The organism is Desulfofustis glycolicus DSM 9705 (assembly GCF_900130015.1).
GTDB lineage: Bacteria > Desulfobacterota > Desulfobulbia > Desulfobulbales > Desulfocapsaceae > Desulfofustis > Desulfofustis glycolicus.
Map to the genome: position 1 here is coordinate 1 of NZ_FQXS01000002.1, position 56050 is coordinate 56050.

At 58.7% G+C, this 56050-nt stretch carries 57 protein-coding genes (1 of these 57 cut by a window edge); 25 read left to right on the top strand and 32 right to left on the bottom strand.

The features are described 5' to 3' along the window. Positions 1-259 (top strand): ATP-binding protein (locus BUC26_RS02275; protein WP_161949788.1); only part of this gene is annotated, 259 nt, incomplete at its 5' end. Positions 260-327: 68 nt separating this feature from the next. On the opposite strand, the gene BUC26_RS02280 is transcribed toward BUC26_RS02275, so the two are convergent. The 3 genes from BUC26_RS02280 to BUC26_RS02290 form a co-directional block, all read right to left on the bottom strand. Continuing rightward, on the bottom strand, positions 328-1572 hold the full coding sequence (locus tag BUC26_RS02280; protein ID WP_073373220.1) for a tyrosine-type recombinase/integrase: 1245 nt from the start codon (positions 1570-1572) through the stop codon (positions 328-330). A gap of 375 nt (positions 1573-1947) precedes the next feature. Continuing rightward, complete coding sequence (locus BUC26_RS02285; RefSeq protein ID WP_161949789.1) at positions 1948-4758, bottom strand: bifunctional diguanylate cyclase/phosphodiesterase; 2811 nt, start codon at positions 4756-4758, stop codon at positions 1948-1950. A 90-nt stretch (positions 4759-4848) separates the two neighbouring features. After that, the gene (locus BUC26_RS02290; protein WP_073373222.1) at positions 4849-5592 is read right to left on the bottom strand and encodes an alpha/beta fold hydrolase; all 744 of its coding nucleotides are present in this window, start codon (positions 5590-5592) and stop codon (positions 4849-4851) included. A gap of 187 nt (positions 5593-5779) precedes the next feature. Between BUC26_RS02290 and BUC26_RS02295 the strand changes: the two genes are divergently transcribed. Beyond that, positions 5780-6748 carry a hypothetical protein gene (locus tag BUC26_RS02295; RefSeq protein ID WP_073373223.1) on the top strand — a complete coding sequence of 323 codons (969 nt, stop codon included), beginning with the start codon at positions 5780-5782 and terminating at the stop codon, positions 6746-6748. Positions 6749-6782: 34 nt separating this feature from the next. On the opposite strand, the gene BUC26_RS02300 is transcribed toward BUC26_RS02295, so the two are convergent. The 8 genes from BUC26_RS02300 to BUC26_RS02335 form a co-directional block, all read right to left on the bottom strand. Further along, the gene (locus BUC26_RS02300; RefSeq protein ID WP_244155763.1) at positions 6783-7298 is read right to left on the bottom strand and encodes a DUF1499 domain-containing protein; all 516 of its coding nucleotides are present in this window, start codon (positions 7296-7298) and stop codon (positions 6783-6785) included. Continuing rightward, positions 7295-8488 (bottom strand): nucleotidyltransferase domain-containing protein, encoded by a 1194-nt coding sequence (locus BUC26_RS02305; protein WP_073373224.1) that lies wholly within the window; start codon positions 8486-8488, stop codon positions 7295-7297. Before BUC26_RS02305 ends, BUC26_RS02300 begins: the two co-directional genes overlap by 4 nt. Further along, complete coding sequence (locus BUC26_RS02310) at positions 8466-9347, bottom strand: hypothetical protein (protein WP_073373225.1); 882 nt, start codon at positions 9345-9347, stop codon at positions 8466-8468. The genes BUC26_RS02305 and BUC26_RS02310 overlap by 23 nt, the downstream gene beginning before the upstream one ends. Further along, on the bottom strand, positions 9337-9618 hold the full coding sequence (locus BUC26_RS02315; RefSeq protein ID WP_073373226.1) for a PqqD family protein: 282 nt from the start codon (positions 9616-9618) through the stop codon (positions 9337-9339). The genes BUC26_RS02310 and BUC26_RS02315 overlap by 11 nt, the downstream gene beginning before the upstream one ends. Positions 9619-9654: 36 nt before the next feature. Further along, positions 9655-9933: an Lrp/AsnC family transcriptional regulator gene (locus BUC26_RS02320; protein WP_073373227.1), complete on the bottom strand. Its 279-nt coding sequence runs from the start codon at positions 9931-9933 to the stop codon at positions 9655-9657. Between the two features lie 68 nt (positions 9934-10001). After that, a complete protein-coding gene (locus BUC26_RS02325; RefSeq protein WP_073373228.1) occupies positions 10002-10577 on the bottom strand; it encodes a GrpB family protein in 576 nt (191 codons plus the stop codon). A 39-nt stretch (positions 10578-10616) separates the two neighbouring features. Beyond that, the gene (locus BUC26_RS02330; RefSeq protein ID WP_073373229.1) at positions 10617-10955 is read right to left on the bottom strand and encodes a cupin domain-containing protein; all 339 of its coding nucleotides are present in this window, start codon (positions 10953-10955) and stop codon (positions 10617-10619) included. A gap of 18 nt (positions 10956-10973) precedes the next feature. Continuing rightward, on the bottom strand, positions 10974-11522 hold the full coding sequence (locus BUC26_RS02335) for a PH domain-containing protein (protein ID WP_073373230.1): 549 nt from the start codon (positions 11520-11522) through the stop codon (positions 10974-10976). 183 nt (positions 11523-11705) lie between these two features. Here BUC26_RS02335 and BUC26_RS02340 point away from each other — a divergent pair, with 183 nt between their 5' ends. After that, positions 11706-12209 (top strand): YbaK/EbsC family protein, encoded by a 504-nt coding sequence (locus BUC26_RS02340; protein ID WP_073373231.1) that lies wholly within the window; start codon positions 11706-11708, stop codon positions 12207-12209. 41 nt (positions 12210-12250) lie between these two features. On the opposite strand, the gene BUC26_RS02345 is transcribed toward BUC26_RS02340, so the two are convergent. Next, positions 12251-12553 carry a chaperone modulator CbpM gene (locus BUC26_RS02345; protein WP_084540389.1) on the bottom strand — a complete coding sequence of 101 codons (303 nt, stop codon included), beginning with the start codon at positions 12551-12553 and terminating at the stop codon, positions 12251-12253. Continuing rightward, the gene (locus BUC26_RS02350; protein WP_073373233.1) at positions 12537-13547 is read right to left on the bottom strand and encodes a DnaJ C-terminal domain-containing protein; all 1011 of its coding nucleotides are present in this window, start codon (positions 13545-13547) and stop codon (positions 12537-12539) included. The genes BUC26_RS02345 and BUC26_RS02350 overlap by 17 nt, the downstream gene beginning before the upstream one ends. Positions 13548-13933: 386 nt before the next feature. Between BUC26_RS02350 and BUC26_RS02355 the strand changes: the two genes are divergently transcribed. The 9 genes from BUC26_RS02355 to sodC all read left to right on the top strand — a co-directional run bounded on the left by BUC26_RS02355 (position 13934) and on the right by sodC (position 27382). Further along, positions 13934-14503, top strand: coding sequence for an Hsp20/alpha crystallin family protein (locus BUC26_RS02355; RefSeq protein WP_073373234.1), 570 nt, complete (start codon positions 13934-13936; stop codon positions 14501-14503). 239 nt (positions 14504-14742) lie between these two features. Beyond that, positions 14743-15969 (top strand): mechanosensitive ion channel family protein, encoded by a 1227-nt coding sequence (locus BUC26_RS02360; RefSeq protein WP_208609694.1) that lies wholly within the window; start codon positions 14743-14745, stop codon positions 15967-15969. Between the two features lie 3 nt (positions 15970-15972). Beyond that, on the top strand, positions 15973-17772 hold the full coding sequence (locus tag BUC26_RS02365; RefSeq protein ID WP_084540390.1) for an ABC transporter ATP-binding protein: 1800 nt from the start codon (positions 15973-15975) through the stop codon (positions 17770-17772). After that, positions 17765-19657, top strand: a complete 1893-nt coding sequence (locus BUC26_RS02370) for an ABC transporter ATP-binding protein (RefSeq protein ID WP_073373235.1) — start codon at positions 17765-17767, stop codon at positions 19655-19657. Before BUC26_RS02365 ends, BUC26_RS02370 begins: the two co-directional genes overlap by 8 nt. 61 nt (positions 19658-19718) lie before the next feature. Further along, entirely contained in the window at positions 19719-20783 is a 1065-nt protein-coding gene (locus tag BUC26_RS02375; RefSeq protein ID WP_073373236.1) for a glycosyltransferase, read from the top strand. Between the two features lie 221 nt (positions 20784-21004). After that, positions 21005-22372, top strand: coding sequence for a TolC family protein (locus tag BUC26_RS02380; RefSeq protein ID WP_073373237.1), 1368 nt, complete (start codon positions 21005-21007; stop codon positions 22370-22372). Continuing rightward, on the top strand, positions 22369-23409 hold the full coding sequence (locus BUC26_RS02385) for an efflux RND transporter periplasmic adaptor subunit (RefSeq protein WP_073373238.1): 1041 nt from the start codon (positions 22369-22371) through the stop codon (positions 23407-23409). Before BUC26_RS02380 ends, BUC26_RS02385 begins: the two co-directional genes overlap by 4 nt. Before the next feature lie 43 nt (positions 23410-23452). Beyond that, positions 23453-26665 carry an efflux RND transporter permease subunit gene (locus BUC26_RS02390; protein ID WP_073373239.1) on the top strand — a complete coding sequence of 1071 codons (3213 nt, stop codon included), beginning with the start codon at positions 23453-23455 and terminating at the stop codon, positions 26663-26665. Between the two features lie 189 nt (positions 26666-26854). Continuing rightward, positions 26855-27382, top strand: a complete 528-nt coding sequence (sodC, locus tag BUC26_RS02395) for a superoxide dismutase family protein (protein WP_073373240.1) — start codon at positions 26855-26857, stop codon at positions 27380-27382. Positions 27383-27399: 17 nt separating this feature from the next. Here sodC and BUC26_RS02400 read toward each other — a convergent pair whose 3' ends face one another. From BUC26_RS02400 to BUC26_RS02405, 3 genes are read right to left on the bottom strand one after another with little or no spacing between them, the layout of a single operon-like run. Next, a complete protein-coding gene (locus tag BUC26_RS02400; protein WP_073373241.1) occupies positions 27400-28554 on the bottom strand; it encodes a hypothetical protein in 1155 nt (384 codons plus the stop codon). After that, on the bottom strand, positions 28551-28712 hold the full coding sequence (locus tag BUC26_RS23380; RefSeq protein WP_153307074.1) for a hypothetical protein: 162 nt from the start codon (positions 28710-28712) through the stop codon (positions 28551-28553). Before BUC26_RS23380 ends, BUC26_RS02400 begins: the two co-directional genes overlap by 4 nt. A 9-nt stretch (positions 28713-28721) precedes the next feature. Further along, a complete protein-coding gene (locus BUC26_RS02405) occupies positions 28722-29822 on the bottom strand; it encodes a GNAT family N-acetyltransferase (RefSeq protein WP_073373242.1) in 1101 nt (366 codons plus the stop codon). A 442-nt stretch (positions 29823-30264) separates the two neighbouring features. On the opposite strand from BUC26_RS02405, the gene BUC26_RS02410 reads away from it, so the two are divergent. Further along, positions 30265-31098 carry a protein phosphatase 2C domain-containing protein gene (locus BUC26_RS02410; RefSeq protein ID WP_073373243.1) on the top strand — a complete coding sequence of 278 codons (834 nt, stop codon included), beginning with the start codon at positions 30265-30267 and terminating at the stop codon, positions 31096-31098. Here BUC26_RS02410 and BUC26_RS02415 read toward each other — a convergent pair. The 3 genes from BUC26_RS02415 to BUC26_RS02425 form a co-directional block, all read right to left on the bottom strand. Continuing rightward, positions 31052-32287 (bottom strand): glycosyltransferase family 4 protein, encoded by a 1236-nt coding sequence (locus BUC26_RS02415; protein ID WP_073373244.1) that lies wholly within the window; start codon positions 32285-32287, stop codon positions 31052-31054. The two genes, BUC26_RS02410 and BUC26_RS02415, sit on opposite strands and share 47 nt — an antisense overlap. Positions 32288-32399: 112 nt before the next feature. Beyond that, positions 32400-32870: an HAD family hydrolase gene (locus tag BUC26_RS02420; protein ID WP_073373245.1), complete on the bottom strand. Its 471-nt coding sequence runs from the start codon at positions 32868-32870 to the stop codon at positions 32400-32402. 62 nt (positions 32871-32932) lie between these two features. Beyond that, complete coding sequence (locus tag BUC26_RS02425; protein WP_073373246.1) at positions 32933-33457, bottom strand: hypothetical protein; 525 nt, start codon at positions 33455-33457, stop codon at positions 32933-32935. A gap of 482 nt (positions 33458-33939) precedes the next feature. Here BUC26_RS02425 and yedE point away from each other — a divergent pair, with 482 nt between their 5' ends. From yedE to BUC26_RS02445, 4 genes are all read left to right on the top strand, one after another. Further along, positions 33940-35145 (top strand): YedE family putative selenium transporter, encoded by a 1206-nt coding sequence (gene yedE, locus BUC26_RS02430; protein ID WP_084540393.1) that lies wholly within the window; start codon positions 33940-33942, stop codon positions 35143-35145. 13 nt (positions 35146-35158) lie between these two features. Continuing rightward, positions 35159-35377, top strand: a complete 219-nt coding sequence (locus tag BUC26_RS02435) for a sulfurtransferase TusA family protein (RefSeq protein WP_073373248.1) — start codon at positions 35159-35161, stop codon at positions 35375-35377. 71 nt (positions 35378-35448) lie between these two features. Next, positions 35449-35946: a putative Se/S carrier protein gene (locus BUC26_RS02440; protein ID WP_084540394.1), complete on the top strand. Its 498-nt coding sequence runs from the start codon at positions 35449-35451 to the stop codon at positions 35944-35946. After that, the gene (locus BUC26_RS02445; protein ID WP_073373250.1) at positions 35931-36797 is read left to right on the top strand and encodes a carbohydrate kinase family protein; all 867 of its coding nucleotides are present in this window, start codon (positions 35931-35933) and stop codon (positions 36795-36797) included. The genes BUC26_RS02440 and BUC26_RS02445 overlap by 16 nt, the downstream gene beginning before the upstream one ends. 53 nt (positions 36798-36850) lie before the next feature. On the opposite strand, the gene BUC26_RS02450 is transcribed toward BUC26_RS02445, so the two are convergent. From BUC26_RS02450 to BUC26_RS02475, 6 genes are all read right to left on the bottom strand, one after another. Continuing rightward, positions 36851-37555 carry a phosphate ABC transporter ATP-binding protein gene (locus tag BUC26_RS02450; protein WP_073373251.1) on the bottom strand — a complete coding sequence of 235 codons (705 nt, stop codon included), beginning with the start codon at positions 37553-37555 and terminating at the stop codon, positions 36851-36853. A 4-nt stretch (positions 37556-37559) separates the two neighbouring features. After that, positions 37560-38438 carry a PstA family ABC transporter permease gene (locus BUC26_RS02455; protein ID WP_073373252.1) on the bottom strand — a complete coding sequence of 293 codons (879 nt, stop codon included), beginning with the start codon at positions 38436-38438 and terminating at the stop codon, positions 37560-37562. Between the two features lie 3 nt (positions 38439-38441). Further along, positions 38442-39293 carry a PstC family ABC transporter permease gene (locus BUC26_RS02460; RefSeq protein WP_244155764.1) on the bottom strand — a complete coding sequence of 284 codons (852 nt, stop codon included), beginning with the start codon at positions 39291-39293 and terminating at the stop codon, positions 38442-38444. Next, positions 39290-40117, bottom strand: a complete 828-nt coding sequence (locus tag BUC26_RS02465) for a phosphate ABC transporter substrate-binding protein (protein ID WP_073373254.1) — start codon at positions 40115-40117, stop codon at positions 39290-39292. Before BUC26_RS02465 ends, BUC26_RS02460 begins: the two co-directional genes overlap by 4 nt. 511 nt (positions 40118-40628) lie before the next feature. Further along, positions 40629-41384 carry an acyl-CoA dehydratase activase gene (locus tag BUC26_RS02470; RefSeq protein WP_073373255.1) on the bottom strand — a complete coding sequence of 252 codons (756 nt, stop codon included), beginning with the start codon at positions 41382-41384 and terminating at the stop codon, positions 40629-40631. An 11-nt stretch (positions 41385-41395) separates the two neighbouring features. After that, on the bottom strand, positions 41396-42673 hold the full coding sequence (locus BUC26_RS02475) for a double-cubane-cluster-containing anaerobic reductase (protein WP_073373256.1): 1278 nt from the start codon (positions 42671-42673) through the stop codon (positions 41396-41398). Positions 42674-43124: 451 nt separating this feature from the next. Between BUC26_RS02475 and BUC26_RS02480 the strand changes: the two genes are divergently transcribed. Together BUC26_RS02480 and BUC26_RS02485 are read left to right on the top strand one after the other, a co-directional pair. Beyond that, entirely contained in the window at positions 43125-44141 is a 1017-nt protein-coding gene (locus BUC26_RS02480; protein WP_073373257.1) for a transglutaminase-like domain-containing protein, read from the top strand. Positions 44142-44185: 44 nt separating this feature from the next. After that, positions 44186-44527, top strand: coding sequence for an IscA/HesB family protein (locus tag BUC26_RS02485; protein WP_073373258.1), 342 nt, complete (start codon positions 44186-44188; stop codon positions 44525-44527). 175 nt (positions 44528-44702) lie between these two features. On the opposite strand, the gene BUC26_RS02490 is transcribed toward BUC26_RS02485, so the two are convergent. From BUC26_RS02490 to BUC26_RS02520, 7 genes are all read right to left on the bottom strand, one after another. Further along, the gene (locus BUC26_RS02490; protein ID WP_073373259.1) at positions 44703-44933 is read right to left on the bottom strand and encodes a thioredoxin family protein; all 231 of its coding nucleotides are present in this window, start codon (positions 44931-44933) and stop codon (positions 44703-44705) included. Between the two features lie 67 nt (positions 44934-45000). Continuing rightward, a complete protein-coding gene (locus BUC26_RS02495; RefSeq protein WP_073373418.1) occupies positions 45001-46173 on the bottom strand; it encodes a permease in 1173 nt (390 codons plus the stop codon). A 99-nt stretch (positions 46174-46272) separates the two neighbouring features. Beyond that, the gene (locus BUC26_RS02500) at positions 46273-46638 is read right to left on the bottom strand and encodes an ArsR/SmtB family transcription factor (RefSeq protein WP_073373260.1); all 366 of its coding nucleotides are present in this window, start codon (positions 46636-46638) and stop codon (positions 46273-46275) included. A gap of 244 nt (positions 46639-46882) precedes the next feature. Further along, positions 46883-47290, bottom strand: a complete 408-nt coding sequence (locus BUC26_RS02505) for a thioredoxin family protein (RefSeq protein ID WP_244155765.1) — start codon at positions 47288-47290, stop codon at positions 46883-46885. 68 nt (positions 47291-47358) lie between these two features. After that, complete coding sequence (locus tag BUC26_RS22620) at positions 47359-47850, bottom strand: thioredoxin family protein (protein ID WP_084540395.1); 492 nt, start codon at positions 47848-47850, stop codon at positions 47359-47361. Positions 47851-47916: 66 nt separating this feature from the next. Further along, positions 47917-48624 carry a cytochrome c biogenesis CcdA family protein gene (locus BUC26_RS02515; protein ID WP_073373261.1) on the bottom strand — a complete coding sequence of 236 codons (708 nt, stop codon included), beginning with the start codon at positions 48622-48624 and terminating at the stop codon, positions 47917-47919. Between the two features lie 50 nt (positions 48625-48674). After that, positions 48675-48995 carry an ArsR/SmtB family transcription factor gene (locus tag BUC26_RS02520; protein WP_073373262.1) on the bottom strand — a complete coding sequence of 107 codons (321 nt, stop codon included), beginning with the start codon at positions 48993-48995 and terminating at the stop codon, positions 48675-48677. Between the two features lie 386 nt (positions 48996-49381). On the opposite strand from BUC26_RS02520, the gene BUC26_RS02525 reads away from it, so the two are divergent. The 6 genes from BUC26_RS02525 to BUC26_RS02550 form a co-directional block, all read left to right on the top strand. Next, positions 49382-50167, top strand: a complete 786-nt coding sequence (locus BUC26_RS02525) for a C-GCAxxG-C-C family protein (RefSeq protein WP_073373421.1) — start codon at positions 49382-49384, stop codon at positions 50165-50167. A 257-nt stretch (positions 50168-50424) separates the two neighbouring features. Further along, positions 50425-50841: a hypothetical protein gene (locus BUC26_RS02530; protein ID WP_143165886.1), complete on the top strand. Its 417-nt coding sequence runs from the start codon at positions 50425-50427 to the stop codon at positions 50839-50841. Next, entirely contained in the window at positions 50838-51434 is a 597-nt protein-coding gene (locus tag BUC26_RS02535) for a P-loop NTPase family protein (RefSeq protein ID WP_073373264.1), read from the top strand. The genes BUC26_RS02530 and BUC26_RS02535 overlap by 4 nt, the downstream gene beginning before the upstream one ends. Positions 51435-51600: 166 nt before the next feature. Further along, positions 51601-53316 carry a phosphate/phosphite/phosphonate ABC transporter substrate-binding protein gene (phnD, locus tag BUC26_RS02540; protein WP_073373265.1) on the top strand — a complete coding sequence of 572 codons (1716 nt, stop codon included), beginning with the start codon at positions 51601-51603 and terminating at the stop codon, positions 53314-53316. A 112-nt stretch (positions 53317-53428) separates the two neighbouring features. Beyond that, a complete protein-coding gene (locus tag BUC26_RS02545; protein ID WP_073373266.1) occupies positions 53429-54883 on the top strand; it encodes a sensor histidine kinase in 1455 nt (484 codons plus the stop codon). Beyond that, positions 54880-56050, top strand: the 5' portion of a protein-coding gene (locus tag BUC26_RS02550) for a sigma-54-dependent transcriptional regulator (RefSeq protein ID WP_073373267.1). Its footprint extends 176 nt past the window's final position; 1171 of the gene's 1347 nt are visible here — the first part of the coding sequence; the start codon lies at positions 54880-54882; its stop codon lies beyond the right edge, outside the window. The genes BUC26_RS02545 and BUC26_RS02550 overlap by 4 nt, the downstream gene beginning before the upstream one ends.

A 56050-nucleotide genomic window follows, 5' to 3' on the forward strand; every position in this document is an offset into this window, starting at 1 on the left:
GGCCAATATCGACTTCGTCGTGCTTGATGAACTGGGATATCTGCCGTTCTCCCAGGCTGGCGGCAGCTTGTTGTTCCACCTGGTCAGCACATTGTACGAAAGAACCTCGCTGATCGTGACCACCAATCTGAGCTTTGCCGAATGGTCCCAGATCTTCGGCGATGCCAAGATGACCACCGCCTTGCTCGATCGGTTGACCCATCACTGCGATATCATAGAAACAGGAAACGAGTCCTTCCGGCTCAAGAAGAGAACGTGACTTTTTTTATCAAAAGGGGGGGCTTTTTTGGACGCTGAAAGGGGTCAATATTGAATGCTGATTGACAATCAGCCAGCCCTCCGCAAAGAAACAATCTTGGCGCTGGTCGTTTCTCTGCCGAGGATCCGGTCTATCTCATCGGCTAGCTTTTGGAGGGCTTGTTTTTTCTCTGAAAAATAGTCGTGCTGGTCGTATACCGCCTGAATCTTCCCCTGGGAATGGTTCAGCACCAATTCTCTGATATGGGGCTGGATGCTCAGCCGGGACATGATCGTTCTGGCTGTTCTTCTCAGATCGTGACTTGTCCAGCCAGTAACACCAGATTTTTCCTGCACTCGTTTCCGAGTTTCTTTCAGGCTGGTGGTGTGACCGGTCGTCTCTTTGCCACGACTCCGATTGTGCTTTGATGGAAATACCCATGGTGAATCCTGTTCCCGCCCCTGGAGAATATCCATTACCTGCCTGCTTAGTGGAACAAGATGAATGGTGCCGCTTTTGGTCGTCGGGATCGTCCATAGCGCTTTATCAAAGTCGAGATCCGCCCATCTCATGGCTTGAATCTCTCCTGGTCGTTGGGCGGTCAGCAGTCCCAGTCTGAGAATATCCCTCTGGTTTGGTCGAAGATCGTCGAAATGAGGCCATAAGGTTCTGATCTCGTCGTCTGATAGCACCCGCTTACGTGGTGGCTCACAGCCACCGGGCTTACGAATCCACTGCAACGGGTGGATGGTAATCCATCCTTTCGCCAGTGCTGGCTGGAAAAGGATCTGCAACAGACTATGCAGTCGATTGGCGCTGACCGGTGCTTTTTTCGCCACAGAATCTAGAAGATCGGACAAATGAACCGGTTTCACATCCTCGACTTTCATATGGCCGAGTGCTGGCCGGATGATTTTTTCCCATCGGCGCTGCTCTTCCGAGACGGTGGACGGTGCTTTCGGCGCTGCCCGATTGGTCAGTGATTCCTGGTAGGCTTCCCAGAGATCCGCGACGGTCGGCGCTTCTTTGTGTGTCTTGGCTATACCGGCCGGATCTCCGCCATCATGGACTGTCCGCAGATGCTTTGCTGCTTCCAGACGGGCATCCTTCAGAGATAGCTCCGGGTATCGTTTCTTGAACGTGTGCCGCCGCCGCCTGCCGTTTGCCCTGTACAGCACGAACCATGCTTTTGCCCGCCGGGAAACGCGAATACCCAGCGTCCCGCCTTGCCCGGGCAATGGTACTATCTCGTCGAAGAAATCAACCTGCGCTGTTCCATCGGGAATGGTCAGAGCCTTGATCGCTGCATCGGTAAATCTGAATGTCCGGTCCATTGCCTACCCCTCTCCAAAATAGGTGCCAAATAGGTGCCGCTTTGGGTCGATTTTCTGTTAGCCCCCCTGATACGTCCTGACACAAACAATATCATATCTTATCGGTTTTGAATATATTTAATTGTGTCATAAAGAGTCAATAGGTGCCGGGAAAATGCTATCTACCTTGAATGTGGTTCAGGGGGCCGGAGGTTCAAATCCTCTCATCCCGACCAGTCAAGCAAAGGGACATACGACATAGTTCGTATGTCCCTTTTGTTATTGTACCTTTCAGTTTTCCCCACTGTGCCGGGATGATGAAACAACCGTCTCTGAAACAATGTGGTATTTCCCTCGTTTCAGTAAAACCTACCGCAACTGACACGAGTCACGTCGTCAATCACTTCGTCTCACTGCGCCTGAACCGGGAAACCACGTCTCATCCGGCCAATTTCCCGCACGGTTGTGCCGGATGAGAAATTCACGGAACTCGTCGGCCGGAAGCGGTTTGCTGAAGAGATACCCCTGTCCCTGGTTACAGCCGAGGCGCTGCAGGAGCTTGAGCTGCTCGGGGGTCTCGATCCCTTCGGCAACCACGTTCATGCGCATCGCCGCGGCAAGAGACAGGATGATGGTGACCAACTCCAGACTGCCCTTTCCTTCATCACAGATGGAGTTGATAAAGCTACGGTCGATCTTCAACGTCTGGATCGGTAGGGTGCGCAGATAGTTCAGCGACGAATAGCCGGTGCCGAAATCGTCAAGGGCGACGGAAATTCCCGCGTCACGGAAGCGCCGGAGCGAGTCGTTGGCTTGCTCGATTTCCTTCATCAGCGCGCTTTCGGTGATTTCCAGTTCGAGGGCTGCCGGAGGAAGCCCGATTTCCTCGAGAATGTGCTCGACCTCCTCGACGAACCCTTCTTTACGAAAATGCTTGGTGGAGATATTAACCGCCACCGCCAGTTGGCCCAGCCCTTCCTGCTGCCAGTCTGCAATCTGCCGACACGCCGTGCGGAGGACGAACAGGTCGATGGGTACGATCAATCCGTGCGCCTCGGCGTAGGGCAGGAACTCGCCCGGCGAAACCAGGCTGCCGTCGATATCGATACCCCGCACCAGCGCTTCCATACTCCGGAGACGACCGTCATCAAGCGATATCTTGGCCTGATAGAACACCGCGAATTGGTCGGCGGCAATGGCATTGCGAACAAAACGGTCGATTACGGTACGCCGCTGCGCCTGCTCGTTGAGGGCCGGGGTGAACAGGTGGTAGCGGTTCTTACCCTTTGTTTTCGATTCATACATCGCCAGATCGGCGTTTTTCAGCAGGGTGTCGGCATTGCTGCCGGCAATGGGATATACCGCGATGCCGATACTGACACCGAGATAAAATTCCATCTCCTGGACTGAATAGGGCCGGCTGAAATCGGCAATTATTTTTTCGGCAATCCGACAGAAACATTCGGGCTGCCCCGGAGGCTCGATCAAAAGGGTGAATTCATCGCCACCCAACCGGGCGATGGTATCTGATTTCCGGACACACCGGGCAAGCCGGTCGGCAATCTGTTGCAACACCTCGTCGCCGGCGTGATGACCGAGGGTGTCGTTGACGTTTTTGAAGTCGTCGATATCGAGCAGTACGACACCGAACTGCGTCCCCGCCCGGGCCGCCCGCTTGCTCGCCTGCTGCACGCGGTCATGGAATAACCGCTGGTTTGGCAGTTTCGTCAGTGAATCGTAAAACGCTTTGCGAGCCAGTTCTTCTTCAGCTTGTTTCAAGTCGGTGATATCGAGCAGAGAGACGGTGCTGCTGTCGGTTCCGGGAATCATCGCGACCGTTAGAATTCCGCAGCGCTGCCGGCCCACCAGGTCAAAATAGCGCACCTCGTACGTCCGCGGAGCTGAGGCGTCTCCCCGCCGCCGGGCCTGGTGATACCGCTGCATCCGCTCGATTTCCTCCGGCGGGAAGAAATCGTTCCAGGAGCGGCCGATAACCTCTTGTTCCTCCGGGTTATTCATGCTGCGACAAAACTCCTGGTTGGCCAGCTGGATCTTCGCCTCCGCGTCCACCATCACCATGGGGTTGCCGGTATTCATGAACAGCGAGCGAAACCGCTCCTCCGACTCGCTCAGCGACTCTTGAACAATCCGTATTTCATTAAAACTCTGTTCAATTTTATTCAGCATTGAGAAAATGGAGCGCGACAGGTCGGATATCTCATCACGACCGGCAAGGGTGGTAAAGCGGGATGGGTCGCTCTGTTCAATCGAGTTGACCTGAGTGTTGAGCAGATCTATCCGTGACAGAATCTTCCGTTCCAGCAGCCATAAAATCAATCCACCCACCGCAACACCTGCCGCGACGATCACTATCAGGAGCCGCCTCGAGGCCTCCACTCCGGAAAGATAGACCGTGCGGGGCGCATCAACGGTGAGGAGCCCAACCGGGGTGCCCTGCACATCTGCCAGCACACCGGTACAGCGAATGGTCGTTTCGGATTTCTCGATGACGGGGAACAGCCCTCCGCTCCTGTTCTCTTGCAGATCCGTTGGAAAAATGGGCGGAATCGTGTCTGTTGCCAGGTTGATGTACTCGAGTTCAAGTTCGGTTCGTTGTTCCAACTCATCGAGCATGGCCGGGCCGAATTTCTTGCCCATGACGATCCAACCGGTACTCGGCCCCTGGCGATTGGTTGTCAGTACAGCTCGGCAGGAAAGAACGAAAATCTCCTGCTGCAGTACGACGATCCCGTCAAATCCCTGCTGTCTCTTATTGATTGACCGATCATCCAGCAACTGCTGCAAACTAACCAGGGTTTCATCCGGAACGGGCGACAGCTGCTCGGCCCCGGAGACATGATTTGCACCCCAGACCAGTTCACGGCGATTGTTGAACAGTATGATCAGGTTGTTCTGCTGCGCTTCGAAGGTATCCACGACGAGGTTTTCATCGATGAATTCCTGGTTCTTCTCCTGCACGAAGCGGTAAGAGTCGTCCCAATACGACCAATCGGCGACAAGTTGACCGAGACTGGCATTGATGCCCTGGATGGCATTGATGCTTCGACGAACATTGGCGGCGGCGATCTGCTCTTCCAACTCGTCGAATTTTCGATACGTCAAACCGTGGGACGAGATAACAAGGACGGCTACCAGGAGTCCAAAGCAGCCAAAAATGATCAGAACAATCGATTTTCGTAATTTCATCGGCATCCACGCCTGCAATGCTCCCCCTTCCATGGGAAAGACAGAGCCGTCTCACTTTTCGGAGGTTACGGTATTGCTGCTGTTGTCCGTTTATCGGTCGGCATCCAGAATGCCTTGGTCGAGAAAATGGAGCCAGACTTCTTTCATGGTCTTGGCGGTATGGTTACCGGGGATGGCAAACACTCTGTCGGCGGGAAGAATGGTGGCGAGCAGCGTCTGTCCTTTCAGATAGGGATCCTCGGTACCGTAACCAAGATAGAGCAGCGGCAGTTCCTGGTTGCCGGCCGCACCTTGCTGCAGCCAGTGCCAGAGCATGCGCTGCCAATCCTTGTCGGAGTCGTAGCTGCCGGGCTCCCAGCTGCGTATTCCGCCGGCCTCGTTGATCTCATTGAGAATGGACGACCAGCCGAGAAAGGGTGAAATGACGCAGACGCCGGAGACATCGTCAGGATGCTCCCGAGCATAGAGGAGCGCCCCGAGCCCGCCCATGGACACGCCGACCAGCCAGAATTGTTCATAACCGTCCCGCCTGGCCGGCCCAATAACGTCCTCTTTGAGCCGAGGGATGAGCGTTTCGCCCATGTAATAGCCGAAATGGGCATTGGGAGCGACCATATCGACAGGCAAGCGGCGCTCTCTGACCGCATCGACAAACCCTTCATCAGCAAAGTCCTCATGACTGCCGCCTCGCCCCCGGAGAAAGATGACCATAGTTTTGCCCCGGGACGGATTTTCGGCCTGATAGTAGAGTGTGCGCAGGGGAGCATTGGTTGAACAACCGCAGAGCGTTGCCGCCAGAAAAATCAACAGACCGTGTGTCGTCAGCCATTTCATCGAAGCACGCTCCTTGGCCAGGGTTAGTGGTGGTTTTTCTTCACCAAAACGATGTATGCAATTATCATAGCGTAAACTGCACCACTATTCCATTGCGACACGCCGATCCCGGCATTTTACGGGTCCCCAAAAACAACTTTGTTGGTTTTTTCTGCTCCCTAATACCTTCGATGATGCTTACCCTGAGATGATGAATACGCTGCAGATAGTCTATGCCACTCATCGCCCTGAATCGATGGAATTTACCGAGCGGATCATGCGCCGCCACGAGGTGATCGTGCTCGAGGAGCCGCCGCATCCCGATTTTTCGGCCATGCTTACCGGCAGTGTCGATCTTGAGAGCTACCTGCTCGAACATGATCTGGAATATCACGATTTCAGTCTGCAACAATGCACGATATTGCAACACGCACATCGGACCGGCAAAACCATCCACCAGGTCGAGCCCTTTCTTCAAGAGCTGCTGACGATCCACGAGTTCTTCGCGGCCGGCCACGCACCGGCCGAACTTGACCCGGCAACGCTGCGCTACCAGGTCTATCTCCGGGAGAAAGAGGCCACCAAGGCCTTGATCGACTACTATCAGGCGGTGCGCAGCGACCACTTTCCCGCCATCCTGCTGGCCATGAAAACCTTTGCCCGGGCCGATGTCGCACGGCTCCGGCTGCGCGACAAACTGCGTGCCGAACAGATCCTGACAATGCTGCACCCCGGAGAAGACATCTATATCGAGGCCGGCCCGATCCACCTGCTGCTCGAGCGGCACCTGAGAAGAGGCCTGCCGGCCGGCTGGTCGCTGAAGACCTGTTTCGTCGAGCACCAGGCGCTGGCCCGGCTCGGCTTGCGCGGCAGCCTCTACAGTCCGGGCGACGAATTAACCATCGGGTATCTGCTGCGCAGCTCGATCAGCGCACGGCGGGAAGAGTTGCTCTGTGCCCGGGCGCTGATCTTCGCCAAGATCATCACCAAGGAGGAAATGAACGGTAACGGAAACGACTTTCCACACACCCGAAACGAATACGAAACCATCAGACTGGTCAGGCCGCTCTCGCTTACCGATTGTCAGGAATTGTTTTTCAGGACCAGATCGTTATCCACGAGGGAAGCGGCTGCCGTGGTTAAAAAACATGTTGCCGCGGCGACGCTGTTGAATTGAGGCGGGGCGGTTGGCTGGCGGATCAGTTGGCCGGTTATTGCTGCACCCCGGCAAATTCACGACGGATCTGCTCGATTCGGCTGCGGTTCTTGCCCAGATCGGAATAGCCAAGCCGGGAAGCGGACCGGACATGGATTACGTGGTGCTGATTGTCGAGCAGGAACTCGCCGTCATCGACGAACAGCGTCGTGCGAAACTCAACGCGGAGATAACCAGGTCGTCTCGTGACGATGGCCGTATCACCCCGCTCCGCCAGCAGCTTTTCCAGGCGGGCAAAAGCCTGCTCAGGAGAGTCTGAAAAAACGAGCGGTTCGATATGATGGCGGTGGTCGTCAGCCTGACTCGAAACGCAATTCGGCGAGGCGGGACAATCGACAAGCCGGCCGTCGTGCACTCCCAAATCATTCGGCGGCGTCCCGCTGCAGGCCGCCAGCAACCAGGAAACAAGTCCCATCAATATGATCCTTTGCAAAAGCTGAAACAAAGTGCGGCACTGGTCACCGTCTGCCATGACAGTGCAGATGTGCCACTCCTGCACTGTTTTTTTCATGATACCACCTTTTTCACCAGAATTCGCAGCCGCCGCCAGCGCCCCTGCAGGCTGCGACCATTCTGCGCCGCGCCAACAGGCAACGCATAGTAGAGCCGAGCCCACCAGAGAATGTGGCACGGGTGACGGTAACAATAGCACCACAGCGTTTGCCATCGACCGAGCGCCCCATAATAGAGTTTGACCCACCACAGCGATGGCAGGAACGTCTCCTTCAGGATGGCGACAAAGGACAGATTATCGTGCTTGAAGTGCCTGATTTTTCTTTGCGGCCAGCCGCGGTAGGGAAACGGCCGGCGTCGCCGGTTCGCTTCACCTGGCTCGATAATGCCCGCAGGCACCCGCTGGGGATCCCAAGGGGTCAGGTGCTGCATCATCGACAACGCAGCGCGTAATTGCGGTTCCTCACTGAACAGACGATGCCAGTCCAGCGACTCGGCATGCAATTCGACAAATCCGATCTGATCGGCAGCGTTGATCAGTTTGTAGGATTCGTAGCTGAGCGGCATGCGGAAACCGTGGTGATAAAGGTGACGCAGCATCTCCTCACCGCCGAGCGTAGCGTAGCGCATACCGTCACACTCAAACGAAGTGCTGGAAGCGAGTAGCCGCGTAAAATCGATCTGTGGATAGTATGGCGGACAATCCGGGTACAGGGCGCGATGGATTTCAATGCAGACCTTCATACCCTCGACGTTTTTCACCAGCGGCGGCAGATGGTAATGATCGTCCGGCGTCGGCGTACCGTGGCGATCAAAGCCTGCCGCCAGCGCTATTTGCTGGGCCCGCTCTGCCTGGTCCGGAGCAAGAAGCAGATCGATATCGCGCATCGGTCGCAGGGCCGGATCGGGATAGAGGGTATGGCACAGGGCCGCCCCTTTGATCACCAGCGGCGACACCCCCTCCGTCGCCAGAAGGGATAACAGCTCATGTAGGACCGCCTGCCTGACCCGCGCCTGGTGGGCATGAATCCGCGCCAGGATCATCAGCGAGCGGCGGGGCTCTGCCGGTACGGCAATGTCCGCGGTCGTCAGATGGTGGAGCAGCAGCGGCGCCAGCCCGTGGCGTTCGGCCTGGCGAATCGTTTCCTGCCAGTCTGATTCCTCCTTAGCAGCCTGCCCGAGCAGCCGATACTGCTCAGGATGCCCCGTAATCCGGGCGCAGAGATTAAGGACCGGGCGGCTCGCCATGACCGGCTCTGCCGAAGAGCTGCTGCCGTTGCCGCTCGCCGAAAAACTGCTCGAGATCAGCGGTATCACCGTAGGTCAGCGAGAAGGAACGGCAATTCCTGATGACCCGGGCCAGGCTCGGGATGCCTAGTTTCTCCAGGTTGCGGGCGTTGACATGGCACTGCATCAGCTGCAGGCAGCTTTGGGCTGCCGATATCTCCTGTAGCCCCGGCGACTCGCCAGCTTGAAACCGCGGGAAGATGAAATGGGTCACCCGCGGTTCGATCGCGTCCGGCGAGATACGGTTGCCGCCCAACAGACGATGCGGAATCATGATCCCTTCACGCGCTTGGACCAAAAGATCTCGGCAACGACCAGCCAGCGGCGCCAGAAACGGAACCATTTTCTTCAGGTTGATCGGCCGGGTGAAGGCGATGACCCGCTGGTCGTCGAGCATGACCAGCTCATCGGTCAGGTAAGAAAACCCCCGGGATACCAGCCAGGCAGTCAGCGTGCTCTTGCCGGCACCGCTCGTTCCCGGCAGCACGAGACAGGTTGAGCCCAAGGAAACGGCCGCCGCGTGAACGGCATGATGCCGATCATTGTCAATAATGCACTGCTCGAGAATCTCGTTCATCAGGCAATAGGCCTGCCGGTAGACGGTCCCCCCTTCAAGCAGGACCGATCCATCGACCGTCAGCAAAGCGGCCTGCATCGAGGAATCAACACCGATTTCATAGCGCTTGATCGGCTCGCCGCCGTCTTCGACAAACAGGTCGGCAAAGAGGAACACAACGAGCGCCCGCGCTTCGCGATTCAAACAGTGCACCTCGACAGAGCGCCCGCCGATGCCGACGGTAAACTGGGAATCAAGAACCATCGGACAGCTCGATGATACCGTGTTCGGCCATCTTCTCCAGTGCAGCAAGCACGTCGGCCCGGATTTCTTCTGCCTGACCAGGGTAGGTGTCAGACAGAAGATCGATCATCTCCTGCACGGTGAGATCCTCATGACAGAGCCGCCAGACCAGATGAGCCGTCTGATTCAGGGCAACTACCTCGGCACCGTTGAGTGAAAACAATACCACTTCATTATCAAATTGTTCGACCAGGTAGTCGGGGTTGACCACCGGAACCGCCGTGTTTTTCATCTGTTCTCTTTCAGCCGTTGTATCGTTTAGGGGTTATCAGCTCGCGCCCAACGAGAACATTGCTTCCAGGTCGTGTTTAGAGAAGACCTGGAAGGCGAGCATGGTTTCGGTGTGCAGGATATTTTCGATCTTGAGCAGGTTGCGGGTGACCAGGGTGGACAGATCGTCGTTGGTCTTGACCCGGGCGACGGCGATCAGGTCGTAGGCGCCGCTGACGGAATAGACCTCTGAGATCTCCGACATGCCGGCCAGGGTTTCGGCTACTTCGTTGATATAGCCGCGTTCGGTATTGATCAGGATGATGGATGTTACCATGACGCCTCCTTGCTTTCGGTACACAACATATCGTCAGCCACCGGGGTACCGATGGCGCGGTCGACTGTTCAGGTTGGTCGATAGGCCCGTTTGGCCGCCTCGGTGATGCGCCGGACGAAATCGCTCTTGGCCATCGTGTATGCCGCCCGATCGGACGGGTAGCTGTGGGAAAGATCCCGCTTCAGGGTCTCGTACTGGCGGGCGACATCGGGATGCTCGATCAGATAGTCGCGAAACAGCAGCCCTTCCCACTGGGCGAAATGCTTTTCAATCATGTGGATGTGGTGAGTCCGCCGGCCCGCTTCATCCCGCCTGATAAACCAGCAATAATAGGGAGAGCGAAGATCGCCAAAGGAGGGGCGCCAGAAATAGTCATAGCCCTGGGCTTCCAGAATCGGCACGATTGTCCGGCGGGCCAGCGCCAGGTTTTTTACCTCGACAAGCATGTCGATCACCGGTTTGGCGGCCAGCCCGGGTACCGCCGTCGAGCCGAAATGCTCAATCCTGACGATCTGGTCACCGGGCAGACAGGACAGCAAATGGTCCCGCTCGCGGGCGAACAGCTGCGGCCAACGCGGATCATAATCGACGATGTCGATATGTTCGCTGATCGCCCGCTCAATCTGCTCTTTTCTCGTCGTCATCGCCGCCGTATCATAAGCGCCGACCGAGACAGTCGCTCATCAACGCCACTGCTTACCGGGCAGGTAATCCTCGCGAACCGGCGAGAATACCTCGACCACTACCGCATCCTCCAATACATCCACTCCGTGTTCGACACCGCCCGGGACGCACCAGCTGTCACCCGCCGCCACCAGCGTTACCTCGCCGCCGATGGTAAATCGCAGCCTGCCGGCAACGAGATAGCCGATCTGTTCGTGGATATGGGTGTGTAGCGGCAGGACCGCATCTTTTGCCAGCCGGAATTCGGCCAGCAACATCTTCTCCCCATAGACCGGGGTCTTCTGCCGGATTCCCGGCAACAGTTCACGGTACCCCTCAGTTCCAGCTCTACCGATCATCAGCTCTTCCTCCCCATTTCAACTCTTGTCCGGCGAGCCACCGTCGCCGCCGGCTCCGGTGCGCGCCAGTCCGCGAATCGCGGTAATTTTCTCAACAAAATCAATCGGGTCACCCGGCGTAACCACTATGGTCCGGTCCGCAAATTGCAGCACAACTGCACGCCGCAGGTCGGTAGCAAAGGCACGAAACGGTCCGATTTTCTTACTCTTGAAGGAACCGGCGAAACAGAACATGCCGCCGTTGCCGAAGCGCCTGATCATTCGCTTCGTTGCCTCCGGGTCGAAGCTCGCTGCCAGTAGTCCGTCGAGTGGAATCTTGGAATACCAGCCAAGCCGTTGCACAAAAAGGACATCGGGGAACAGCAGATAGCCGCGAATGGTAAAAAAAACCGCCACAACCAGCATGGCCAGCGGCAGGACGATCATCACCAAATCCCAGCCGAAAGCTCCCGACGGCCGGTTGCCGAGACCGATGGCAACCATGCCGCCGAGCAGGCAGATCGAAAGCAAGGTCATCGCCCGCAACAATAGCCCCCACGGGGCATCGTAGAGATACTGCTTGTCCATGTGTGCTTGCCTGCCTGTATCCACGTTCGCTGGTGGTGATCGAACCGGTGCCGATTTTTCGCTTCGGCGATCTACCGATAAGCGGTTGCCGGAGGCACCGGAATCGGGTAGAAAAGGGACCGGTCAGCCGGACCGAAGCTCGGCGCCGGCCCGGCACATTGTAACCCGAGAAGATACCATACCATGCAGCGAACGGAAACCCAAACCACACTGCCCGACAGCGCCCGGCGCGTCCAAGATTACCTGCGCGAACACGGCTTCGACTGCATCGTCATCGAACTGCAGAACTCGACCAGGACCGCTGCTGAGGCGGCCGAAGCCATCGGCTGTTCGGTGGCGCAAATCGCCAAATCACTGGTCTTTAAAAATCGACAGGACGACACACCGGTACTGGTGATCGCCTCCGGCGCCAACCGCGTTGATGTCGGGAAAATCGAGAAGCAGACCGGCCTGCAGTTGGCTGGGACCAACGGGGCCTGGGTCAAGGAGCAGGTTGGCTTTGCCATCGGCGGAGTGCCGCCGGTGGCGCACACGGCACGGTTGCGCACCATCCTGGATCAGGATCTCAAGGTTTGTCGGTGCATCTGGGCTGCGGCCGGTACCCCCCGTGCCTTGTTCAAGCTGACGCCGGAGGATCTGGACACCATGACCGGCGGCATCTGGCTCGACCTGGCTGAAGCACGTTGAGGACGGCTGCAGCGATATCACCTGCAACCCTCCAGGTCGGCTTAAAAGACGGAGCGCAGGTAATGGATCTCCCGCTCCAGATCGTCGATGCGGTCGAGCAGATCGAGAACCACCCCGCAACCCGCCAGATTCAGGCCGAGATCACCGCGCAGCCGCTGAATCTTTCTGATTCGGACAATCGCCCGATCGGCAAAGAGCAGGCAGGGTTTGTCGATCTCCGGATCGATCAGTCCATATACCACGAAACGCTGCAGCAGATCGGGATGCACATCGACCAGGCGACCGAGTTCTTCGATCGTCAGCAGGCGCCGCTCATCGACTATCAATTCATATCTCTTCATCATAGCCCGCCTTTTGTCCGTGTTTTCGTCGCGGATGAAAGGTCGAAACCTTCTGCAGCTGCTCAAAAGCCGCCCGTTCCTCGTCACTGAGGGTGGTCGGGATACGGATTTCGACGCGAACGAAGATATCACCGGCCCCTGACGACCGCTTCGGCATCCCCTTACCCTTCAGGCGAAAGCGTTTGTTGTTCTGGGTACCCGCTGGGATCGTCAGCGATACCTGGCCATCGACGGTGTGGACCGGGATCTTGGCGCCGAGCGCTGCCTCCCAGGGTGAGATGGCGACAATGGTATGCAAATCGTGCCCGGACACTTTGAAGGTCGGGTCGGGGGTGATCTTGATCCTGAGCAGCAAATCACCGGCCGCTCCCCGTCCGGTCCCTTGTTCACCCTGACCGGCGAGGCGAATGACCGAATCATTGGTGACGCCGCGCGGGATCTTCACCTGAAGGGTCTTCGTCTGCGGCTGCATGCCACCGTGGCCGTCTCCGACAAATGTCTGGAAGGAGATCGTCCGGTTACCGCCATGAAAGGCATCTCGCAGGCTCAGCGTGATCTCAGCCTCGTGTGATCGCCCCTCGCTGTCCGCCGCAAAGCCGAAATCGTGATGCCCCCCACCGCGGGAGAAACCGCCGCCGAAAAGGTTCTGGAAAAAGTCGCTGAAGTCTCCGGCCTCGCGAAAATCGCCATCACCTGAAAAATGATAGCTCCTCGAGCTGCGACCACCACCGGTTCGACCGCTCTGCTGCCAGCCTGGCGGCGGCTGGTCACGAAAACTACTCCACTCTTTGCCATACTGGTCATAGAGCTTTTTCTTTTCCGGATCCTTGAGCACCTCATAGGCCTCATTGATCTCTTTGAACCGTGATTCGGCATCGACGCCCTTGTTGACATCGGGGTGATGCTTGCGAGCCAGCTTCCGATAGGCCCGCTTTATTTCATCGGCCGTTGCGTTCTTCGAGACACCGAGGATCTGGTAATAGTCCATATACTCCATGGTCGTTTGTCCTCTGCCGGTTAACGGATTGGGCAGTGCGTCACACAGTGTCGGAGACGCCCGTCCGACGCAGCGATTTCCTGCTCGTGATGCACTACACTATAATCTTGCTTATTACTTGTTCAATACTTTCTTTTTAGTAATTTTAGTCATGTTGATTTTCGGGTAACTATACTTATTGTTCACTCAGCGATACTGAATAACCGTACCGTCTTCGGCTGCCGTGGAAAACTCGGATCTGCATGCACGATCAGGGCAGAGGTGGGTACGATGCCATACCGCAGAGAACTGCTCCGGCGAAGACAGTTTTTTGGCGTCCGCTGCAGCAGTGGTATAGATATGTGGTTTTCCGTGGCAGCCCGTAATCATCAGTAAAGGAGGATGTTATGGATCTGAAAAAACTTGCCCCGTGGAATTGGTTCAAAAATGAGGACGAAGAAGCAGCGGCAACACCGGTACGGATCAATCGGCCGAGAAAACGGAGCGACCTGATTGATCCGTATCACCCATTGTATCACTTTCAACAGCAGATGGAGCAATTTTTCGATTCCTGGGCCCATGATCTCGGCATGCCCGGCCGAAAGGCAGGAGAATCGGGTAGCCTGATGGCCGGCAGTTTCCTGAAACCGTCGGTCAATATCGGCGGCAACGAAAAAGAGTACTCGATCTCCGTCGAAATACCCGGGGTCGAAGAAAAAGACATCAAGGTCGAAATCAAGGACGACACGTTGACGATCAGCGGTGAGAAACAACAGGAAAAAGAGGATCGCCAGAAGGACTTCTACCGGATCGAGCGCTCATACGGTTCTTTCCGGCGGGTCTTGACGCTGCCCGATGACGCCGACCGGGACGGTATCAAGGCCGGTTTTCGCAAAGGTGTCCTGCAGTTGACCATCCCGAAGAAAGCGGTTTCCAAGGCCGATGTCAAACAAATCGAGGTCCGCTCCGCTGACTGATGACGACAACGCTCCACGTTCGCCCGGTCGCACCTACCTGCGGTGCGGCCGGGCGCCCTCGGGAGCGGCAAACCGTTTCCTCGCCGCTCTCCCACCGCAAACAATCCGTCATTGAAACGCTTGTGCTTCAAACACGTTTCGTTTAGCATTGCTCATCCCTTGTTAATCGCTCATCCCCGCAGTTTGAAGCAGGGTTTGGCACACAACGTAATCATCACCATTGATCGGGAGAGAATCGGATGCGGCCAATCGTTGCGTGGTTGTCGGTGTTTATGCTGCTGTCGGCCCCGCCGCTGCTAGCGGCCGCCGACGGTCAATCCCCGGCCGACGCAGCGCCGGCAAACATGGTTTTTGACCCCCTCAAACCGCTGATCGAAGCCGTTTCCAGCAATCCCTGGGTCCAGGGCAGCCTGTTAATCCTGATCACCTTTGCCTTTGCCTCACTACTTTCCTGGTTGTTGTTTCGCCTGCTCCGGGCACTTACGTCGAAAACCAGTCACCAACTCGATGATCACTTCGTGCTGCTGCTGCAACCGCCGGTCACCTATACGCTGATCGCCCTCGGCATCACCGCCGGCATCGAGGTGATGCCGTTGCCCGACGTCTGGAATGTGATGCTGAGCCGGATCATCCGCTCCATCAATGTGATCATCTGGATCATCTTTCTCGGCCGCTTCGCGACCCTGCTGCTCAACCGGATCGCCGACTATTCCGGTAGAATCAGCTTCATTCAGCGCCGTACCGTAACCCTGTTCGACAATATCGCCAAAGTGGTCATTTTCGGCGCCGGTATCTACCTGATCTTCGTCATCTGGCATATCGACATGACGGCCTGGTTGGCCTCGGCCGGCATCGTCGGCATCGCCGTCGGCTTCGCCGCCAAGGATACCCTGTCCAACCTGTTTTCCGGCGTGTTCATCGTTGCCGATGCACCCTACAAAGTCGGCGACTACATCGTGCTCGACAACGCCAGCCGCGGCATGGTCACCAATATCGGTTTGCGCAGTACCCGGATCCTGACTCGCGACGATATCGAGGTAACCATTCCCAACTCGATCATCGGCAATTCGATGATCATCAACCAGTCCGGCGGCTTGAGTGAAAAGATGAGAATCCGGCTCAAAATCGGCGTGGCCTACGGATCTGATATCGACCAGGTCAAGCAGATCCTGCTCGACGTTGCCGACAGCGAACCGCTCGTTTGTCGACAACCAACGCCGCGGGTACGTTTTCGCGCTTTCGGCGGCTCGAGTCTTGACCTGGAGCTGCTCTTCTGGGCAAACCACCCGGAAGAGCGCGGCCGGATACTCGATGCGATGAACACCGCCGTCTACAAACGGTTCAACGAAACCGGCATAGAGATCCCCTATGCCAAACAGGATCTCTATATCAAGGCCGTGCCGGACAGGTTTTCCCTGCCGGAAACGGCGCCGCCGGACACTGCCACCGGCAACCGTCCCGATTGACCAATGTCTCTGTCCCATCGCAGATCGGAGAACAAAACGTCGCTCCCCCTGTCCGCCCTTTTCAAAGACCTGCTCGCGCCTATCTTCCGCCGCCACCGTCTGCGTCTGCTGGTCGGCTTGACGGCCCTGATCGCCGTCGATTTCCTGCAATTGATGATCCCCCGCATCCTCAAGCACGGCGTCGACGCGCTCACCGCCGGCAGCGCATCGCCGGGGCTGCTGCTGCGGCTGGGAGCGGCCATCGTCGCCATCGCGGTATTCGTCGTGGTGCTGCGCTTTTTCTGGCGAACGTTGATCATCGGCTTTTCCCGGTACCTGGAACGGACCCTGCGCAACCGTATTTTCAACCGCATCCTGGTCATGGACCAGCCGTTTTTTGAAAAACACTCCACCGGCGACATCATGGCCCACGGCTCCAACGATCTTGCCGCCGTCCAGATGGCCTGCGGCATGGGCTTGGTGGCGGCGGTCGACGCATTGGTCATGTCCTGTGCCGCCACCGGTTTCATGCTCCACATCGATATGCGGCTGACGCTGCTGGCGCTGGCGCCGATGCCGATCCTGGCCGTCTCCACCCGGCTGCTGTCCGGCCGCCTGCACCACCGTTTCAACACGGTCCAGGAATATTTTTCCGGCCTCACCGAGTTCGCCCGGTCCACCCTCGTTTCCCTGAAGCTGAGCAAGGCCTATACCCTGGAGGAGATTCAGACCCGGGAATTCGATCGACTCGGACGACGCTACGCATCGGCCAATATCAGGGTGGCCGCCATCCAAGGGGTGCTGTGGCCGGCGGCTACGCTGATCGGCAATATCGGTCTGCTGGTCATCCTGCTCTTCGGTGGTACCGCGGTTATTCGCCAGGAACTGACCATGGGCGACTTCGTCGCCTTCGTCACCTACCTGCAAATGCTCATCTGGCCGATGATGGCCGTCGGCTGGGTGGCCAATCTGCTCCAGCGCGGCGCCACCGCACTGCGCCGTATCCACCGGCTCGTCTCCGCCGAGCCGCTGCTGCTCGACCAGCCATCTGGTGGCTCCGCGCCACCGGACGGACCGGTCTTTGCCATTCGCAACCTGAGCTTTTCCTATCCCGCCGCGCAGAGCAGCCAGCTGGCAGGAGTCAGCTTCGCGGCCGATCGGGAAATGATCGGCATTGCCGGCCGCACCGGCAGCGGCAAGAGCACCCTGTGCCGACTGCTGGTCCGTCTCTATCCCGTTGCTGACGGCGCCATCTTGCTGCACGGGCGCGATGTCAACCGCCTTTCACTGGCCGAGGTTCGCGACCGGATCGCTTACGTCAGCCAGGAACCGGTTCTCTTTTCCGACACGATCGCCAACAATATAGCCTTTGGCGTGGATCGGGCCGACCCGGCCGAGATCGAGCAGGCCGCCCGCGACGCCGCCATCGACGAAGAAATCCGCCAGTTCAGCAAAGGTTACAAGACGATGATCGGCGAACGGGGGGTGCTCCTGTCGGGCGGTCAGAAACAGCGGCTGGCGCTGGCCCGGGCGCTGATCTGCCGACGGCCGATCCTGGTCATCGACGACGGCCTATCCGCCGTCGACACCGCCACCGAGAGCCATATCATCGAGGCGCTGCGGCGACGGCTCGCCGGCAAGACGGTGTTTATCGTCTCCAACCGGATCAAGCTGCTGGCCATGACCGATCGCATCCTGCTCTTCGACCAGGGCCGCCTGCTCCATGACGCTCCGCACGATGCATTGTTACAGCGCAGCGATTTTTACCAGGCCATGTATCGCAAACAGCTGCAGGAAGGGACGGAGGATCGGCGCGATGCATGATTTCGGCTACATCGAGAAGGGCAAGCAGGCCTCGCTCAGCGACGTTCGGCTGTGGCATCGCATCCTGCGCCACAGCCGGGGCTTTCGGCGGGCCATCGCTATCGCCGTGGTGCTGTCGCTCGGCGTCACCGGCGCCACTCTGGCCCTGCCCTACCTGCTCAAAAGCGGCATCGATTCCTATATTACCGCTCCCGACCTGGCCGAAGCGGCGCGCATCTCCGGGCTTGTCACCACGGCGCTGCATTTCGGACTGCTCGTCGTGCTCGGATTTGCGCTGACCTTTATCCAGGTGGTCTTGCTCGAATGGGTCGGCCAGTCGGTGATGCACCGCATTCGGCAGGATCTGTTCGCCCATATCCTCGATCTCGACCTGGCCTTTCTCAACAGCCAGCCGACCGGACGGCTGGTGACCCGGCTGACCAACGACGTGCAGAACATGCACGAGATGTTCACCTCGGTGCTGGTCACCTTGTTCAACGATATCCTCCGCCTGGCCGGCATCCTTGTCGTGCTGCTGCTGATCAATTTCCGGCTGGGACTGGTGATGTCGCTGTTCATCCCGGTCGCCCTGCTGCTGACCGTGGTCTTCGCCCGGCTGGCACGCGAAAAATTCCGCGCTATCCGCAGCCAGCTGTCGCGGCTCAACAGCTATACCCAGGAAGCGGTGTCCGGCATCGCCATCATCCAACTCTTCGGCCGGCAGCTCCGGGCCGCCGAGCGCTTCGCCGGCCTCAGTGCAGAGTATCTGGCCCGAACGCTCAGTCAGATCCGGCTGTTCGGCGCCTTCATGCCACTCACCGAGCTGCTCAGTTCCATGGCCATCGCTCTGATCCTCTGGTACGGCGGCGCCCAGGTTATCGACAGAACCCTGACCATCGGCGAAATGGTCGCCTTCCTCGCCTATATGCGCCTCTTTTTTCAACCGCTGCGGGAGTTGTCGCAGAAATATTCGATCGTCCAGTCGGCCCTGGCCTCGGCCGAAAGGATCTTCGCCACCCTCGACACGAAAGCCGCCCTCATCGATCCGCCCAACCCGCGGCAGCTGACGGCGCCTGCCGGCCGTCTCTCGTTCAACGACCTCAGTTTCAGCTATGAACCGAACCAGCCGGTTCTCGTCGATTTCACCCTGTGCATCGAGCCCGGCGAAATCATCGCCGTGGTCGGCGCCACCGGCTCCGGCAAGAGTACCCTGATCAACCTGCTGCTGCGCTTCTACGAGCCGCAGCGTGGCACCATTAAAATCGACGACGTCGACATCGCCGAGCTGCGGGTCCGGCAGTTGCGCCGCATCGTCGGCGTCATCCTGCAGGATGTCTTCATCCTCAAGGATACTCTGCTGGCCAATATCGTCATGGACACCGGCTGCTCCCGCGAGGACGTCGAAGCGGTGCTGGAACAAACTGGCATGACCCGTTTTGTCGCCAAGCTGCCGGCCGGACTTGACACCATGCTCGGCGAGGGCGGTCGGGACCTGTCCACCGGTGAAAAGCAACTGCTCTCCTTTGCCCGTGTACTGTGCCGGGACCCGGCCATCCTGGTGCTCGACGAGGCCACCGCCTCGATCGACTCGGAAACCGAGAGCATCCTCGAAGAGGCAATCGCCCGCAGTTTCGAGGGCCGCACTTCGATCATCATCGCCCATCGGTTGTCCACTGTGCGGAGGGCCGATCGGATCGTCGTGATGGAAAACGGCCGCATCATCGAGCAGGGATCACCAGAAATCCTGTTCGCCGCAGACGGCCACTACTCCCGGTTGCTTCGCCTCGATCTGCTCGATGGCCGGACACCTTTGATCACCACCTCGACTCCGGATGACCAACGACAGACCGAGTTTTCCAGCCGGCCGTCCAGCTCCCGGCGGCTGCCGCCGGCAACGCAGGATTGACACCAGCCCGTTGAACCGGCTAAGGATGTATTATTCGACACGAAGATAGATGCGGCACTCCATGAAACAGCCACAAGCACAAAAAACCATCCTCTGGTGGGGACGGTTTGACGCCGACTACTCCCGCAACCGAATCCTGCGCGGTCTGCTGAGAAATTGCGGGCATCAAATCGTCGATTTTCAGCCGCACTCCTCACTGACCGGCACCATCGAATCGATCCTCGCCGGTCTGCCGCCGGTCGATGCGCTCTGGGTGCCGACCTTCCGGCAGAGCGATCTGCGCTCGGCCCGCCGCTTTGCCGACCGCCGCTCCATCCCGCTCATATTCGATCCGCTGATCAGCGCCTGGGACAAGGCGGTCTTCGAGCGGCAAAAATTCTCCGCCGACAGCCGGCGCGGCAGACGACTGCTGGTCTGGGAACGCTCGCTGTTTGCCGCCGCCGACCTCGTTCTCGCCGATACCGCGCCGCACCGCTGCTTCTTCGTCGAGACGCTCGGAGCTCAGCCGGAAAAAACCTTCGTCGTGCCGGTCGGCGCCGAGGAGGCTCTCTTCCCCGCGCAGCCGCTGCACGAACCTCACCAGCCGCCGGAGTTGCTGTTTTTCGGCAGTTTTATCGGGCTGCAGGGGCCGGAGGTTATCGTCGATGCGGCGGCCCGCCTGCCCGAAGCTCGCTGGACACTGCTCGGCGACGGGCCGCTCGGCCCGTCCTGCCGGCACCAGGCGGGCACTCTGTCGCAGGTACGCTTTGAGCCTTGGTTGCCCTATGACCGACTCGCCCGACGGATCGGTGAAGCGGACATTCTGCTCGGCATTTTCGGGGCCTCGCCGAAGGCCGGGCGGGTCATTCCGAACAAGGTTTACCAGGCGCTGGCCTGCGGGCGACCGCTGATCACCCGATGCTCTAACGCCTACCCGGAAGAGCTTGCCGGAGATCCCGAAAGCGGCATATGCTTCGTGCCGCCTGCCGATGGTTCGGCGCTGGCGGCCGCCGCCGCTGCCCTGTTGGCCGAGCGACATAAACTGGCTAAGCGGGGACTGCTGGCACGGCGCAGCTATGAACGTTTTTTTGCCGGCGGGTCCGTCAAACAGGCCCTGCTGACCGCCTTGGCCGCAATCGATCTGTAGGGAACCTTGAAAATGAACGAAATTCCAATTTTTTCAAGGTCCCCTGTCGGCTCACCGCTCTCCCCACCCTCCTACCTCGTGGCATAAGTCCCTTTTTTTCGACTATTTGCGTCTTTTGTGATACATTTTTCTTTGACAGCAAGGAAAAAGGCGCTTATTTCTATTTAAGTTTTTTATTAAACATAGTCCATTCCACCCGGACCGAGCCACGGGGTATTTCCATGACCGCTGCAGCACCGCCTCTTCGACACCTCTTTACCGCCGCTTGCCTGGCCCTCGCTCTCTGTTGGGCCGGCCCGGTCACCGCCGCCGACCAGCCCGACGCCTGGACCGCACGGCAAGCGGTTATCTATGCCCTGCAAAACAACCCGGACAGTAAGATCGCCCGGCAACGGATCAGTGCCGCCGAGGCAGCTCGCCACCAGGCCGCCGCCGCGATGCGGCCGGGGATCAGCCTGAGCGGCGGCTACAGCCAGACCGACAACCCGATGCAGGCCTTCGGTGCCATCCTCAACCAGGGTGGTTTCGACAACACCATCGATTTCAACGACCCCGGCCGCACCGACAACCTCGGTTTCAAGGCGGAAATAAACTACCGTTTCTATAACGGCGGCCGCGACCAAGCCGCCTCTGAGGCCGCCGAGGCACTGCAGCTGGCCAGCGAAACGGATCGTACCGCAACCCAGCACCGTCTCGGCTACGAAGTCGTTCGTGCCTACCAGACTATCATCCAAGCCGGCGACCAGGTCGCTGCCCGGGAAGCGGAACTCAGCGCCATCGATTCATCCCTGCAGGTGGCCGTGGCCCGCTACGAAGCCGGTGATCTGCTCCGCGCCGACCTGCTCCAGTTCGAAGTGCAACAGGCCCGCGCCAGCGAGCAGCTGATCATCGCCAGACACCAGCTGGATCTGGCACAACGCGGCTTTCTCAACCTGCTCGGCCTGAGCGGCACCGACACGGTGCTGCTGCCCGGCGCCGGTGACGAACAGTCGGTGCCGACCGTCGATGCGTACCGTGAGCGGCCGGAAATCGCGGCCCTGCACGCCCGTCTGATGGCCGCCGAGGCAGCCCTTGCCGGCGCCCGCGGAGCCCTGCGCCCGACCCTTGACGGCTTTGCCGGCTACCAGTATGACCGCGGCTGGGAAGTCGACGGCGATGGCAGCTCCTGGCTGGCCGGTCTGCAGCTGACCTATCAGCTCTATGACGGCGGCCGCCGGGATGGCGAGATCGCCCAGAAAGCCGCGGAACTCGCCGAGCTCAAGGAGCACCTCGGCAAACTCAGACTGGCCGTCGACCTGGAGATCCAGGAGGCCGAACTGAACCGGCGCCAGGCCGCCGAACGAAGGCAGGTAACCCAAAAGATGGTACAGGTCGCCCGGGAAAGCGCGCAACTCAATCGCGAGCGCTTCCAGCAAGGCGTCATCCTCGCCTCCGACCTGATCGACAGCGAGGTACGGCTCACCGACGCCCTGGTTCGCCAGTCGGCGGCCCGGGCCAATTGCCGGACCGCCGCCGCTCGACTGCGACAGGCGGCCGGCATGCAGCAATTCGCACCAACCACGAAAGAACTTCTGGAGACACAGCCATGAGGAGATTGCCCGCAGTCCTTCCCTTCATTCTGCTCGCCGTTTTTTCCGTCCTGCTGGCCGCCGGCTGCTCGTCGGAAACGACGGAGCACGTTGAGAAGGCAGAGCAGCTGGAGCCGGCGCCGGTTTCCGTCGTCACCGTTAAGCAACAGACGCCGGCCCGTCAGGTCGAGATCATGGGCACCGTGCAGGCGGCGGAAAGCGCCTCGATTGCCGCCCGAATCAGCGGTAATATCGTTGAGCTGCCGGTATCGCTCGGTTCACGGGTCAGCGAAGGCGACCTATTGGTAACTCTCGGTGCAGACGAGATCAACGCTCAACTCCTGCAGGCCCAGGCCCAGTTCGAGCAGGCCGAGCGAAACCTGGCCCGAGAGCGGAGCCTGCTGGCTAAAAACGCTGCCACCGCGGAAACGGTCCGTACACTGGAGGAAACCCGCCAGATCGCCGCAGCAGCACTCAGGGAGGCCCGCACGATGCTCGGCTACACCACCATCACCGCTCCGTTCAGCGGCATCATCACCCGGAAAATGGCCAGCATCGGCGATCTGGCGACACCGGGCAAGCTCCTGCTGCAGTTGGAGAACGAAGGTCACCTGCAGGTCCTGGCCGACGTTCCCGAGTCGCTCGTCCTGGCGCTGTCCATCGGCGATGAGCTACCGATCCACCTGCCGGCGGCGGGGCTGCGGACCACCGGCAGGATCATCGAGATCGCCCCGACCGCCGATCCCCGTTCGCGCACCGCCCCGGTCAAACTGACCATCGACTCGGCCGAACAGATCCGCTCCGGTCAATTCGCCCGGATCAGCCTGCCAAGTGAGCGAGGCATTGCCTTCATGATTCCGCAGGACGCAGTCCTGCCGTTTGGCCAAATGGAGCGAATCTTCCTGACCGACGGACAACGGGCTCGTCTGCAATTGGTGAAAACCGGGCTGAAGCATGACGGCACGGTGGAAATTCTCGCCGGGGTCGCCGCCGGTGACCGGGTCATCGTCTCCGGGCACCGCCACCTGCAGGACGGCCAACCGGTTACCATCAACTAAGCAGCCGACACCGACGCATCCCAGCATCAACCAACGGATCGACATGAGCACTTCGGAGAGTAAACCAAGCGGTTTTGCCGGCAAACTGGCCGCCGCCTTCATCAACTCGAAACTGACGCCGCTTGGCATCATCGCTTCCTTATTGCTCGGCATCCTCGCCGTGGCCATGTTGCCGCGCGAGGAAGAGCCGCAGATCAAGGTGCCGATGATTGACGTGATGGTAGCCATGGAGGGCGCCACCCCGAAAGAGATCGAAGAGCAGGTCACCATCCCGATGGAAAAGCTGCTCTACGAGCTGCCCAATGTCGAGTACATCTACTCCACGTCGATGGCCGGCAAGAGCCTGCTCATCGTCCGTTTTTACGTCGGGGCCGATCTGGAGACGGCCATTGTCCGGCTCAACCAGAAACTGGCCACCAATTTCGACCGCATTCCCCACAACGTCTCGCAGCCGCTGGTCAAACCGCACACCATTGACGATGTGCCGGTCCTCGCCCTGACGCTGCACAGCCCGAACTACGATCACTTTATGCTGCGGCGCCTGGCCGCCCAGGTCGACGATGCGATCAAGAGCATCCCGTCGGTTGCGGAAACGAGTCTGATCGGCGGTACCAGGCGGCAGGTAACCGTCCGTCTCGACCCGCTGTTGCTCTCCTCCCGCGATATTTCGATCAACCAGCTGGTGCCGATGCTGCAGCAGGCCAACCAGCAGCGCTATTCCGGGGTATTGACCAGCGGCAACCAGGACATAGAGCTGCAGACCGGCTCGTTTTTGACCAGCGTCGAAGAAGTGGGCCGGATCGTGGTCGGCGTCTACGGAGGCAAACCGGTCTATCTCGAAGAGGTCGCCGAGATCATCGACGGCCCCGAGGAACCGTCGACCTACGTGCTGTTCGGCGCACCCGACCTCCACGATCCGGAGGCGGCGGTAACCATCTCGGTCGCCAAGCGGCCGGGTGCCAACGCGGTCAGCGTTGTGGCGTCGGTGCTCGACAAGGTGGACAGTCTCAAGGGAACGCTGATACCGGCAGATATCGAGGTCAGCGTCACCAGGGACTACGGGGCGACCGCCTCGGAGAAATCAAACGAGCTGCTGCTGCACATGGGCATCGCGGTATTCGGCGTGGCCGTGCTCATCCTGCTCTTTCTCGGCTGGCGTGAATCCATCGTCGTGATGCTGGCCATCCCATCGACGCTGGCTTTGACCCTGCTCGTCTTTTATCTCTACGGTTACACACTCAACCGGATCACGCTGTTCGCGCTGATCTTCTCCATCGGGATCCTGGTTGACGACGCCATCGTCGTCGTCGAGAACATTGTCCGCCACCTGCGGTTGCCCGGAAATCGCGGCCGCTCGATGACAACCGTCGCGGTGGAGGCGGTCAGCGAGGTCGGCAACCCGACCATCCTGGCCACCTGGGCGGTGATCGCCGCCATTTTACCGATGGCCTTTGTCGGTGGCCTGATGGGACCCTATATGCGGCCGATCCCGGTCGGCGCCTCGGCGGCGATGATCTTCTCGCTGGTGATCGCCTTCACCGTCACTCCCTGGGCGGCCACCCATATCCTGAAAACACGGAAACACGGGGGCGGAGTAGACCATGACCAAGCTCCGGACGACCTCTTCACCCGCCTCTACCACCGAATCATGGACCCGCTGCTGGCCCATGGCGGCTGGCGAGCCATCTTTTTTATCGGCATCACCGTGCTGCTGCTCGGTGCGATGGCCATGGTCGGCGTCGGCCTGGTCAAGGTGAAGATGCTGCCGTTTGACAACAAAAGCGAGTTCCAGGTGATCCTCGATCTGCCCGAGGGCAGCTCCCTCGAGCAGACCTCACGGGTGGCACTGGAGATGGCCCAGGTGATAAACAGTGATCCGGCAGTGGTCGACTACCAGGTCTATGTTGGTACCGCTTCGCCGTATAACTTCAACGGCCTGGTGCGCCACTATTTCCTGCGCTCCGGACCGCATCTGGCTGATATCCAGGTGAACCTGCTGCCCAAGCATGCGCGCAGCATCAACAGCCACGACATCGCCAAGCGGGTGCGCCCGCAGCTGGCGGCGATCGCCGAGCACTACGGCGCCGCACTGGTCGTTGCCGAGGTGCCGCCGGGACCGCCGGTCCTGCAGACCCTGGTAGCCGAAATCTACGGGCCGACCGCCGAGGACCGGGTCAAGCTGGCCGAGCAGATCAAGCAGATTTTCGCCGAGACCGACGGCGTTGTCGATATCGACTGGTACCGTGAGGCCGAGCGGTCCCGCACGGTAATCACCGTCGACAAAGAGAAAGCGGCGCTCAGCGGCATCACTGAGGGGCAGATCACCCGGGCCATCCGCATGGCCGTGACGGGACTATCGGTCGATCTCTATCACCAGCCGCGCGACAAGGAACCGATCAACCTGGTGCTGGAACTGCCGCGCTCGCAGCGCGCTCGAGTCGACGAATTGCTCAATATCTCGCTGCGCTCGGAGCAGAGCAGCCAGGCACCACTCGTGCCGTTGCGCGAGCTGGTCCATATCTCCGAGGCACCGGTCGAGCAGCCGATCTACCGGAAGAATCTCAAACCGGTGCTCTATGTGACCGGCGACGTGGCCGGAGCAGTGGAAAGCCCGGTCTATGCCATTTTCGACATGAACGAGCGGATCAAGGCGCTGAACGCCACGTCATTTGGCGGAGCTGCGGCGGACCTGACCATCTACAACCTGTTCCAGCCGTTTGACGAGCGGCGACCGGCGATGAAATGGGACGGCGAGTGGCATATCACGCTGGAGGTCTTTCGCGATCTCGGTCTGGCGTTCTGCGTCGTGCTGATCCTCATTTACATGCTGATGGTCGGCTGGTTCAAGAACTACGTGACGCCGCTCGTCGTGATGGCCGCCATCCCCTTCTCGCTGATCGGCATTCTGCCGGCACACTGGGCATTCGGCGCCTTTTTCACCGCCACCTCGATGATCGGTTTCATGGCCGGGGCCGGCATCGTCGTGCGTAACTCGATCATCCTCGTCGATTTCATCGAGCTGCGCATCAAAGACGGCCTGCCGCTCGCCGAGGCGGTGGTCGAGGCCGGTGCCGTGCGCTTCCGGCCGATGCTGCTGACCGCCCTGGCCGTCGTCGTCGGCGCCTCGGTGATCCTGGCCGACCCGATCTTCCAGGGGCTGGCCATCTCGCTGATGTTCGGCGAGATCGCCTCGCTGCTGGTCAGCCGGATGGCGGTGCCGGTGATGTATTACGTGGTCAAAAAACATCAACATTGAGCCAATTGCCCGCTGTCGGCCACCTGACCGGGCGGCCGACAGTGGGCTCTAGACCGGCTGCCGTCCGATCTGCTCTTCCCGCACCAGCAGACCTGTACAAGATCTCCTTCCGTACGCATAGTCCTACATGGTGGCACCGATTCGTGTTGTCACCGAATTCTTGTCTCATCTCGTACAGGAGGAATGATTATGAATAAAAATAAACCCTTTTACAGCATCGCCCTTCTGCTTGTACTCATTGCCGTTCCGGTCCGGGCCGAGTTCACGGTGCCGATGCATACCGTGGACGAAAACGGTGTCGGCGCAGGCGTTGGTCAGGTGGTACTCAGCGAGTCCGCCTACGGCCTCGTGCTGACCCCGGAACTGAGCGGACTGGCACCCGGCCTGCATGGCTTCCACGTGCATGAAACACCGGACTGCAGCCCCGCGGAAAAAGACGGGAAAATGGTGCCGGCCCTGTCGGCCGGCGGTCACTACGATCCCGAGAACAGCGGCAGACACGGATTGCCCTGGGGAGACGGCCACCTCGGTGACCTGCCCGGCCTCTTTGTCGATGCCGACGGCACCGCCGATAACCCGGTGCTGGCCCCTCGCCTGCGCCTGAGCGACGTGACCGGACGCTCACTGATGATCCACGCCGGCGGCGACAATCACGCCGACCACCCGGCACCTCTCGGAGGCGGTGGCGCACGGATTGCCTGCGGGGTGATCGATTAGCACTGTCTGACGATCGTTCAGAGAAACCCCAGAGAGATCGCTCGCTGTCCGGCTTCGGGAAGGAGCCGGACGATCTGCGTCCCGTCGGGCTCGATGCTGCCGTCAACGACACGGGCACCGCTGCACTGCCATGATGCCGCCGCGGTCTGGCGGATTTTCAAGGAAAACGAGCCGTTCAGGGACGCAAACCGAGGAAGACGGTCCAGGTCAATGGTGACGCCGCCGGTATCGGAGCGGCAGGTCGCCAGGTAATAATAGGCCGCCTGAGTCCAGCAATCGGCAACATCTTTGGCCTGGATGCGCAGGATATCGTCTGCCGTCGCACGAACCAGGGCCGCCCACCGATCGACGATCTCGTTGGTGCGGGTTACGTCAGGATGCAGCAGGTTCGCCCAATGCAGGGCGACGATCGGTTGGTCCGGCAGCGAAGCCGGCACCGTGGCCGGCTGGTCCCAGGCCACCGGTGAGCGTCCGCGCTCGAGCAGGACCACTCCGCATTCCCAGGTAATGGCGTCATGCTCCGGGGGACGGTACTGGTGTGCTCTTGAAAAACGGGTAGTGACATAATCAATGCCAAATGCCTGCAGGATCGCCTGCATCGATGTGGCGTCGTCGCCAAAGCTGTGGTTGAGGGCCGGCGGGACATAGAGCCTCGGAAAGCTGGGGAAATCATGCTGCTCCATGATCTGCCGGCAGGCCGTCAAGTGCTCGACAACGAGATCGCGGGGGCGCATCCTCCCGTTGCTGTCATGGAACTCCGAGCGATGCATGCTGCCGTCCTGCCAGAACTCATGGCAGAGCCCGTGCAGAGCAATCTCCAGGTCTTCCCGATGATCGCGGAGATAAGCGGCGGCCTCTGCCAGCCAGGGCCCCTGATTGCGCCGATTTTCCCAATCCCGCCCCATCCAGGTGGCACCGGTCACGTTGCTGAGAAGATTGGTAGTATCCCACTCCCCGAGCACCATCGCGATGGCGATGCGCATCCCCAAACGCCTGGACAGGCATACCAGGGCCTGATAGTCGGCCAGGCAGTGGCGCCGCGGAAAACGATTGCGAAACGGCTCACCCCGGGCGGAACCGTCCTCGCCCTGCCACCAGCCGACGTCTTCGACCACCAGAAAGACCGGCAGCGGCAAAGAGATGCTCCCTTCCAAACCATGGTAGATTATCATCTCCGCACCTCAGAGGCTAATCCAGCGGCGGCGGTCGGATCATAGCGCCGAGACGCTGCCAGGTCCGTCAGCCGCCACTGATCCTCGACCAGATGGGCGTAGGCGGGCCGCCCGTAGGGCGGTGGCCCGGGACAACACCTGCCAGCGGAAATTATCATCTCCGCACCTCAGAGGCTAATCCAGCGGCGGCGGGCCGGCCCGCATCGCCGGGAGGATTCCAGGTCCATCAGTCGCCACTGCTCATCGACAAGCGATTCGTTATCGGGCCGCCAGAGCGGCATTGATCGGGAGAACACCTGCCAGCAGAGTCGTCGGGGCACGGCTCCCCACTGTTTTTTGAAACGGTGGGTGGAGGTGTCCCGGCTGGAACGGCCGAAATCAAAGCGGCGGCAATCCTGTTCCACGGCCAGTCTCAGCATTGACCAGTACAGGAGCATATTCGGACAGCGGGGACGAAACCGGCGCAGCGAGGATGCCCACGGGTTTGCAAGAGTTTCGCCGTAGCGCAGCACAATGGCCCCGGCAGCCGGAACACCGTCACAGGAGACAACGAGACAGCGGGTACTCGGCTGATCGCGGTCAAGGAGGCGGCGAAACAACTCGATGCTATGCGTCGGCGAGCCGAGATCGCGCATATTTTCCGAAAAGACCGCATAAAAATCATCGAGCAGTTCCGGCCCGCCAATGGCGCAACGGCAGCCGCAACGCTCCGCCTTGCGCACCTGGTTGCGTACCTTGGGTCCAAGGCTCGCCCAGAGCTCGTCTGCTGTCTCGGGCAGGCGCCGTTGCAGGCCGATCTTGAAATCAAATTCCCGGTGAACCCAGCGACTGTCCAGATCCGGTGGCGGACCGCCAACTGGTTCGGGTCGATATTCACGCACCTCCAGGTGATCGGCCGCCAGCTCTTCGGTCAGCTGCAGCGCGGCCAGCAGCAGACGGTGACGAACGGCCTCGCTTTCGGCCAAGACGCCGGCCGCGTCGGTATAGGGCAGGGAGATCAGCCGCCTGGTGTTACCGGGAGGGGCAAAGAGCAGCAGCGGCAGCAGACCGACCGTTGTCTCGCCGGAATTGCTTTCCCGTGCCCGCAGTACAAACAGCGGCAGCCGGTAAGTATCGGCAAGCGCCCGACACCAACCGGGCAGCTGGGAAAAGAGCGCGCCGGGATGGCCGGCGCAATAATCCGACCAGATCGGAGCCGACTCGATCCCCGCACAATCGATGCTCACTCCGGCGGAGCCCGAAGCTTCGTGCACCTGAATGTTTTGCATTCAATTCATTGCTGTTTTTATATGAATCATTGCCCCGGGCTGGCCGGTTCTCCCGGAGGCTGCATCGCGGAGGCCCGGCGGGCCGGAGAATCAGGCCCGAAGGGCGGCGGACAAGGACGTCCGCCGCCGGCGGTCAGGCCATGGATGGCCTTCTGCCGGCCTCGGAGGCCAGCCGATCAGGCCGCAGCGCAGCAGCCGGAGGGAGGACCGGCCAGCCCTTCCTCTGGCGTTGGTTTTCATCGTCCAATTTTCTTCAGTCATGACCTATACTATCAGATATTACTATGACCAAGCCATAACCCATCGAAACAAGCGATTTGCCCTGATTGACAAAGCTCACTATTATGATGCGACATGATTACTCAACCAAACGTGCCCCATGCTCCTCTCTCCTGAACCCCAAACCGCCGTATCTCCTGCTCCTGCGCGTTCACGCTGCGCCTTGGAAACCCTGCACGAACAGGGCAGCGGGCTGCAGAACGAGGATGTATTGCTGCGCGCCGGCGATCTGCTGGGCGTCTTTGACGGCGCCACCAGCCTGGACGGCTTTCTCGACAGAGATGGTGCAACCGGTGGCTATCGGGCGGCGCAGTTGGCGGCTCAGGTTTTCGCGGACGAGCCGGGTGACCTGGCGTCCCGGGCGCAACGGGCGAACCGGGCGATTCGTTCGGCCCAACACGACCATGGTATCCCACTCGAACAGCGGCAACGACTCTGGTCGACAAGCATGGCGGTGACTCGGCTGCATGACGGTTGGTTCGAGTATTGCCAGATCGGCGACAGCATGATCCTGCTGCTCTACCGGGACGGCCGCCATGAACTGCTCACCCCGGAGATCGATATAGATGCCGAGACGCTGCTGCAGTGGAAGCGCTTGCCCGCTTCGGCGCCGCCGATCCAGATCAGCCTGGCCTCGCAAATTCTCGCCGTTCGTTTGCAGATGAACGTGCGCTACGGCGTGCTCAACGGCGAGCCGAAGTCCCTTTCTTTTCTGAGCCATGGCCGCCGCAGCCTGAGCGATCTCGCCGGTATCCTGCTCTTTACCGACGGTCTGCTGTTGCCGAAAAGCGAGCCTGGCGAGGCAACGGACTGGCAGTGGTTCGCCGATCTCTACCGACTTGGCGGACTGGCAGGAATACGCAATCATGTCCGCATGCTGCAGAGACAGGATCCGGACTGTCGTCAGTTTCCCCGTTTCAAACGACACGACGACATTGCCGCGGTCGCGATCACGCTGCCGGCCGGGACCGTCTCGCCGCATCATAAGCCGCACTGACCCTGGCAAAGACCCCTTCCCAGCTGGAGCCGGCCGTACAAGCCTCGACGTCATCCTTCCACGGGGTGGCCCTCCTCTTTGCTCTTTCGATCATATTCATCAAAGCCGTTGTCAGCCGCTCGTCGAGAAGGCACCAGACCGAGTCGTCGGGTCTGTCAACGGCGCTCATTGGTTCCAATCGGACATAGTCGACAAGATCGTCCGTGGCCTGGTTAAGCAGGTGGCAACACCCCGGCAGGTCGGTCGTGACCAACCGACACCCCGATGCCAGTGCTTCCAGCAGGACGAGCGGCAGGCCTTCGTAGAATGAGGGCAGCACGAAGATATGACAGCGCCGCATCAACTCGGCAAGCGCATGCTGGCTCAGAGAACCATGCAGCGTTACCCGATCGCCACATGTTGCCGCCAGCTGCCGGCACAAGCGTTCCTCCTCGCCGTGTCCGGATCCGGCAAGGTGCAGATGGACGGCCGGTTCGCCCAGAGCGGCAAAAACGCGCAGCAGCCAGTCGACCCCCTTGGCCAGGCTAAGCTTGCCGGCATAAAGCAGGTGAACCGGCGGAACCGGCGGCTTGACACCAAACGAAAAGATATCTCGATCGATCCCCGCCCCGGCAACACCAATTTTATCCCGGGCAATCCCATAGAGAGAGCTGATTCGCTCGACCTGGCCCGGATCGAGCGCGAGAACCCGGTCGACCGCGCGGCAATCCGGCACGACACGGCCCCTCAGGTGGGGGCAGGTGACGAGTTGGCGCAGATCGGTAGAGTGGCAGGAGGTGAGCAGCGGGAAGGCAGGCAGGGTTCGCCTGGTTACCGCTGTTGCCAGCCAGAGATGGTGGCTGTGTATCACTTCGATCGGGAAATTACGTGCGGCCGCACTGACCGCTTCGGCAAAAGCCGTTTCATAACGATCCAGTTGCTCCGGGGAGAGATCGCAAAACCGGGAACTGCGGTACGGCATCACGTCACTCATGCCGGGAATGGCAAAATCGAGCTCCCCGTCATCGAAACGGACAAAACGGCACGATGCAGTGTCAGCCCCTGCCAGTTTTGGACGATCACCGCCTGACCAGCCGGCCACCAGATAGTTCCTATGGCCGGCACGGGCGGCCTGACGCAGCACATGCTGCAGGTAAATGCCGCTGCCGGTGCTTTCCGGGTGCTGGCTGATGACATGCAGAATATTCATCACCGGTATACCGTACACCCAAGGCACCACAGACAATAAAACGGCATGTTCCCGGGCCGTTGGCTCGACATGAAACGTCCGGCCGGCAGGAGCACGTGCAAGGCGGCAGCGATCATCGGCGCAGGGTGGCCTTCAAACGGTTGGGCGATAACAGCAGGTCGAACGCATCCAACGGTGAGAAGACCAGGAGGTCAGCCGCCTGCAGCGCCTTGATGGCGCAACCTTCGGCCAGACAGACGGCGACACCGATGCGCGCCGTCTCAAGCATCAGCCGATCATTGTTGCCGTTACCCAAGGCAATGACCCCGTCGGCGCCGAGGATGCGGATATACTCCTGTTTCTGAGCGGCATGGTTGTCGCCGCTGAGGATATGCAGGGTGCAATCGATCCCGGCGACTTGCTGCCGCACCGTGCCGAACGTATCAGACGTCAGCACGTGTACCTCAACTAGGTCGGCAAGTGTCCGTAATCCCTCTCTGACGCCCGGCAGCAAGGAGCCATCGACCGACAGGGTGCCGGTAAAATCGGTGACACAATGGCGCAGCGTGATGCTTCCGTATTCTGGAACAACGCAGGTGAACATCGCTTCTTCTCCGGAACAGTGGACAGTGTTTCTGTTGTGCTTATCGCTCCGGGCCCCGGATGTCAACCCTGGTGCACGGTCTTGCCGCAATTCCGGCACAGGCCGCGGAAGACCTCTCGCAGCGTCGTTTCATCGAGTCGATCGCGCAAGTGCTCTTCGTAGAGGTCCGATTCCTCGATGCCCGGCGACATTTGTCGGGCCAGATCGTCATCGGATGTGGTATCGACGTTGATCGGCTCGAAGCGATAGTTCGCCTCGTTCGGCTCGAAGTCTTCTCTGCGACGCCGCTCCAACCAGCTGTCGGCATCATCGTGCGTTCCGAGATATGGGACATAGAGACGGTCGCAATACCGCACCGTTATCAGACGATAGCCGCCGCCAAGATCATACTTGACGCAATTTTTCATGCGGTACTCACCGTTTTTCGTTCGTTTCAGGAAAATCCCCGCCGTTTCTTCCCCGTTTTCCCTCAATTCGGTAAGGATACGCTGACACTGGTCGGCCGCCAGTTCCCCTTTCTTGCCGGACCGGCGCAAAACAATGAGCTGGCGCTCGATTGCCCGGGCCAGATGGATGGATCGAAACATAGTTTGCCTCCGTTGACAGCTCTGCCGGGATGAACCGATAAACGCCTCGACCATCCCGAACGGTCATTCCCCCCGACGTTTTTCCGAAACACGATCAACAACAATGCAGGGACCGTAGCCGGTCGTAGGATTCTAAGATTACTAGAGGATGTCAAATAGGTATTATCGATAAATACGGGACGGCACCCCCACTTTTTCAATACTTGGGAGCTTGAAAAATTCGGAATTTCGTTCAAGATCAAGACGCGCGAGAAGATTTTTCCGCAGGCATAGACGATATTCCGAAGATAAAATTTGATTGCGCAACAATGAGGCTGGGCAGAATGACAATTTTTCAAGGTTCCCTCCTGTTGTTTTGAGAGAAGATGGCGTACCCATGCAGCGCTAATGCTGGACCCATGTGGCGCTCTCTAATTATTGGAATTTTCTATAATTCAGCTAACTGATATCGATATATAGTATTGGACCCCTCTTCGCTTTCGATGTACCTACAAAGCATTTTCTGGCCGTTTCAATCCTTGTTATCGGGCCGCTTTGACCGTGAACGAACACGGAATATTTTCAAGGCGACCTGCCAATTACCTGAGAGGGAGACCATGGAAGCCGTTAAACGTTTTTTCGCAAGTCGCTGGGGAATCATCTGCGTCGGCGCCGTTATCGGCGTGCTCGCGGCGATCCTGCAAAAATTGGGCAATCCTGCCAACATGGGCATCTGCGTCGCCTGCTTCGAACGCGACATTGCCGGCTCGATCGGCCTACATCGAGCCGCGGTGGTGCAGTACCTACGTCCTGAGATCATCGGGTTTGTGCTCGGTGCCCTACTTGCCGCCTACCTGTTCAAGGAGTTTCGGCCCCGTGCCGGCTCGGCGCCGATCGTGCGGTTCATGCTCGGCGTTTTTGCCATGATCGGCGCACTGGTATTTCTCGGCTGCCCCTGGCGCGCAGTTCTGCGCCTGGCCGGCGGTGACGGCAACGCCATTCTCGGGCTGGCGGGACTAGCCACCGGTATCGGTATCGGCGCCTGGTTCCTGAAAAACGGCTACAATCTGGGCCGCGCGCAAAAGACCTACACCTCGGTCGGCTGGTTGATGCCGCTGACCATGCTGGGTTTTCTCGTTTTACTACTGGCTAACCCGCAGATCGCCGGTGAGGCGCAAAGCGGCGTACTTTTTTACAGCCTCAAGGGACCGGGTGCCGCCCATGCGCCGCTCTTCGTCTCCTTACTCGTCGGACTGCTCATCGGCGTGCTCGCCCAACGGAGCCGCTTCTGCACCATGGGTGCCCTTCGCGACCTGATCCTCTTCCGGCAGACCCACCTGCTCAGCGGTTTTCTTGCCCTGCTGGTCTTCGCCTTTGCCGCCAACCTGGTGCTTGGTCAATTCAATCCGGGCTTTACCGGTCAACCGGTGGCCCATACCCAGCACTTCTGGAATTTCGCCGGCATGGTGCTGGCCGGCCTGGCCTTTGCCCTGGCCGGCGGGTGTCCCGGTCGACAGCTGTTTATGGCCGGAGAGGGAGACGGTGACGCCGCCGTTTTTGTTGTCGGCATGATCGTCGGTGCCGCCTTCGCGCACAATTTCGGCCTGGCCAGCTCTCCGGCCGGAGTCGGGCCGAACGGCATCGCTGCCGTTGTAGTCGGCCTGGCGGTGTGCCTGTTCATCGGTTTCACCATGCGCAAAACAGCTTAAAAAGGAGCAGATCATGGCAACTACGATAGATGCGCGGGGCTTGTCGTGCCCGCAACCGGTACTGATGACCCTGGACACCATCAAGGCCGGGGCCGACAAAGAACTGATCGTGCTGGTCGATACCGACACCTCTCGGGAAAACGTCTCGCGGGCGGCAGCCAGCCAGGGATACACGGTTGCGGCCGTTGATCCGGACGGTGACGGCTACCGCTTGACCCTGAAGAAGGGGTGAGCGTGCCCCTATTGTCCCGACTGAGGAAGGCGTTCACTCCAGCCAAACCGACCTCATCGCCGCGATCCTCGATGGATCGCGGCTTTCTCGTCTTCGAAAATACCAGCGAGGTGATCCAGGCGGAAAAGCTGCTCGCTAAGGCCGGCTGGATGGTCCGGGTCATGGGGCCGCCGCCCGAGATACAGCGCGGCTGCGATCTGGTAATCGAGTTCCCGTTGATCGAGCGGCTGGAGATTGTCAGGCTCCTTGGTGCTTCCGGGCTGGACCCGCTGGAGATGGTACCGGTCAGCGGGCCGCTGCTGCAACCGGTCGATATCTTCCAGCGAGTAGATTATGGTGCCTATCTGATGGTGCGCGCCGCCAACATGAAGATCTGTGTGGAAAAAGCCACCGGGATCATCGTCAACATCTCCGGCGGCGGCTGCCCCGACGTGCCGTATCTAGCGGCCATGCTGGTCGGCAAGAAACTGCGTGAAGTACCGAGTCCCCGCGACATCGGCCATACCTTGTGCGGGTATGCCCTGCAACTCGCCTTCGAGGAGATCACCGAACAATGCTCGCCATCGTAGGTACCGTCCCCGACGCGGCATTGCCGGTCCTGACAGGCACCGTTACGCTTGACGGAACGACCATTACCGTAGCCGGTCGCCGTTTTCCGGTGAACCGCGGCACCCCCGCGCTGCTCGCGGCGGCGGCGGTTACCAGCCGGGCACTCGGTCGGCCGGCGCCGCTGGCCTATCTGGTCGGCGATATCGGCCGCGGTGACGGCAGTCGCCGACTCTACGCCCACCTGGCCGAACACCTCGCCACGGCCGACCACCGGATCATGGTCTTTCATTATCTGCAGCCCGACGTGGACTGGCACGGCCGAGTACTGCTGGCCCTCCAGGAGATGGCTCGCACGCCGCTGCTCATCGCCGACGCCGGTTTCATGTACGTGGCCAAGATGAGCGGTCAGGCCGAAGCCTACGACCTGTTTACCCCGGACATCGGCGAACTCGCCTTCCTGGCAGACGAGAAGGCCCCGCATCCCTTCTACACCCGCGGATTTATCCTGCACATGGAAGAGAGGGCCGAGGAGATGATCGACATGGCCTACCGCCATGGCAATGCCGCCCAACACCTGCTGGTCAAGGGTCGGCGGGATTACGTGGTCGAACGGGGAAGCATCCGGGCAGTTGTCGACACGCCGAGCGTCCCGGAACTCGAACCGATCGGCGGCACTGGCGACACCGTGACCGGCATCGCCGCGGCCCTGATCCAGGCCGGTTTGCCGATCCCGGCCGCCGCCGAAGCAGCGGCCCGCATCAATCGAATCGCCGGAAGGCTCGCCCAGCCGAACCCGGCAACCCAGGTAACCGACATCATCGCCTGCATCGAACGCGCTATCGACGAGATCGACCTATCGGCAGCATGTTGAGCGGAAAAGCTAATTCTCACCGTCACCCTGCCGATTCACCAGATTTCACAAAATCACGCCGACCTGATCAGGGTCTGATCGGTCATTTCGAACACCAGATCGGCGACCCGCCGTACCTGGTCCTGATAATGCGACACCATCAACACGGTGCAGGATTGTTTCAAATCGTCAAGCAACTCTTCTATCTTGCCACAGGAACGGGCATCAAGTGATGACGTCGGCTCGTCCAGCAGCAGAATTTCCGGTTCGAGCATCAGAGCCCTGGCGATACACAGGCGCTGCTGCTGTCCGCCCGACAAGGCACGTGCATCGGCCCGCAGCCGATCCTTGACTTCCTCGAACAAATGAGCTTTTCGCAAGGCTTTCTCGACCAGATGATCCATTTCTCCTCTCTTTCTGTGACCAGCAAGCCGCAAGGGGAATGCAACGTTCTTATGAATGCTCATCGGCAGAGGGTTTGGCTTTTGAAACACCATGCCGACCCGCCGTCGCAGCTCGGAGGCGGGCAAATGCTCGCGATAGATATCGACTAGGCCGTCGGCAAACCGAAGTAAAACCGTCCCGCTGACGTTGCCGCCACCGAATTCCTGCCAAAGACGATTAAAAACCGTGAGAAAGGTCGATTTACCGGCGCCCGATGGTCCGGTAACAGCGGCAATACAGTGTTCCGGCAGTTCCAGATCGATCGACTCAAACAGCGTCTTCTTGTCGTAGCTGAATGCCAGGGAGCGGGTGATGATTTTACTTGCAGATGCCATATCGTTATCGAAACACAAAGCGACGCGCCAACAGCCGTTCCAAACCATAAGCGAGAAGAAAAAGGGAGCCGCACAGAACCAGCAGAAGAAACGCGGCGGCGAACCCCATCTCCAGTTCCTGAGTTGTCGTGTATTGCGAAGAAATATAATAGATAAAAAACGGCAAGGCTTCATACTGTTCCAGCAGTGACCGAGGCAATCCGGCCGAGGCGACAACCCCAGTCAACAGGATAACCGCCGTATCTTCGGCAGCTCGGCCGATAGCCAGGATAATACCGCCGAGAATACCGGAGGTGGAGGCAGGCAGCAGCACCCGGTAGATATTCTGCCAGTGTCTGGCACCGAGTGCCGGAGCGGTCAACCGAAGTGTCGCCGGTAACGATTCCAACGCCAGCTGGGTGGAACGAATAACATAGGGGAGCACCAAAAACCCCAGGGACAATGCGGATATCAGCAGGCACGGGCCGATTCTTCCGGGAAACAACCGGTGCAGATAGATCGTTATCGTAAAGCCGGCCAGACCAATGACGATTGACGGCAAACCAGCAAGAACATCAAAGAGGGCCGACAGGGTTACCCGCCACCGCGGCGAGGCATAATCGGCGAGATAGATACCGGTAGCAATGCCGACCGGAGCCGCAACGACGATTGCGCTGACGACGAGCAGCAGGGTACCGACAATCGCAGGAAACAACCCGTCGAAGACGGGCCGTCTACCGAGCAGTGCGTCGAGCGGATCGACACCGCCGAATATCAAGGATATGCTGAAGGCATCCAACCCGCGCCACAGTACATAGACTGTTACAACGGCAATACAGAAAAAGAGCAGTGCCGTGCACGCCAGAGAGAAGAAAACAACGAACCGTTCGGCGAATCTGATCATCGGCTAGTCGTTTCGAGTTTTGGACGTGAGGCGGATGACACTGACGAAAAGCACGGTAAAAAGATAGAGAACGATGCCGCAGGAAAAGATCGACATGAATTCCATCCCGGCGAAATCGGCGGCAATGACCAGGGCGATATGGGCGGTCAAGGTACGTGCCGAATCGGTTACTGCACCGGGTACAGCGATACTGTTGCCGGCGACCATCAAACTGATCAGGGTATCTCCCATGGCCCTTCCCAGCCCCATGACGGTGCCGGCGGTCAAAGCCGGCCAGGCCTGGGGAAGCAGCAGATAAAGCAGTTTCTGCACCGGTGTGCCACCGAGGGCGTCAACGGCAAGGCTATAGGTTTTCGCAACGCCGGAAAGGCCGTTGACAAAGAAAATGACCATGGTCGGTGCAATCAGAATAGCCAGCACAAGTGCTGCCGACAGAATATTGAGCCCTGAGCCGCCGGTGATCTGCTCCCGCATGAATGGCACCAGGAAAAAGACGGCAACGAATCCGTAGACCACCGTCGGGATCCCGGCCATGTAGCGAATCAGTGCCAAAGAGGCAGAGCGTAACCACGGAGGAGCCACTACGGTGGTGGCAAAGGCGGTGCCGAGGCTGATCGGCAAACCGATCAGCAGGGCCAACAGGGATATCACCGTGCTGCCGAGCAGCATGGGATAAATACCGTAGAGATTATCCGCCGGCCGCCACTCCTGGAGGAGCAGGGAAAAAAACTGGCCGCTGATCAGAAGCGGCCAGCCGAGATGCAGCATCAACAGGAATATGCCAACGACAAGAGTCCCGCTGCCGACGGTGGCGCAGAGCAGGATGGTTTTCTGCAGGAGATCTTCTCGACTCACTTGACGGGAATGAATCCTTTGGCAGCAACGATTGCCTGGCCTGAAGGGCTGAGCAGATAGTCAATGAACAATTTGGCAAGCCCCTGCGGTTCGCCTTTGGTCAGGCTGAACAGGCCGCGGGCGACTTTGTAATCGCCGCTTTTCACGGTGGCGATGCTTGGCGTGACACCGTCGAGGGTCACAGCAGCGACCGTTTCATCGATGTGACCGACAGAGACATAGCCGATAGCGTATGGATCGTTGGCAACCGCGGTCTTCATGGCACCATTAGACACGACAACGTTGGCCTTGGTATCAATAGCTTCTTTACCGATGGCTTTGGTCCAGAAAACGTTGCGAGTTCCGCTGGCTTCATCGCGCGTGTAAAGATTAATCGGACGATCTTCGCCACCCACTTCTTGCCAGTTAGTCAATCGGCCGGCGAAAATGTCACGAAGCTGAACCGAACTGAGCGCCTGCACCGAATTTTTCGGATTGACCACCACGGAAACGCCATCGATCGCCCAGCGAATCATGGTCAAGCCATAGGTCTCGAGTTCCTGGGACGTTGCTTCCCGCCCGGAATTACCGATATCGATCAAACCCTCACCCGCCTGCTTAATCCCTACTCCCGATCCACCTCCGGCAATGGTAATCCTGATTTCCGAATTCATCTCCATAATCGCCTGCGCGGCGTCCTTCATCACTGGAATATGGGCGGTTCCACCGGCGATCTTCAAAGTTCCGCTCTGACCGGTGAAAGCATCCAGATCAGCGGCGTGCACAGCAGCGCCAGAAATCATAATGGCACATAAAACTGTCAGGGTGGCGAAGAAATTTCGCATTGCCTTTCCTCCTATAAAAAAAAACAAACGGATAATCAGCGGTTCTTTGCTACCGCTGCTTAAGGGTGTATGGCGCCCCCGGTCCTGCCAGTGGCTCGGCACACGCTCATCAGCAGCTCAATTAGCACGAAGAACAGACAAAAAACCAATGGGAAATAACGATACTCGACCAGCTGAGCATAGGATTTTCTTATAACGCCCATGACGGGACGCCACAACGAACGATGGAAATCGGCATCGTGGCCGGGTGGGCTGGTTGGTCCTCCCTCCGGCTGCTGCGCTACGGCCTGATCGGCTGGCCTCCGAGGCCGGCAGACAGGCCATCCATGGCCTGGCCACCGGTGGCGGACGTCCTGTCCGCCACCCTTCGGGCCTGATTCTCCGCCCCGCCGGGCCTCCGCGATGCAGACTCCGAGAGAACCAACCAGCCCGTGGAGTTCAGCCTGTGAAACTGATTTCCCACATAACCCCCATGACGGGACGTCACAACGAGCAATGATTTCGGCTTATATCAGTGCTCCTCCATGAGGAGCAGAGCAGCTCCCAAGGCACCGATCCGCTGCGGTTCGTCAGGGACGAGTACCCGCCGTCCGAGTTGTTTCGCCAGCAGTTCGGTCATGCAGGGGTTCCGGGCAACGCCGCCGGTAAAAACAACGTCGCCAGCCGATGAGACCCGGTTGATCATTGCCGCGGCCCTGCGGATGACGCTGTGGTGAAGACCCAGCGCGATATTCCGGGGATCTTCGCCTTTGGCAATCAGCGAGGTGACCTCCGATTCGGCGAAAACGGTACACATACTGGAAATGGTCAAAGCGTTTTGAGCCTGTAGCGCCTCCCGCCCGAAATCATCGATGGTAAATCCCAGGGTTCTGGCCATGATTTCGAGGAATTTGCCGGTGCCGGCAGCGCACCGGTCGTTCATCTCGAATTTTTTCACCCTGCCGTTCTCCAGCAAGGCGATTGCCTTGCTATCCTGGCCACCGATATCGATAATGGTCGCGGCATCACCAAACAAGGCCCGCGCTCCTCTGGCGTGGGCCTTGATTTCGGTAACCGTGCGCGATTCAAACGAGATCTCAAAGAGAGTGCGGCCATAGCCGGTGGCCATGATCCGGTCAAATGGGGCGGCATCGATCAGGCTCCTGGTCGCCGCCAGCGGATCATAGCCGGTATCGCATTGAAGGCTCGCGCACACCTGCCCCGCTTCATCGACCACCACCAGCTCGATAGTCCGTGAGCCGATATCTATGCCACCATAGTGGGTCATGGTCGATCGTCTCAACGGAGTTGTTCGACAAAAGCCTCAACCCGGGTGGTGAGCTGGCCGGCGTCTTCCATGCTGTAATCGGTTTCCAGGCGAAGACAGGGAATACCCTTTTCTTCCAGCGCCTTTTCCACGGGAATGGCTTCCATCAGATAGGGTTGACAGAACTGCAGACCATAATGAATGACGCCGTCGGCGCGGTAGGCCTTCACCATCTCCTCGATGTGTGCCAACCTATCGGTATTCGGAGTGAAGATTGCGCAGTCAACCTGGAAATAACGTTCTACGATAGCATCGATCAACTGGTCAACAGTACTGCCGGATTCATCAACGCAATTGCGGGTGCCACGCTCACCGACACAAGACTCCTCGCCGACGATGATCGCTCCGGAATTTTCCACGATCATCGGCAATTTCCAGTTCGGCACCGCCTGCGGGCAACCGGAAACGAGGATGCGCGGGGTACCGACCGGGCAGACCCCGCTCTTGGAGGCGACCCGTTGCTCGAGTTCGTCGCAGATTTTATTGACCGCATCGGTAAAACGCGCCGGGTTGTCGTAAAAAAAGACCTGGTTGGCGAGCAGCGCGTCGAGGCCGGATATCGGTGCCGGGTCTGCAGCCCGCAAAGCGGACAGGCGGTGAATGGCGTTCCGCTTGGCATTGACCGTTTTTATGCCGCTGCGCAACGACTCGGTGGTAACGGCGACACCGGTAAGTTCCTGAAGGGCCTCCATGAAGCGGAGATACTCGCTTTTCAACAACGCCTTGCCGTTTGCTGACTTGACCTGAGGCAGATCCATCACATAAAGATTATCCACCAGTGGGCGCAGGGATTCATAGGCTTTCTTCTTGCCATCACAGGTGTTTTCACCGACGATCATATCGGCGCTTTCCAGATACGGGCACACTTTGCCAAGCTTGAAACCGAACGATGACTTGATCAGCGCGCAGGTGTTGCGCGGCAACAGCTTCTCAACCTCTTCCATCGCGAAATCGGCCCCCGAACAGAGACCGACCAGCGTGGCGTTGGCAGCCAAGACCATCTCTTCCGGCACGAAGACGCAATAGGACCCGATGATCTTGCGACCGGCTGCCTTTTCATCGAGCAACTCTTTGATCCGCAGGCCGTGCACTTCACTCATGACAAAATCGAAATAGGCCATCGTTTCCGGCCGATTTTCCTGGGCCAGATAGATGTCCCGGTAAGCGGTACCGAGAACGTTCAGCAGCGCATCGTGAGAGGTCAGATCAAGCCCGAGGTCTGTCCACATCGTTTGGTAATCAATGCTCATTTTTCTTGTGCTCCTTGTTTTAAGAGGTGGCAAGCGCCATCGCTACAAGACGCTGCGGAGACGATCAGTATGCAGTCACATTGACGATGTGACGGATTCCATTTCCCCAAGGGAGTGCTCTTTCAAACCGTCGCGGACGAACTGGCTGAACACTTCCTGCGCGACAATTTTTCAAGGTTCCCTTCAGCATGCCCAAAGGAGGCTTACTATTGTTTATGTAAATTTGTCAAATATACATTTCCGATTCGTAACCTTTTTGGTATCAGGCCATCCGATTCCTCCCCAGAAGGCTCAAGGGGACAGATGGTACCGGTTTATTAAGTGTAATTCCTATTCTCTGCTATATTAGGATCGATATTTCCGATTTGACATATCATACAAACTGATTCAAAGTGGTACTTCAGTTGTCGGATCAATCTTCAACCACCTTTTGCAATAATGGAGTGCTTCCATGAAAACGATTCTTCCGATTATCATGGCCATCTTTGTTCTCCACATAGCTCCGCTGGCATACGGGGCGCAAAACCGGTCGGGCACCGTTACGCTGACTGTCGATCTGTCCAATCAACCGATTGGCAAAGAGACCAAGTTGTGGGTTCCGTACCCGGTTACCGATTCCCGCCAGGTCATCGGAGATATCAGTGTCAAAGGGGATTTCGCGACGTCTGGAATCTATACGGATCGCGAGAATGGCACGCCGATCCTCTATGCCCACTGGCCAAAAGATGCCGCCAGCCGGACGCTGGTCTTCTCGTTCACGGTGGATCGCCAGGAGATTCGCCAGACGGACTTGCCGACCATCGAACCCGCCTGGAACCCATCGGATTATGAGCACTATCTCACGTCAACCAGCCTTGGTCCGGTTGATGGTGAGGTGAAGAAACTGGCCGATTCAATCGTCGTCGGCAAAACGACAGTCCTGGAAAAGGCTCGGGCTCTCTATGACTGGACCGTAGAGAATATGTATCGTGACCCGGATACGATCGGTTGCGGCACAGGCGATGTCTGCCTCCTGCTGAAACGTCCCGGTGGAAAGTGCACCGATATCTCTTCTGTATATATCGCCTTATGCCGTGCCGCCGGCATACCGGCCCGCGAATTGTTCAGTGTCCGGTTAGGCAAGAAAACTGAACAGGACATCACGACCTGGCAGCATTGCTGGGCGGAGTTCTTTCTGCCCGGCTATGGCTGGGTTACCGTTGATCCGGCAGATGTCCGTAAAGCGATGCTCGTCGAAAAACTTGAGCTGGACAGCGAGAAGACCGCAGCATATCGAGAATTTTTCTGGGGTGGGGCCGACCCGTACCGAGTGGTGATTGCACAGGGGCGGGATGTGGTGCTCAATCCCCGGCAAGCTGGCCCACCCCTCAACACCTTCGGCTACCCCTACGCCGAAGTGGGCGGTGAACCCATTGACTTCTATGATCCGAAGGGATTTGTCTATACGTATAGCTTCAAAGAACTATAGCGCTGGTTTTTCAGAGAAAGAAACCATTTTTCAAGGAAGATATCATGTTCGATGTAACAGCCATGGCAAACGACAAACTTGTCAATTATCTAAAAGAGAACAAAATCTCATCGGCCATCAGGGTCTCTGTGATGCAGGGAGGCTGTTCCGGGTCGGCGCTGGGGCTCTCCCTGGACGAAGCAAAGCCGCAGGATGAATCATTTCAAATAGATGATGTAACCTTTGTGATCGATAAACATCTGCTCGAACAATGCGGCAGTATCAGTATCGAGTATATCGAAGCAGGCAGTCGCTCCGGCTTCACGATCTCATCCGCGAACCCTCTCCCAATGGCTGGTGGGGGGTGCAGTTCCGGATCATGCGGGTCAGGGGGGTGCCGTCACTGAACGGCAATTGGCTGAATACGGGGCAAGGAGCGACCATTCCCGGGACAACGGAAGCCCCCGATACTCACGTCCGAATCTGCCGCGAATCTCCACAAATCATCAACAGAGGGTCTCAGCAGGAAGGCGGCAAAATCCATGAAACATTGGTTCGTGCCGCCGCTGTTGGGCCACAAAACTACGCAAGCCAGGACAAGACCTGCTCTTTCGTCGGTACCTTGCCGACCACCTTGACCTCACCGTCGATCACCACCGCCGGCGTGCCGAGTACCCCATAGAGGGCGATTTTCATCAAATCAGACACTTTTTCGATATCGGCGGTAACCCCGGCCTCCGCCACCGCTTCCCTGACAACATCTTCCGCCTGTTGGCATTTTGCACAACCGGGTCCCAACACTTTGATTTCCATGTTCTTCCTCCACTGGTTCAGATTAACGATACGACAAACGGTTCAAACGACTCCGCAGCAAAACGCGCTAGCCGAACAAAGATCCATAGATGATTCCGGCAATGGTCGACATGGCGACGATAATCACGCAAAACGTCGCCGTCTTCTTAACACCCATAACGCTACCGATAACCAGCATGTTCGGCAGCGACAAGGCCGGGCCGGCCAGCAGCAGCGCCAGGGCCGGACCCTTACCCATGCCGGCGCCGAGCAGCCCCTGCAGGATCGGCACCTCGGTGAGCGTGGCGAAATACATCAACGCGCCGGCCAGTGCAGCGATCAGATTGGCCGAAACGGAGTTTCCGCCGACCAGCCCGCCGATCCACTGTTCCGGGATCAGGGCCGGGTGACCGGGACGTCCCAGCAAAAAGCCGGCCACCAAGACACCGCCGGCAAGCAGCGGCGAGATCTGCTTGACAAATCCCCAGGTCGACTCCACCCAGCTCTTGCGCTCGTCCCCGGAAAACCATGCCTTGAGCATCAACCCAAGGGCTATCAGCAAGGCGATGGTGATATACCATTTGGCGGTGAAGATGGCCGGCCACAGGCCGGTGGCATCCGGTGCCGGTTTGGCAAACGCGGCAAATACCAGGATCAGCACCATGGTCATGATGTAGAGTGTATCCTGCAACAGGGTGCGCTGCTTGCCCTCCGCCTCCGGTACGTAGATCTTGCCAGTTGTGCGGGCCGCATCATCCTTGCGGAAAATAACGGCCATCAGCAAACCGGTGATCACCGCAAAAAAGACCGCACCGATCGCCCGGGCCAGTCCCAACTGCCAGCCGAGGATCTTCGCTGTCAGCGAAATGGCCAGCACATTTATGGCCGGGCCGGAATAGAGAAAAGCGGTGGCCGGCCCGATACCTGCGCCCCGGGTATAAATGCCGGCAAACAGCGGTAGTACCGTGCACGAACAGACCGCCAGGATGGTCCCGGAAACCGAGGCCACCGAATACGACAGTATCTTGTTGGCCTGGGCCCCGAAATATTTGAGGACCGCCGCCTGGGAGACGAAGACGGCGATAGCGCCGGCAATGAAAAAGGCCGGAATTAAACAGGTCAGGACATGCTCCCGGGCGTATTCCTGGAGCATCATGAACGCTTCGAGCCCGGACTGCCGGATCAACGGATGGCTCCAAGGCACATAGTAGGCGGCAAGAAATACCGCCCCGATCAAAAACAGCTTGGTACGTTCTTTCATCATGCGTCATTCTCCCCGGCCGGCCCGGAGCCCGACCAGTTGTCCTTCGTTCCGGTCACTGCATCGCTATACAGCGATGGTTAGTCCCGTGATCATGGATTAGAATCCCTTCCGGATATCTTTGTCTCCTCTGATCTGCTCCCGATTGATGGTCGGCAGGCGTACCGTCAACTCAGACATCTCCTCATCATCTTCCAGCCAGTGTCGCAGGTTGCCGAGCAGACTGGAGGCATAGGGACTGGCGGTGCCATCGGCCGGACGATAATTCACCCATTGGCCGTCTTTGGTATAGGTGATCAAGCCGGCCTCCTCCAGCACCTTGAGATGCTTACTCACCGTGGACTGGGCCAGCCCCAAAGCTGTCTGTATTTCACAGACGCAAAGAAACCGTCGTTGCAGCATCTTGACAATCTTGACCCGATTCGGATCCGACAGCGCCTTCATGACTTTAGTGAATTCTCTCATATCGCCTCCATATCGTCATATCGGAATATATCTATTAGTGGGGTATCTGTCAAAGAGAAAAACAGCAGATAGACAATTAGGGAAGATGGCGCGGTCGCGCACCAGACTGCCGAGTGCCCGTTATCAACGGAAATAGCGGGCGATCGGGCGGGGAAAGGAAAACAAATAACGAAGCGAACCGCTGTCAGGCCGTCATCTCCAGCTCTGACGGAGCTGCTGATTCAGATCAAGACGACGATCCGGGTCAGTGCGGGACACCAAGCTTTTTGAACACAGAGACAATGGACTCTTTATCCATGAAGCCGACATGGCGCCCGACCTCGTTGCCGTCCCGATCATAGAAGATCTGCGTGGGAATGCCTTTGATGCCGAACAGTCGGGCCTGCTCTCGATGCTGCCAGACGTCGATGAAGATGATCGACGCCCGTCCCTGATACTCGACTTTCAACTCCTCGATAATCGGGGCCATCATTTTGCACGGGACGCACTGCGTCGCGCCGAGATCGAGCATGGTCACCAGCCCTGGGGTCGGAACGGGCGGAATGACAGCCGCCTTGGCATCTGCGGCATGGCCCGATGTGCTCAAGACCAGCACCAGGATGACCGTGGAAAGAACGAACATTGCCAGCTGCCGGTGATAGGTGAAATTCATGCTTGCTCCATTGGATGTTTTGGGAACCGGATTTCAAGGCCATACTTCTCCGCGCCCCCCCTGATTGATCAGTCGGTACGCGGGATGATCCAGGACTCGAGCTGCGCCGGATTGGGCACGGTGCCCGAAGTCTTGATCTCGTCATTTATGACCACGGCCGGAGTCAGCACAACCCCGTGCTCGGCGATTGCCAGCGGATCGGTAATATATTCGAAATCGGCAGCCACCTGATGGTGGCCAAGGATCTGCATAACGGTATCTTTAAGCTGCCGGCAACGCGGGCACCCTGGCCCAAGCACCTTGATCGACAGGACTTCATTGCCCTCAGCTGCAACCGGCAGGCCGAGGTGCTTACGGTATTCACGGAGGAAGGCCTTCTCGTAGACTTCCGCGGCCGCAGGGGCAAAATAGTTTGTGCCGGCAAGTCGCTCCCGTATCACAGCGCCGATCTGCTCTTCCGGAATGTCTCCAGGGCATTGCGCCAGTTCGGAGAGCACCGCCTTGAGACCGATGATGCCGGCCTGCAGATTGCCGATCCTGATCTTGACATAATCTTCCATGGTGTATCCCTGATCGCATCATATCTTCTGCCGGATTCGCCTGGATTGGCCGCCACCCGTGTCCGCTCATGAAACCGGCAGAAAAGGCTGGGCGAGAAAATAAATCCCGAGAACTCCAATCATCGCCGCGGCCGTTTTGCGAAACATCTGCCCGCCCTGTTGCCAGGCGCTGCTTTCCAGCAGCCGCTTGACAAGAGCCGTCGAGCTTCCGGCAACAACGATCGGCAGGCTGTGGCCGACGCCGAACAGCGTGATGAACAGCAACCCGGCCAGAAAGGTGTCCTGAATGGTGATCAGCGCCAGGATCGGTGCGATAAAGCCGAAGGTGCAGGAGCCGGACAACACTCCGTAGGCCAGACCAAGCACCAACGCGCCGGACCACCCTCTCAGCCGCAGCTTCGCCATCATGCTGCCGTCCATGGAACAGCCGGGCACCCCCAGCATGCCCAAGGCAACCCAGATCAGCAGCAGGCCAACGACAATCGTCCAATAGGGCCCGACATCGCCGAGCATCCGGCCCAGCAGTGAGCAGATGATGCCGATCGCGGTGATGGTGATAAACAGGCCGATCGTGAACAGCAGTGCATAGCCGCCGGCCCGCCGCCCTTCCACGAGGCCCTGTTGGCCGCCGACATAGCCGATAATAAGCGGAATAGAGGCGAGGTGGCAGGGGCTGAGCAGGACACTGACCACACCCCAGAGAAAACAGCCGAACGCGCCGAGCAACAGTCCCTGGCTCATCCACTGATAAATCGTCAGAAAAATCTCTTGCATGCGTCACCGATCAGCAATGATTTCAGTCAGAACGGCAACACTCTACCGCATTAATTAAGGCAAGCGATCTGCTCCTGCGCCTGCGCCCGGATGACCGCCTCGATACAGGGCATATACTGCAGAATACACGGAACTTTGATCCGGTAGTAAACCTGCTTACCGCGTTTCTCGACACTGACGACACCGGCAATGCGCAAAATGGCGAGATGTTTCGACACTGTTGAAATGTCTGCATCTATGGACTCGGCCAATTGACAAACGCACTTTTCACCGTCGGCGAGTTGCTCGGCCAGCCAGAGCCGGGTCGGATGCCCGAGCGCCTTGAGGACGCTCGCTTTGGCCTCCAGCAGCGTTCTATCTCTTTGTTCCATACATACCTCGGTCCCTCAATTGCACACATGGTAGAATAACCATATATGCGCGTCAATTCTTTTCTGCCGTGCCCAAAAGACTGCGACGATGAATAGTCGGTACATTTAAAATCAACCCGTTACCCGCACCATAGCGCACCGGTTCCCAGCCTGTTCACTGAAGAAGTATTGCTTCGTCGAATTTATGATCATTTTTATTGATCAACTAGGAAAATATTACTTTATAAAGATACTACGTCGTGGTACTTTCTGGTTGCCATGAGCAAATTGAGCTCAATTTCACTTTATCTGGAAAGGACCAGGCCCGGTGAATGGGCAGCGCAGGTATCGGCTGTTTATTCGGCAAACTGGGCATTCAATCATTCGTCGCAGAGGAGGAACGGAGCATGCATGATCACGACAACCCAAAAAACAGTGGAATCAGTCGCCGCCAGATGCTCATTGCCGGAGGAGCCATGGCCGCGGGTGCTGCACTCAGCCACTTTGGCGGACTGGTCAAGCACTCTCTGGCCAAAGACGGCTCGACCGAGAAATGGCCCTGGCCCTACGAAAAGCTCGACCCCGCCGCCACAGCTGCCATCGCCTATGAGGAGTGGTATCGGGTGTACTGTGGCGCCGCGGTGATCAATAGCGTTTTCAGCCAGCTGCGGGAAAAAGTCGGCGAACCCTATCTCTCATTTCCGGTCGATTCCTTCGTCTTTCTCGAAGGCGGCATGACCGGCTGGGGCATGACCTGCGGGTCGAATGCCGGCGCCGCTATCGTCGCCAACTGCATCATCGGCCCCCGGACCGCCGGAGCCCATGAAGGGCACCTGATTACCACCGAACTGTTCGAGTGGTATTCCGATGCGATGCTGCCTATCTACAAACCGGAGACTCCGAAAGTGACCGTCGACATCGTGCAGACCAACAGCGCCTCACCGCTCTGCCACCTCTCCGTCGGCAGATGGATGGAAAAATCCGGTTATCCGATCACCAGCGCCGAACGAAAAGATCGGTGTGCCCGGGTAGCCGCAAGCGTCGCCTATCATCTCGTGGAACTGCTCAATCAATGGCATGACGGCACCTATCAGAGTGCCGGCACCCACAGTCCGGTCAAGGAATTCGGCATCACCGCCCAGATGAACTGCATGGATTGCCACGGCGGAGATGTCCCGGAACCGCCGCTTTGATCAACACGTGCAGCAACTTTGCATAGTCGGGAAGCCGGCGACGATATCTCTTCTATCGTCGTCGGCCCGATCCCGAGTTAATCGAGTCACTGTCACGATTGCCTCCCTCAGGATTGCCTCCCAGCAAGCCCCACACACCGAAACACCTTGACCTTTGCTCTTTCATCGGGCTAAATCTTCCTCCAATCAAGAACCCTCGTTGCTATCCGCGCCAGCACACAGATTGGCGCGACTATCGTCTCAGTTGAAAACGCTCCGTGAAAGAGACTCCTGTAAAAATCTCCGTCGAGCTGACTACCCGGTGCCACCTTCGCTACCGGATGTTCGTCAAGTTCGCGCCGGGCAGCAGAATCGACGAGCAGGATCTGGGCCCAGCCCTCTTTGCCGGGCTGCTTCCGGCACCGCCGTTTGCCGACCGCTTGATTATCAACGGTATCGGGGAACCGCTCCTGCACCCACGGCTTGAGGAACTCATCAGTTTAACCGGGAGGCACCTTCCTCCGCACGGCAGCGTCGGCCTGCAGAGCAATGGCGTACTGATCGACCGGGGACGGGCCGAAGCGCTGCTGGACGCAGGCCTGGACACCGCAGAATTCGCCAACGACTGCTGTGGCAGTACCGTACCCTGCGGCCACTGCCAATGGAGCTTGGGCGGTATCCGCTGTCTGTCATGAACGAGCCGACAACGCCCATCGTCACCGTTCGGCCCGCCGCCGAACGGGATCCGCACCTGCTCGTGGTCGGCGGTACCGCTCGCAACGTCGGCAAGACCGAAATGATCTGCCGGCTCATCGACCGGTGCGCCCATCTCCGGCAAGGGGTCATCGTGGCCCTGAAAGTGTCTGCCGTCTACCCGGACGAACTCCTGTTTCACGGCTCTCACGATCCCGACGAGCCACCGTTTCAGCTGTTTGAAGAGACCGACCGATCCGGCACCAAAGACACCTGCCGAATGCTGCGCGCCGGCGCCCGGCGGGTTTTTTATCTGCGCTGCCAGGACAGCGATATCCTGCCCGCTTATCGCCGCTTCAGGAAGATCCTTCCGGAGGCGACGACGATCATTTGTGAATCAAACAGCCTGGCCGATTTCATCCGGCCCGGTCTGCTGGTCATGGTCACGTCCCCGTCAGGAACCGACAAGGCGCGCGCCATCAGACACCTGGCCCGGGCCGACCTGGTGGTCGTCTCCGACGGATCATCCGGATTTCCCGATGTTGCCCGAGTTACCTTAGACGAATCAGGGGCCTGGCAACTGGTCGGCGATTGATGTCACCGATTCGTAACACTTCCCTTGTGTCATACCACGCTCGTCAGGTATATTAAGCAAAATAAGGCCTTGGACCGTTTATTGCAGGACTTTTGCCCAACACGCTGCCTCTCGGGCATCATCGATCGCCCGACAACAAACTCCGGCCAACGAAAAGGTATCAATCATGTTTCGCTTCCCGCTCTTCTGTTTTCTCATTCTGCTGCCGGTGCTGCCGGCAGCCGTTGGGGACACGGCTGCCCAGGCGAACCTGCAGGCCGGGGTGGCAAGTATGATCACGCCGGTTTCCACGGTCCGCTATTATCAGCAGATCATCGATTATCTCGGCGCCAAGCTCGGCATGGACGCAGAGATGATCCATCGAACCACCTACGACGAAATCGACATGATGCTTGAACAGGGGGAGGTCGACATGGCTTTCATCTGCTCGATGTCCTATGTCCTGAACAACGAGAAATTCGGCGGAGAACTGCTTGTCGTCCCGCAGGTAGACGGCAAAACCGTGTATCACTCAACACTCATCGTCCACCGGGACAGCACGTTTGCAACATTCGACGACCTCGCCGGCACGACCTTCGCCTTCGTTGACCCGAAATCAAATTCCGGCCGGCTCTATCCCGTTTACCTGCTGGCCAAGCGAGACGAGACACCGGAGAGCTTCTTCAGCTCCTTTCTCTATAGCTACAGTCACAACAAGTCGGTGGAGATGGTAGCCAAGAAACGGGTCGACGGCGCCTCGGTCGACTCTATCGTCTATGATTTTATGACGACCAGCGGCTCGCCCTACATCGAACAGACCAAGGTCATCCACCGTTCACCGCCGTTCGGTATTCCGCCGATCGTGGTGCCGCCGACCACACCGGCACCACTGAAGGAAGCGATGCGCTCGGTTTTTCTGGAGATGCACCGCGATGAAGAGGGACGCCGAATCCTCGAGCAAATGCGGATCGAGCGCTTCGTCGCCACCCCTGACAGCAACTATGATTCGATCCGGGCCATGCTGGCCTTTATCAGAAATAGCCGGGATCGCCCGCCGGAACAGGATGCCGCCTCCACAGCCACTACGGCCCGGGGCGGCGACGCCGTCCTGTTCGGTGTCCTGCCCCGCGACAACCCGATCATTGCCTACGAACGCTATCAACCGCTCGTCGATTATCTGAGCAGGACCACCGGCCAGAACATCGAACTTCATCTGGAAAAGGGCTACGAAGACGTCGTCGACCGGCTTGGCGACGGCACCATTTCCTTTGCCTTGCTCGGCCCGCTCACCTATCTCGATGCCAACAAGCGTTTTGCCTCCGCACCCATCGCCCGCAGCAGGACCGGGCGCGGCGAAACGTTTTTCCGCAGCGTCATCGTTACCGGACCGGACGGCTCCATCGAAGAGATTTCAGACCTGGTGGACAAGCGGTTCGCCTTTTCCGCCCTCTGGTCCACCTCCGGCAACCTGATTCCCCGCTACATGCTGGCCTGGGCCGGCATCCACCTGGAGCAACTCGGCGACTACCACCATTACAATTACCACGACACGGTGGCCAAAAAGGTGATCAGCAACGAGTTCGACGGCGGCGCCATCAGGCTGTCCACCGCCCAGCGCTACCTGCCCCACGGGCTCAAGGTGATCGCCACCTCCGACCCCATTCCGACCGGGCCCGTTGTCGCCTCGTCACACGCACCTTACCATGTGGTCAAGTCCGTTCAGCAGGCGCTGTTGTCGATGAAGGACAGTCAGGCAGGCAGAGAAGTTCTGGAAAAACTCGATCCTGACCTGCAGGGCGGTTTCGTTGCCGCATCTGATGCCGATTATGCCGATATCCGCTCCCTGTTCAACGCGATTCCCAGCACCTGCGGCATACGCTGCCACCCCGATATTTCTTTTTAATTACCATGTCTGGAGCCCATAACGAACGATGAAAACTTTTGTCACAAACGACTGGCCGGACTTTAAAGTTAGCGGAGGACAGGTTAAAACCTGTCCCGCCGCTGGTTGAGATATGATGCGCCTATCTTTGCAGAAAAAATTCATCTTGGTCGCCTTCGTCTCGCTGCTCGCGCTGACTTCGGTGATCAGTTTCATCGCCGCCTCAAACACCAGGGCCGCGCTGTACCAAGCCACCGAAAAGCAGGGGCGCATGCTGGCCCAGACCGTCAGCGCCCTGATCATCAACGAACTGATCTACGAAAAGCTCGGCCTCGTCGAAGAAGGCGGCTTGATCGACAATTATGTCCGCGATCTGCATGGCCGAAGGGAACTCGATCTCAACTTCGTGGCCGTGCTCGATACCGGCCAGCGGGTCACCTCACACAGCGACTTCAGGGAATTCGGCAAACACTACGAGAATCCGTTGTTAACGCAGGCGGCTGAGGGCAACACCATTTTGGTCGGAAAGGTGGAGACCGACTCGGTCGGTGCCGAAGCATTCGAGTTCGCGGCCCCGCTCGCCATCGAAGGAAAACAGTGGGGGCTGCTCTATTTTTCGCTCAGTCTCGCCTCTGTCGAAAGCGAAATCAGGACACTGATCGTGCGCATCGTATCATTTTTTTTCATCGTCATGGCCGTGCTCTTTCTTCTCATCTTCCTGCTCAGTTGGCGCTTCATCAAACCGATCACCAACCTGTCGCACGCAATGGAAGAAGTCGAGATGGAGATGGGCGAAAAAATCATTCCCGTTGCCGGTGATGATGAGCTGAGCCGCCTGGCCAAGAGCTTCAACGACATGGTCCGGCGCATCCGCCGGGCCAACGAGGAAATGAAGACAGCCCACGACAAACTGCGACAATCGGAAAAACTGGCTACCCTCGGAGTACTCTCTTCATCAATCGCCCACCGCATCAACAACCCCCTGGGCGGCCTGTTCAATTGCGTGCGGTTGCTGCGCCGGCAAGGCGACGATCCGTCCTTCCGCAAAAACTATCTCGACCTGATCGAGGAGGGCCTTCAAAGCATCAAACTGACCACCGGCCAACTGCTCACCACGGCCAGCCGGCGCACCGGTGCCGGCAAACACCTGGAGGTGGCCGAGGTGCTGGCTACGGTCCTGAAGTTTCTCGAGCACCGGCTGAAGCGCCAGGGTATCGTGTTTTCCTCCGACGTCGCGCCGGGCCTTTTTCTTGCGGTCGCCCCCTACGACCTGGAAGAACTGCTGCTCAACACCATGCTCAATGCCATTCAGGCCATGGAGTCGGGTGGCCTGCTATCGGTAATCGCCCGGAAAGACGGGAGCGGTAACGTCACGATCATTATCGAAGATACCGGTGTCGGCATCAAAGAGGCCGATCTCGACCGGGTCTTCGACCTGTTTTATTCAACCAAAAGCGACGGTGAAGGCACCGGACTGGGGTTATGGATGTGCTATGAACTGGTCAAGAAATACAAGGGCGACATCACGGTGAGCAGCACGGAAGGCGTGGGCACCACGGTTACCCTGATCATCGCGGAGGAAAGATGAGCGATAGCATCCTGCTGGTCGAAGACGAAAAAATCCTGCGCATTTCCCTGAGCGACGCACTCCGGGCCGAAGGGTTTTCGGTCCTGGCCGTCGAGGATGGCGAGGCAGCCCTGACAGCACTCGAAAAAGGCGCATTTTCCCTGGTGATCACCGACATCAGGCTGCCGGGGATCGGCGGCACGGAGATCCTCAAAAAAAGCCTTGCCGAAGCAGCGTCGACACCCGTGATCATGATGACCGGTTTCGGCAGTATCGAAGATGCGGTCCAGGCCATGCGCCTGGGCGCCTTCGATTATATCACCAAGCCGTTCGACCTCGACGAGTTGATCCTTGTCGCCCGTAAAGCGATAGAGGTTCACTCGCTGACCGAGGAGAACATTCGGCTGAAAAAGGAACTGAGCACCTATTACGGCGGCCCCAACATCATCGGCGAAAGCAAGGCGATGCAGACGATTTTTGCGCTGCTCGACAAAATCAGCCGCACCGACTCGACGGTATTGATCCTCGGCGAGTCCGGCACCGGCAAGGAACTGATCGCCTCCACCATCCACTTTCAAAGCGGTCGCAAGCATAAACCGATCATCAGGGTCAATTGCGCCGCCCTGCCGAGCGACTTGATCGAGAGCGAGCTGTTCGGTTATGAAAAGGGAGCCTTTACCGGTGCCGACGCCCGGAAACCGGGCCGTTTCGACCTGGCCGACGGAGGAACCCTGTTTCTTGACGAGATCGGCGACCTGCCGCCGCTGACCCAGACGAAAATTTTGCGGTTCCTGGAAGAACGCAGCTTCGAACGACTCGGCGGCACGACCTCGGTCTCCGTCGATGTGCGAATCATCGCTGCCACCAATAAAAATCTGGAAGAGGAAGTCAAGAACGGATCCTTCCGCGAGGACCTCTATTACCGGCTCAACGTCATTCCACTGGTCCTGCCGCCGCTGCGCAAACGAACAGAGGATATCCCGCTGTTGATCGATTTGTTCACCCGGCGGTTCAACGATCAATTGGGCACCGCTGTCCGCTTCGACGCCGAGGCGCTCGTCAGCCTGGCTAATTATTCATTTCCGGGCAACGTCCGCGAACTGCTCAACGTGGTCGAACGCTGCGTTTCCCTGGCCGGCGGCAAGATTATCGGCAAAGATGAATTGCCCGACCATATCGGCGGAGCAC

What these genes read in the sequence shown, in the direction of transcription:
- BUC26_RS02310 (WP_073373225.1), bottom strand. Translation starts at nt 9,347, where the DNA reads ATGGTTCTTGATTCCCAGTTTACCGTCGGCATCGGCGGGCGCTCTGTC.
- BUC26_RS02285 (WP_161949789.1), bottom strand. Translation starts at nt 4,758, where the DNA reads ATGAAATTACGAAAATCGATTGTTCTGATCATTTTTGGCTGCTTTGGA.
- BUC26_RS02475 (WP_073373256.1), bottom strand. Translation starts at nt 42,673, where the DNA reads ATGAGCATTGATTACCAAACGATGTGGACAGACCTCGGGCTTGATCTG.
- BUC26_RS02360 (WP_208609694.1), top strand. Translation starts at nt 14,743, where the DNA reads ATGCGGCCAATCGTTGCGTGGTTGTCGGTGTTTATGCTGCTGTCGGCC.
- BUC26_RS23380 (WP_153307074.1), bottom strand. Translation starts at nt 28,712, where the DNA reads ATGATAATTTCCGCTGGCAGGTGTTGTCCCGGGCCACCGCCCTACGGG.
- BUC26_RS02520 (WP_073373262.1), bottom strand. Translation starts at nt 48,995, where the DNA reads ATGGAACAAAGAGATAGAACGCTGCTGGAGGCCAAAGCGAGCGTCCTC.
- BUC26_RS02345 (WP_084540389.1), bottom strand. Translation starts at nt 12,553, where the DNA reads ATGATGAAGAGATATGAATTGATAGTCGATGAGCGGCGCCTGCTGACG.
- BUC26_RS02485 (WP_073373258.1), top strand. Translation starts at nt 44,186, where the DNA reads ATGTTCGATGTAACAGCCATGGCAAACGACAAACTTGTCAATTATCTA.
- BUC26_RS02490 (WP_073373259.1), bottom strand. Translation starts at nt 44,933, where the DNA reads ATGGAAATCAAAGTGTTGGGACCCGGTTGTGCAAAATGCCAACAGGCG.
- BUC26_RS02380 (WP_073373237.1), top strand. Translation starts at nt 21,005, where the DNA reads ATGACCGCTGCAGCACCGCCTCTTCGACACCTCTTTACCGCCGCTTGC.
- BUC26_RS02320 (WP_073373227.1), bottom strand. Translation starts at nt 9,933, where the DNA reads ATGGTAACATCCATCATCCTGATCAATACCGAACGCGGCTATATCAAC.
- BUC26_RS02445 (WP_073373250.1), top strand. Translation starts at nt 35,931, where the DNA reads ATGCTCGCCATCGTAGGTACCGTCCCCGACGCGGCATTGCCGGTCCTG.
- BUC26_RS02450 (WP_073373251.1), bottom strand. Translation starts at nt 37,555, where the DNA reads ATGGCATCTGCAAGTAAAATCATCACCCGCTCCCTGGCATTCAGCTAC.
- BUC26_RS02415 (WP_073373244.1), bottom strand. Translation starts at nt 32,287, where the DNA reads ATGAATATTCTGCATGTCATCAGCCAGCACCCGGAAAGCACCGGCAGC.
- BUC26_RS02500 (WP_073373260.1), bottom strand. Translation starts at nt 46,638, where the DNA reads ATGAGAGAATTCACTAAAGTCATGAAGGCGCTGTCGGATCCGAATCGG.
- BUC26_RS02300 (WP_244155763.1), bottom strand. Translation starts at nt 7,298, where the DNA reads ATGAAAAAAACAGTGCAGGAGTGGCACATCTGCACTGTCATGGCAGAC.
- BUC26_RS02440 (WP_084540394.1), top strand. Translation starts at nt 35,449, where the DNA reads ATGGATCGCGGCTTTCTCGTCTTCGAAAATACCAGCGAGGTGATCCAG.
- yedE (WP_084540393.1), top strand. Translation starts at nt 33,940, where the DNA reads ATGTACCTACAAAGCATTTTCTGGCCGTTTCAATCCTTGTTATCGGGC.
- BUC26_RS02370 (WP_073373235.1), top strand. Translation starts at nt 17,765, where the DNA reads ATGCATGATTTCGGCTACATCGAGAAGGGCAAGCAGGCCTCGCTCAGC.
- BUC26_RS02280 (WP_073373220.1), bottom strand. Translation starts at nt 1,572, where the DNA reads ATGGACCGGACATTCAGATTTACCGATGCAGCGATCAAGGCTCTGACC.
- BUC26_RS02455 (WP_073373252.1), bottom strand. Translation starts at nt 38,438, where the DNA reads ATGATCAGATTCGCCGAACGGTTCGTTGTTTTCTTCTCTCTGGCGTGC.
- sodC (WP_073373240.1), top strand. Translation starts at nt 26,855, where the DNA reads ATGAATAAAAATAAACCCTTTTACAGCATCGCCCTTCTGCTTGTACTC.
- BUC26_RS02470 (WP_073373255.1), bottom strand. Translation starts at nt 41,384, where the DNA reads ATGACCCACTATGGTGGCATAGATATCGGCTCACGGACTATCGAGCTG.
- BUC26_RS02535 (WP_073373264.1), top strand. Translation starts at nt 50,838, where the DNA reads ATGAACGAGCCGACAACGCCCATCGTCACCGTTCGGCCCGCCGCCGAA.
- BUC26_RS02420 (WP_073373245.1), bottom strand. Translation starts at nt 32,870, where the DNA reads ATGTTCACCTGCGTTGTTCCAGAATACGGAAGCATCACGCTGCGCCAT.
- BUC26_RS02325 (WP_073373228.1), bottom strand. Translation starts at nt 10,577, where the DNA reads ATGACGACGAGAAAAGAGCAGATTGAGCGGGCGATCAGCGAACATATC.
- BUC26_RS02525 (WP_073373421.1), top strand. Translation starts at nt 49,382, where the DNA reads ATGCATGATCACGACAACCCAAAAAACAGTGGAATCAGTCGCCGCCAG.
- BUC26_RS02355 (WP_073373234.1), top strand. Translation starts at nt 13,934, where the DNA reads ATGGATCTGAAAAAACTTGCCCCGTGGAATTGGTTCAAAAATGAGGAC.
- BUC26_RS02290 (WP_073373222.1), bottom strand. Translation starts at nt 5,592, where the DNA reads ATGAAATGGCTGACGACACACGGTCTGTTGATTTTTCTGGCGGCAACG.
- BUC26_RS02385 (WP_073373238.1), top strand. Translation starts at nt 22,369, where the DNA reads ATGAGGAGATTGCCCGCAGTCCTTCCCTTCATTCTGCTCGCCGTTTTT.
- BUC26_RS02405 (WP_073373242.1), bottom strand. Translation starts at nt 29,822, where the DNA reads ATGCAAAACATTCAGGTGCACGAAGCTTCGGGCTCCGCCGGAGTGAGC.
- BUC26_RS02375 (WP_073373236.1), top strand. Translation starts at nt 19,719, where the DNA reads ATGAAACAGCCACAAGCACAAAAAACCATCCTCTGGTGGGGACGGTTT.
- BUC26_RS02505 (WP_244155765.1), bottom strand. Translation starts at nt 47,290, where the DNA reads ATGAATTTCACCTATCACCGGCAGCTGGCAATGTTCGTTCTTTCCACG.
- phnD (WP_073373265.1), top strand. Translation starts at nt 51,601, where the DNA reads ATGTTTCGCTTCCCGCTCTTCTGTTTTCTCATTCTGCTGCCGGTGCTG.
- BUC26_RS22620 (WP_084540395.1), bottom strand. Translation starts at nt 47,850, where the DNA reads ATGGAAGATTATGTCAAGATCAGGATCGGCAATCTGCAGGCCGGCATC.
- BUC26_RS02365 (WP_084540390.1), top strand. Translation starts at nt 15,973, where the DNA reads ATGTCTCTGTCCCATCGCAGATCGGAGAACAAAACGTCGCTCCCCCTG.
- BUC26_RS02330 (WP_073373229.1), bottom strand. Translation starts at nt 10,955, where the DNA reads ATGATCGGTAGAGCTGGAACTGAGGGGTACCGTGAACTGTTGCCGGGA.
- BUC26_RS02400 (WP_073373241.1), bottom strand. Translation starts at nt 28,554, where the DNA reads ATGATAATCTACCATGGTTTGGAAGGGAGCATCTCTTTGCCGCTGCCG.
- BUC26_RS02480 (WP_073373257.1), top strand. Translation starts at nt 43,125, where the DNA reads ATGAAAACGATTCTTCCGATTATCATGGCCATCTTTGTTCTCCACATA.
- BUC26_RS02390 (WP_073373239.1), top strand. Translation starts at nt 23,453, where the DNA reads ATGAGCACTTCGGAGAGTAAACCAAGCGGTTTTGCCGGCAAACTGGCC.
- BUC26_RS02335 (WP_073373230.1), bottom strand. Translation starts at nt 11,522, where the DNA reads ATGGACAAGCAGTATCTCTACGATGCCCCGTGGGGGCTATTGTTGCGG.
- BUC26_RS02315 (WP_073373226.1), bottom strand. Translation starts at nt 9,618, where the DNA reads ATGAAAAACACGGCGGTTCCGGTGGTCAACCCCGACTACCTGGTCGAA.
- BUC26_RS02350 (WP_073373233.1), bottom strand. Translation starts at nt 13,547, where the DNA reads ATGGAGTATATGGACTATTACCAGATCCTCGGTGTCTCGAAGAACGCA.
- BUC26_RS02545 (WP_073373266.1), top strand. Translation starts at nt 53,429, where the DNA reads ATGATGCGCCTATCTTTGCAGAAAAAATTCATCTTGGTCGCCTTCGTC.
- BUC26_RS02295 (WP_073373223.1), top strand. Translation starts at nt 5,780, where the DNA reads ATGATGAATACGCTGCAGATAGTCTATGCCACTCATCGCCCTGAATCG.
- BUC26_RS02435 (WP_073373248.1), top strand. Translation starts at nt 35,159, where the DNA reads ATGGCAACTACGATAGATGCGCGGGGCTTGTCGTGCCCGCAACCGGTA.
- BUC26_RS02425 (WP_073373246.1), bottom strand. Translation starts at nt 33,457, where the DNA reads ATGTTTCGATCCATCCATCTGGCCCGGGCAATCGAGCGCCAGCTCATT.
- BUC26_RS02465 (WP_073373254.1), bottom strand. Translation starts at nt 40,117, where the DNA reads ATGCGAAATTTCTTCGCCACCCTGACAGTTTTATGTGCCATTATGATT.
- BUC26_RS02515 (WP_073373261.1), bottom strand. Translation starts at nt 48,624, where the DNA reads ATGCAAGAGATTTTTCTGACGATTTATCAGTGGATGAGCCAGGGACTG.
- BUC26_RS02495 (WP_073373418.1), bottom strand. Translation starts at nt 46,173, where the DNA reads ATGAAAGAACGTACCAAGCTGTTTTTGATCGGGGCGGTATTTCTTGCC.
- BUC26_RS02340 (WP_073373231.1), top strand. Translation starts at nt 11,706, where the DNA reads ATGCAGCGAACGGAAACCCAAACCACACTGCCCGACAGCGCCCGGCGC.
- BUC26_RS02305 (WP_073373224.1), bottom strand. Translation starts at nt 8,488, where the DNA reads ATGGCGAGCCGCCCGGTCCTTAATCTCTGCGCCCGGATTACGGGGCAT.